Annotated in this window: 45 protein-coding genes and 1 riboswitch (1 of these 46 running past the window's edge); of the genes, 20 read left to right on the top strand and 25 right to left on the bottom strand. The window is 47.8% G+C overall.

What is annotated here, in order from left to right:
- A protein-coding gene (locus tag QJS83_RS07980; protein ID WP_284608650.1) for a hypothetical protein crosses the window boundary here: on the top strand, positions 1-1,007 show its 3' portion. It extends 124 nt beyond the left edge of the window; 1,007 of the gene's 1,131 nt are visible here — the last part of the coding sequence; its start codon lies beyond the left edge, outside the window; its stop codon occupies positions 1,005-1,007.
- Positions 994-4,293, top strand: coding sequence for a hypothetical protein (locus QJS83_RS07975; protein ID WP_284608649.1), 3,300 nt, complete (start codon positions 994-996; stop codon positions 4,291-4,293). The genes QJS83_RS07980 and QJS83_RS07975 overlap by 14 nt, the downstream gene beginning before the upstream one ends.
- An 18-nt stretch (positions 4,294-4,311) precedes the next feature.
- Here QJS83_RS07975 and QJS83_RS07970 read toward each other — a convergent pair whose 3' ends face one another.
- Complete coding sequence (locus tag QJS83_RS07970) at positions 4,312-4,713, bottom strand: hypothetical protein (RefSeq protein ID WP_284608648.1); 402 nt, start codon at positions 4,711-4,713, stop codon at positions 4,312-4,314.
- A gap of 15 nt (positions 4,714-4,728) precedes the next feature.
- Positions 4,729-5,469, bottom strand: a complete 741-nt coding sequence (locus QJS83_RS07965) for a helical backbone metal receptor (protein ID WP_284608647.1) — start codon at positions 5,467-5,469, stop codon at positions 4,729-4,731.
- Positions 5,470-5,573: 104 nt separating this feature from the next.
- Here QJS83_RS07965 and QJS83_RS07960 point away from each other — a divergent pair, with 104 nt between their 5' ends.
- Both QJS83_RS07960 and QJS83_RS07955 read left to right on the top strand, forming a co-directional pair.
- Positions 5,574-6,866 (top strand): enoyl ACP reductase FabMG family protein, encoded by a 1,293-nt coding sequence (locus QJS83_RS07960; RefSeq protein WP_284608646.1) that lies wholly within the window; start codon positions 5,574-5,576, stop codon positions 6,864-6,866.
- 1 nt (position 6,867) lies between these two features.
- Positions 6,868-7,710 carry an MBL fold metallo-hydrolase gene (locus QJS83_RS07955; protein WP_284608644.1) on the top strand — a complete coding sequence of 281 codons (843 nt, stop codon included), beginning with the start codon at positions 6,868-6,870 and terminating at the stop codon, positions 7,708-7,710.
- Positions 7,711-7,713: 3 nt separating this feature from the next.
- Here QJS83_RS07955 and QJS83_RS07950 read toward each other — a convergent pair whose 3' ends face one another.
- Positions 7,714-8,427, bottom strand: coding sequence for a hypothetical protein (locus QJS83_RS07950; protein WP_284608642.1), 714 nt, complete (start codon positions 8,425-8,427; stop codon positions 7,714-7,716).
- Positions 8,428-8,494: 67 nt separating this feature from the next.
- Here QJS83_RS07950 and QJS83_RS07945 point away from each other — a divergent pair, with 67 nt between their 5' ends.
- Genes QJS83_RS07945 through QJS83_RS07935 form a run of 3 tightly spaced genes read left to right on the top strand, consistent with a single transcriptional unit; the run spans position 8,495 to position 12,032 of the window.
- Positions 8,495-9,637 carry a phospholipase D-like domain-containing protein gene (locus tag QJS83_RS07945; RefSeq protein ID WP_284608641.1) on the top strand — a complete coding sequence of 381 codons (1,143 nt, stop codon included), beginning with the start codon at positions 8,495-8,497 and terminating at the stop codon, positions 9,635-9,637.
- Positions 9,638-9,645: 8 nt separating this feature from the next.
- Entirely contained in the window at positions 9,646-10,248 is a 603-nt protein-coding gene (locus QJS83_RS07940) for an ATP/GTP-binding protein (RefSeq protein WP_284608640.1), read from the top strand.
- A complete protein-coding gene (locus QJS83_RS07935; protein WP_284608639.1) occupies positions 10,248-12,032 on the top strand; it encodes a hypothetical protein in 1,785 nt (594 codons plus the stop codon). Before QJS83_RS07940 ends, QJS83_RS07935 begins: the two co-directional genes overlap by 1 nt.
- Here QJS83_RS07935 and QJS83_RS07930 read toward each other — a convergent pair.
- The 3 genes from QJS83_RS07930 to QJS83_RS07920 form a co-directional block, all read right to left on the bottom strand.
- A complete protein-coding gene (locus tag QJS83_RS07930; protein ID WP_284608638.1) occupies positions 12,029-13,957 on the bottom strand; it encodes a response regulator in 1,929 nt (642 codons plus the stop codon). The two genes, QJS83_RS07935 and QJS83_RS07930, sit on opposite strands and share 4 nt — an antisense overlap.
- 104 nt (positions 13,958-14,061) lie before the next feature.
- Positions 14,062-14,532 (bottom strand): hypothetical protein, encoded by a 471-nt coding sequence (locus tag QJS83_RS07925; RefSeq protein WP_284608637.1) that lies wholly within the window; start codon positions 14,530-14,532, stop codon positions 14,062-14,064.
- Positions 14,533-14,564: 32 nt separating this feature from the next.
- Positions 14,565-16,316 (bottom strand): PP2C family protein-serine/threonine phosphatase, encoded by a 1,752-nt coding sequence (locus QJS83_RS07920; protein ID WP_284608636.1) that lies wholly within the window; start codon positions 16,314-16,316, stop codon positions 14,565-14,567.
- Positions 16,317-16,513: 197 nt separating this feature from the next.
- Here QJS83_RS07920 and QJS83_RS07915 point away from each other — a divergent pair, with 197 nt between their 5' ends.
- Both QJS83_RS07915 and QJS83_RS07910 read left to right on the top strand, forming a co-directional pair.
- On the top strand, positions 16,514-18,682 hold the full coding sequence (locus tag QJS83_RS07915; protein WP_284608635.1) for a FecR domain-containing protein: 2,169 nt from the start codon (positions 16,514-16,516) through the stop codon (positions 18,680-18,682).
- Positions 18,679-20,625 (top strand): ATP-binding protein, encoded by a 1,947-nt coding sequence (locus tag QJS83_RS07910; protein WP_284608633.1) that lies wholly within the window; start codon positions 18,679-18,681, stop codon positions 20,623-20,625. The genes QJS83_RS07915 and QJS83_RS07910 overlap by 4 nt, the downstream gene beginning before the upstream one ends.
- Here QJS83_RS07910 and QJS83_RS07905 read toward each other — a convergent pair.
- The 3 genes from QJS83_RS07905 to QJS83_RS07895 all read right to left on the bottom strand — a co-directional run bounded on the left by QJS83_RS07905 (position 20,622) and on the right by QJS83_RS07895 (position 24,281).
- On the bottom strand, positions 20,622-22,706 hold the full coding sequence (locus QJS83_RS07905; RefSeq protein WP_284608632.1) for a TonB-dependent siderophore receptor: 2,085 nt from the start codon (positions 22,704-22,706) through the stop codon (positions 20,622-20,624). The two genes, QJS83_RS07910 and QJS83_RS07905, sit on opposite strands and share 4 nt — an antisense overlap.
- A 58-nt stretch (positions 22,707-22,764) precedes the next feature.
- A riboswitch (TPP riboswitch) is annotated at positions 22,765-22,863 on the bottom strand.
- Between the two features lie 68 nt (positions 22,864-22,931).
- Positions 22,932-23,339, bottom strand: a complete 408-nt coding sequence (locus QJS83_RS07900) for a response regulator (RefSeq protein ID WP_284608631.1) — start codon at positions 23,337-23,339, stop codon at positions 22,932-22,934.
- A 63-nt stretch (positions 23,340-23,402) separates the two neighbouring features.
- On the bottom strand, positions 23,403-24,281 hold the full coding sequence (locus QJS83_RS07895; protein ID WP_284608630.1) for a ChaN family lipoprotein: 879 nt from the start codon (positions 24,279-24,281) through the stop codon (positions 23,403-23,405).
- A 136-nt stretch (positions 24,282-24,417) separates the two neighbouring features.
- Here QJS83_RS07895 and rpmG point away from each other — a divergent pair, with 136 nt between their 5' ends.
- The 3 genes from rpmG to QJS83_RS07880 are packed head-to-tail and all read left to right on the top strand — an operon-like array spanning position 24,418 to position 25,756.
- Positions 24,418-24,597, top strand: coding sequence for a 50S ribosomal protein L33 (gene rpmG / locus QJS83_RS07890; RefSeq protein WP_142696808.1), 180 nt, complete (start codon positions 24,418-24,420; stop codon positions 24,595-24,597).
- On the top strand, positions 24,597-25,133 hold the full coding sequence (dcd, locus tag QJS83_RS07885) for a dCTP deaminase (RefSeq protein ID WP_284608629.1): 537 nt from the start codon (positions 24,597-24,599) through the stop codon (positions 25,131-25,133). Before rpmG ends, dcd begins: the two co-directional genes overlap by 1 nt.
- The gene (locus QJS83_RS07880) at positions 25,115-25,756 is read left to right on the top strand and encodes a hypothetical protein (protein WP_284608628.1); all 642 of its coding nucleotides are present in this window, start codon (positions 25,115-25,117) and stop codon (positions 25,754-25,756) included. Before dcd ends, QJS83_RS07880 begins: the two co-directional genes overlap by 19 nt.
- Here QJS83_RS07880 and QJS83_RS07875 read toward each other — a convergent pair.
- From QJS83_RS07875 to QJS83_RS07860, 4 genes are all read right to left on the bottom strand, one after another.
- Positions 25,710-28,817, bottom strand: coding sequence for a hypothetical protein (locus QJS83_RS07875; protein WP_284608627.1), 3,108 nt, complete (start codon positions 28,815-28,817; stop codon positions 25,710-25,712). The genes QJS83_RS07880 and QJS83_RS07875 overlap by 47 nt on opposite strands.
- The gene (locus QJS83_RS07870) at positions 28,807-30,249 is read right to left on the bottom strand and encodes a transposase (RefSeq protein ID WP_284608626.1); all 1,443 of its coding nucleotides are present in this window, start codon (positions 30,247-30,249) and stop codon (positions 28,807-28,809) included. Before QJS83_RS07870 ends, QJS83_RS07875 begins: the two co-directional genes overlap by 11 nt.
- Positions 30,250-30,418: 169 nt before the next feature.
- Positions 30,419-31,156 (bottom strand): alpha/beta fold hydrolase, encoded by a 738-nt coding sequence (locus QJS83_RS07865; protein WP_284608625.1) that lies wholly within the window; start codon positions 31,154-31,156, stop codon positions 30,419-30,421.
- A complete protein-coding gene (locus tag QJS83_RS07860) occupies positions 31,146-32,156 on the bottom strand; it encodes a M14 family zinc carboxypeptidase (RefSeq protein WP_284608624.1) in 1,011 nt (336 codons plus the stop codon). Before QJS83_RS07860 ends, QJS83_RS07865 begins: the two co-directional genes overlap by 11 nt.
- 131 nt (positions 32,157-32,287) lie before the next feature.
- Here QJS83_RS07860 and QJS83_RS07855 point away from each other — a divergent pair, with 131 nt between their 5' ends.
- A complete protein-coding gene (locus QJS83_RS07855) occupies positions 32,288-33,088 on the top strand; it encodes a DUF1338 domain-containing protein (RefSeq protein WP_284608623.1) in 801 nt (266 codons plus the stop codon).
- A 1-nt stretch (position 33,089) separates the two neighbouring features.
- Here the strand turns inward: QJS83_RS07855 and QJS83_RS07850 are convergent, their stop codons facing one another.
- The gene (locus QJS83_RS07850) at positions 33,090-33,737 is read right to left on the bottom strand and encodes an HD-GYP domain-containing protein (protein WP_284608622.1); all 648 of its coding nucleotides are present in this window, start codon (positions 33,735-33,737) and stop codon (positions 33,090-33,092) included.
- Between the two features lie 151 nt (positions 33,738-33,888).
- Between QJS83_RS07850 and QJS83_RS07845 the strand changes: the two genes are divergently transcribed.
- The 3 genes from QJS83_RS07845 to QJS83_RS07835 all read left to right on the top strand — a co-directional run bounded on the left by QJS83_RS07845 (position 33,889) and on the right by QJS83_RS07835 (position 36,055).
- Positions 33,889-34,548: a hypothetical protein gene (locus QJS83_RS07845; protein ID WP_284608621.1), complete on the top strand. Its 660-nt coding sequence runs from the start codon at positions 33,889-33,891 to the stop codon at positions 34,546-34,548.
- Positions 34,549-34,772: 224 nt separating this feature from the next.
- Positions 34,773-35,585 carry a hypothetical protein gene (locus QJS83_RS07840; RefSeq protein WP_284608620.1) on the top strand — a complete coding sequence of 271 codons (813 nt, stop codon included), beginning with the start codon at positions 34,773-34,775 and terminating at the stop codon, positions 35,583-35,585.
- A 71-nt stretch (positions 35,586-35,656) separates the two neighbouring features.
- Positions 35,657-36,055, top strand: a complete 399-nt coding sequence (locus QJS83_RS07835) for a hypothetical protein (RefSeq protein WP_284608619.1) — start codon at positions 35,657-35,659, stop codon at positions 36,053-36,055.
- Positions 36,056-36,144: 89 nt separating this feature from the next.
- Here QJS83_RS07835 and QJS83_RS07830 read toward each other — a convergent pair whose 3' ends face one another.
- The 5 genes from QJS83_RS07830 to QJS83_RS07810 all read right to left on the bottom strand — a co-directional run bounded on the left by QJS83_RS07830 (position 36,145) and on the right by QJS83_RS07810 (position 47,019).
- A complete protein-coding gene (locus QJS83_RS07830; RefSeq protein WP_284608618.1) occupies positions 36,145-37,050 on the bottom strand; it encodes a hypothetical protein in 906 nt (301 codons plus the stop codon).
- Positions 37,051-37,102: 52 nt separating this feature from the next.
- Entirely contained in the window at positions 37,103-40,198 is a 3,096-nt protein-coding gene (locus tag QJS83_RS07825; protein WP_284608617.1) for a S8 family serine peptidase, read from the bottom strand.
- On the bottom strand, positions 40,195-43,596 hold the full coding sequence (locus QJS83_RS07820; protein ID WP_284608616.1) for a hypothetical protein: 3,402 nt from the start codon (positions 43,594-43,596) through the stop codon (positions 40,195-40,197). The genes QJS83_RS07825 and QJS83_RS07820 overlap by 4 nt, the downstream gene beginning before the upstream one ends.
- A gap of 173 nt (positions 43,597-43,769) precedes the next feature.
- Positions 43,770-44,813, bottom strand: a complete 1,044-nt coding sequence (locus tag QJS83_RS07815; protein WP_284608615.1) for a hypothetical protein — start codon at positions 44,811-44,813, stop codon at positions 43,770-43,772.
- 145 nt (positions 44,814-44,958) lie between these two features.
- Positions 44,959-47,019, bottom strand: a complete 2,061-nt coding sequence (locus tag QJS83_RS07810) for a hypothetical protein (protein WP_284608614.1) — start codon at positions 47,017-47,019, stop codon at positions 44,959-44,961.
- A gap of 122 nt (positions 47,020-47,141) precedes the next feature.
- On the opposite strand from QJS83_RS07810, the gene QJS83_RS07805 reads away from it, so the two are divergent.
- Together QJS83_RS07805 and QJS83_RS07800 are read left to right on the top strand one after the other, a co-directional pair.
- Positions 47,142-47,864, top strand: a complete 723-nt coding sequence (locus tag QJS83_RS07805; RefSeq protein WP_284608613.1) for an FAD-binding oxidoreductase — start codon at positions 47,142-47,144, stop codon at positions 47,862-47,864.
- Positions 47,865-47,883: 19 nt separating this feature from the next.
- Positions 47,884-48,732 carry a DMT family transporter gene (locus tag QJS83_RS07800; protein ID WP_284608793.1) on the top strand — a complete coding sequence of 283 codons (849 nt, stop codon included), beginning with the start codon at positions 47,884-47,886 and terminating at the stop codon, positions 48,730-48,732.
- A gap of 36 nt (positions 48,733-48,768) precedes the next feature.
- Here the strand turns inward: QJS83_RS07800 and QJS83_RS07795 are convergent, their stop codons facing one another.
- From QJS83_RS07795 to folE2, 5 genes are all read right to left on the bottom strand, one after another.
- A complete protein-coding gene (locus QJS83_RS07795) occupies positions 48,769-49,806 on the bottom strand; it encodes a DUF475 domain-containing protein (RefSeq protein WP_284608612.1) in 1,038 nt (345 codons plus the stop codon).
- A 37-nt stretch (positions 49,807-49,843) separates the two neighbouring features.
- Positions 49,844-52,444: an excinuclease ABC subunit UvrA gene (gene uvrA, locus QJS83_RS07790; protein WP_284608611.1), complete on the bottom strand. Its 2,601-nt coding sequence runs from the start codon at positions 52,442-52,444 to the stop codon at positions 49,844-49,846.
- Between the two features lie 42 nt (positions 52,445-52,486).
- On the bottom strand, positions 52,487-53,779 hold the full coding sequence (locus QJS83_RS07785) for a hypothetical protein (protein WP_284608610.1): 1,293 nt from the start codon (positions 53,777-53,779) through the stop codon (positions 52,487-52,489).
- A 41-nt stretch (positions 53,780-53,820) separates the two neighbouring features.
- On the bottom strand, positions 53,821-54,321 hold the full coding sequence (locus tag QJS83_RS07780; RefSeq protein WP_284608609.1) for a Fur family transcriptional regulator: 501 nt from the start codon (positions 54,319-54,321) through the stop codon (positions 53,821-53,823).
- A 115-nt stretch (positions 54,322-54,436) separates the two neighbouring features.
- Positions 54,437-55,348: a GTP cyclohydrolase FolE2 gene (folE2, locus tag QJS83_RS07775; protein WP_284608608.1), complete on the bottom strand. Its 912-nt coding sequence runs from the start codon at positions 55,346-55,348 to the stop codon at positions 54,437-54,439.
- Positions 55,349-55,485: 137 nt separating this feature from the next.
- Here folE2 and QJS83_RS07770 point away from each other — a divergent pair, with 137 nt between their 5' ends.
- Entirely contained in the window at positions 55,486-56,055 is a 570-nt protein-coding gene (locus QJS83_RS07770) for a Maf family protein (RefSeq protein ID WP_284608607.1), read from the top strand.
- Entirely contained in the window at positions 56,052-56,456 is a 405-nt protein-coding gene (locus QJS83_RS07765; RefSeq protein WP_284608606.1) for a cytidine deaminase, read from the top strand. Before QJS83_RS07770 ends, QJS83_RS07765 begins: the two co-directional genes overlap by 4 nt.
- A 62-nt stretch (positions 56,457-56,518) precedes the next feature.
- Here QJS83_RS07765 and QJS83_RS07760 read toward each other — a convergent pair whose 3' ends face one another.
- The gene (locus QJS83_RS07760) at positions 56,519-57,595 is read right to left on the bottom strand and encodes an endonuclease/exonuclease/phosphatase family protein (protein ID WP_284608605.1); all 1,077 of its coding nucleotides are present in this window, start codon (positions 57,593-57,595) and stop codon (positions 56,519-56,521) included.
- Positions 57,596-57,671 lie beyond the last annotated feature (76 nt).

The following is a 57,671-nucleotide window of genomic DNA, read 5'->3' as shown; positions in this document are numbered from 1 at the left end:
GTTTACGTCTTGCGGGTTCGGATACGCAAGACGACAGAAGCCAATCCAAACTCGTTGATATTCGTACGGATATCAATGCGAAATACCTTCTTCATTCCTCTTTGCAATTAGATATTCAACCGTCTCTTCGTCTGCAGTCGGGACAAACGCAATCTGTTGACGGTGCCGATAAAGCTGAAAATAAAATTCTATTGCGCCAGGCAGCCGCACACTACTTGCCGATTTCATTCTTCAGAGTTTCCGCGGGAGCTTTGAATCAATCTCACTTGCACACAGGCCTTCTTTTGGACTCTATCGCTTTCCCGGCGGCTCGCGCAGAAGGCCTCTTACGTGCTGGCGGCACAAGAACATCTCTTGTAATTGAAACTGCGATTCCAACGTCGACTTCATTAAGCACAAATACAAAAGATCTGGAGGCGACGCCTTCGTTGAATTCAGCTGCTTTGAAATTCAGTTGGCAAACAGCTGCCAATCTTTATTGGAAAACAACGGCAGGATACTGGGTTTATAACAACCTGCCTTCCGCGGTGGCTCAGCAATCTCGTTTGCTGGGTAATGAGGTGAATAAAATCTCGGATGCGCAGTACGCATTTATCAATAAATACGAAGGCCTTGAAGCTGCGACTGAAATTGAATTTCCCGTATTTACTCTTCTTGATGTGATGGTTGGCGCCGAGTACCTGGTGAATCAAAAAGCGGCCTCTGACATGAACTCCGCATATCGTTATTATTTGGGAACGGACATTCACGCGACAAAAAATATGGATATCACAATCAAAGGCGGTTACTTCTCCGTTGCTCCCGAGGCGGCGGTGGCTTACTTCAACGCTTCCGGCTTTGAGACAAACCGCGTGGGCTATTCTGCAGAAGGTTCTTTGTCCTTCAAAAAAGAAGGCTTCAATATCGGTGTGAAATATACAGACGCTGAAGTGATGTTTTCAAATGCCATTCAATCACGCGAAAAAACTTTGATGATCAAGCTGGAGACCTTCTATGCAAACATCTAAGAAGAACTTCATCCAAGTTATTTTAGGCCTCTATACGATTTCGGCCTTGGCGGCCTGCAACCTGCCAAGCCCTAAAGATAAAGCGGATACAGAGTCGTCCGCGGCGACTTTTACAGCACAAGCTATGGCGGATAAATCCAAAGCGCTTGAAACGTCAGTCCAAGGCTCATTTGCGTTGCCGTCTTCCAAGGTTTTCAATCTTCAGGCGTGCATGAAGGACGTTGCTTACGATAAAACAATTCCCGGTCATGATTTTATCGTTGAAGAAGTCAGCAAAAAAGTCACTTCCGATAAAGCCGGTTGCATCACTTGGGCAGAGCGGATCAATTATAACTTTTTGGGTGATTCTCAATACATCCGTATCGAGCGTCATATTAAAGGAACAGGTCTTCACAAAGGCACCCAATTGGTGGCTTTTGCGATCAATCCTTGGTCTCACGGCGAAACTTTAACTCCGGTTTTGAATCCTGACGACGGCAACAACATTCCACGCTTGGTCAACGATGCAGAACAAGGTGTTTTGGCGTTAAAAGGTTTCTCTGCGGAAAACGAAGCGGTGTCTCGCCCTCTTTGGGTCGAAGACGGTCGTTTGTTCGTGACTGAAACAAAACTAACAACAGACGGCGTCGACTTGCTTGTTGAAATGAGACCGACTCCTTCCATTCAATTAACAAAAATGAATGGCGAGATGTTCTTGCGACCGTTAACAGCGGGCAGCTTCACGGCGCGCTTAAAACTAATTCACCTCTATCAGCAAAATGACCGCGAAATCCGCCGTCTTCTTTCTGAGACGGCACCGATGCCTGTAAAGATGGAAAACGGAAGTTTGGCTGTGAAAGCTGTCATGTCATTGCCGGCTATTCCCACTCGCGGTCAGATCGTCTTGGGTCTTGAGCTGACTCCGGTGGCGGCTCCGCAAGGCTTGAAGGGTTTCGACGGCATTTACATGCTGGGTGAATACGATCAGATTAAAGGTTCTTCGTTCTTGAAACTGAACACTTTAGTAGCGCAAACGAAAGACTTTAAAATTTCTAATTTCGTCAATGCGACTTTGACGGAAGTTTCTAAAAATCAGCAAACAGGAGCTGTTGAAAACGACACTTATCAAAAACCAAAAATTGAAGTGTCACAGCTTGAGTTCCGTTTTATTCGTGTAGGACACGAAACGACGTCCACGCGCGAAGTTTTTTACAATATCCGAGCTTGCGTGCGTAACGGTCTGGATCAGAAGAACACGCGCGCGCATACGTTCAACGTGACGAAGTTCCGTCAAAACGAGGGCGACGAAGCGAAGACGGTGGCAGTCAAAACAGACAACAACTCTTGCTTGAGCTGGGATGAAAGTATCACATTTAAATTCTTCGATTGCCAGCGCTACCTAAAAGGTTTCGTGCAAATCGCCAATAAAGATTTGGGCATGAACGAAAAGCTCGAGATCCTCGTCAATCCTTGGGAGTCTCAAGGTGTTGTGGCGCGTGATATGCGCTATGTGGATGTTTCGGAAAAATTAATCCTCAGCTGCCAAAACGAAAACCGCCCGCGCACACAAGTTCTGATGGATGGTTTTGCTTACAACACTCTTTCTTACAACTACAGCATTGATTCTCTTCTAAACCTCACAGTGACGAAGAAGATTCAATTTAAAATGGATCCTCGCCTCTTGGTTTACTCGAGCTTGGCAAACGGCCGCGGCGAGATCGAACGCCTTCGTGACGGTATCTACCTGTTGAAGTTGGCCGTCGTGCAAAATCGCGACTACGACACTTCGAACACTTATGTTACATCCGCGGAGCGTTTGGTGAATGTGCTCAATGGTCAGATCAATACCGACATTACTTTCCAAACGCAGGATTTGAAAGCTTTGGGCAACAGAAACAACTTGTTGGTTGAAATCTATCCTGTCGACGAAAGCAAAGTCACAGTTGCGGGCGGTCAAATCACTTTAAAAGACACTGCGGCGAATTTGGATTCTGCGATTGACACGACAACCGGCCTTGAGAATCCAACGTTCATCGGACCTATCACATTGAATATCGACGAAGCCTCCCGTCCTTTACGCTTGATGGATGCTTCGGCAGTTTCGAACTTCTTGCTTTCGGGCCAGGGCCAGAACGCCGATGCGCAAAAGAATGTGATTGAGAAAATCGTGACTCAAGGAAAACAATTGGCAGCGGAAAAACGCCAAGCTTTGAAGGCGCGCTCTGAGATTGCCAATTTCGCGAAAGAAAATAATCTCGACGTTCTGTCTTTGAAGACCGCCGATACGGCGGCACCCTTGGTGAAAGCCTTCGTCGGCTCCACGCAATTGAATGAACGTCTGATCGCGACAAAGGCAGACTTACAGACTTTTGTGAATCAAGGCACCTTGACTCCGGCTTTGGCGCAAAAACTGTGTGCGTTCTGGGCCAATGATTACCTGAAAAAAATGAACGCCGATAAAGGCGGCGCCTTGATGCAGCAGACTTCCATGGTTCTTGGCATGGATTGCTATAATGCTGTCAGAAAAACTCCAGAAAAATTCTTCCAGGTTGAAAAACATCTCGCAATTAAAGAGATCGCTGGATCGCAATTCGTGAAAGGTTTTAATCAAGGACTTTCTGTGGGGACAAGCTTTTCTTTGAGCACGTCTCACTCGAAATCAAAGACAACATCTACAAGCATCAGCGCAAAAGTCGGTTTGTCGAAAAAGTTCTTGGATCTTTTCTCACTAGGTGTGGACCTTGGTTATTCAATGTCTTGGTCAACGTCGGATTCAAACAGCTCCAGTAATTCAGTGACAGTGAGTGGTTCGACTTCCATGACAGTTCAACAGAATGTATTTAAAGTGCGCGTGGCGAAGTACGAACAATGTGCGATCGTGCGCTTGAATCCGATTTTATTCATCAAAGATACGAAATCTTGGTTTGGCCGCCGCGACTACTTGGGCGTCTTGAACCCGCGTTTGACCGAAGCTGAAATGGTCACGGCGACGACTCGTGGCCTGATGATCTGTGACGGAGAAGTTCGCACGCAAGCAATGGACATCACCGAGAACTACTATTTGATCGCGCAAGAATCCAACAGCGCACAAATGCAGGACAACGGTGACGCCCGCAATAGAAACTTCTTTATCGCCCTTCGCTCGAAAAACGATTTCAACCGTTTCGTCCTTGCGATGAAAGGCGAAATTAATATGCCGAAGACCGCTGTTAAAGAAGAGGATCCGCAAGCAGCCGCGACAAAAATGATGGAGCAGTTGTTCCAAATGTCAGGGCCTGCTTATCCGGGAATGTATCTTGTGCAGTAATTAAAGCGCCTGCAAGATCTACTCGCAGGCGTGTTTCAGATTCCATAGCGGTGATTCGAAAACATTTTCAACAGAAGTTCCGTCTAGCATTTTCGCTTGCACGAGAATGTACGGAGCTTTTCGGACGGCGCTCTCGCAAATGACAATCCACTTCGTATTACGACCGGTGATTTTGCAGGCGGAACGGATGATTGTGCGCGGGAGAGCACTTTGCACGGCGGTGGTGTCATCCCACTCTTCGCCGAAGCCGGCAAGGCGACCTTCAGAGTCACGGCAGAGCGCTAAAACACCTTCGGGAATTTCTTTGAGATTTTGCACGTCTGATTTTTCGACGATGCCGCCATTAAAGAAAACGACAAGCAGAGCGGCGATGATGAAAGCAAGGAAAATCAGATACCGAGGGGCAGACAGTTTTTTCATCTCAAGCCTCCGGCCTTATTTCTGCAACAAAGTTTCGCGCAAGAATTCAATACTGCGCGCGCCGAACCAGGAATAAGACTCGCCATTCACGATCGCACCTTCAACCCCCAGCGATTTAAGATCAGCGATTTTTTTCTGAAACGGATAGGGCTCGGAAGAAAATAAAAACAGACAGTCTTCATAATCTTCAATCTCAACGACCGGATACTTCTCGCCTTCGGGAAAAGTCACCATATTGGCGCCGAGTTTATCAAGAACGGAGCCGATATAAGTTTCGTGACTCACCGTCATCCAGGGTTTTTTCCAAATCATGTACATGACTTTGTCGTATTCTTTTGTGGGCGCCTTCACCCACTCCAGAAAACCGGGAATTTTTTGATTGTTCCACGTCGCTCGCGGGGCTTCGAGAATGTCCAAGCAATCCACTGACATTTCCATCAATGTGGGATTTTTGAAATGCTCTCCTAAGCGCGCAAGCTCTGTCTGTAAAGTTTGTAACGAAGAGACATGGGTCGCTAAATAAGGAACGGGGCATTCCTCCGCCATTTCTGACGGATTTTCCTCTTCGTCCAAAAGAACCAAATCGGGTTTCAGATCGACAACCAAATCCCACGAGACGTCTTTAGTGCCACCGACAATGGGGATATTCGTGATCATCTTCGGAGGATGAATACAAAAACGCGTGCGGCCAACAACTTGCACACCGGCCTTTAAAAGCGTCTCCGTCCATGACGGAACCATACTCACAACACGCATTGAAATCCTCCAGAATGCAGATTACCCACTGAGCCATTGAGAGTCAAAACTTGACCCCCTCTTCAGCCCAGACCAGTATGTCTCCTTAACTGTGAGGTACTATTATGACGCAACTCTTCCCTCTTCGTGAAAAACCGGCTTTGAGTCCCTACAAAAAAGGCGACGTGCTTGTGTTATTTGGCGAGCTTTTTACTCGTGGTTACGCTAACGGTTTGGTTGAAGAAGCCGAACGCCGTGGCATGACAGTGGTTCGCGCGACTGTCGGTCGCCGTGAAAAAGATGGTTCTTTGCGCGCCTTGAATGCTGAAGAAACAGCCCCTATTCCCCAGCCCTTTATCAACATTCCTCTTGAGGCTGGCTTTGATATGGAGCCGGATTCTAAAGGCGTGACTCCTGTAGATCAGCTTAAAGACATCAAAATGGGCGACTGGGATCAGGCGCAGTTGAACTGGGCTTCAATTGATGAGTCTCAGAAAAACGGCGTTGCCCGTTTTAAAAAGAACACGGAGCTTTTCATGAAAGAACTTGAAAAGCACATCCCTGCCGGCGCCAACGTTTTGTTTGCTCATTTGATGGCAGGCGGAGTTCCAAGAACTAAAATCATCATGCCTCTTTTGAACCGCGCTTTCAAAGGCACGGGCGACCGCCATATCCCGACACAAGCTTTGCTCGATTCCCAAATCGGTCAATTCTGTCTAAGAAACTTCAATGAAGTGACGGCTGAAACATTCCGCCACCTAGTGGATTTGTCGACTCCTCTTCGTCAAAAATTGGAAGCGCAAGGCAGCCATGTTTCTTACACCGCTTATGGCTATCACGGAACGGAAGTGCTGATCCGTGGTCAGTACAAATGGCAAACTTACACATGCTATTTCCAAGGCTGGGCAAAGATGGCGCTTGAAAAAATCTCGGAAGACTTCTTCAAGAAAGGCTTGAACACTTGCGTTTACAACTGCCCTGAGATTCTGACGAACTCCAGCTCCGTCTTTCAAGGTGTTGAAGTATCACTTTATCCTTTGCTCGCAGCTATTCAGAAAGACGCTGGAGATAAAAAACACGCTGAACAAGTGTTGAGCGAGTGCCAAGCGCTTCTTAAAGATGATGTGACATTTGATCAGATCGTCAAATTTACTGATGAATACCTCACAAATGATCTTACTTTGGCTTTCTCAAAGTACGAACAGTGGCCACAGCATTCCCGCCAAGATCAAATGGAGTACATGCTGAAGAGTTCGGATCATTTGTTTGATATGCACAAAGACTCCAAAAACCTTATCACCGCCGTTTTGAGCGAAGTGGTCTTCAAGTCTTGTGGCTATGTGATGCTTCATGACTCTTGGAAACCAAAAGCTCCGGTTGCATGGATCGGCCACGACCTCGTCGCGCGCTGTATGTAGTATGGCTGTTTACGCTGGGGAAAGTTGGAACTACGAAAAGTACAAGTTCTATGGCCTGTCGCTGTCGGGGATCCGCACGGCGATTGCCATGCCCGAGCTTTCCCTCAGCTTTGACGTCGCTCAAGGCTATCCGTTTTTATTAAATCTAAAACAATACTTCATTAGTCACGGACATCTGGATCACGCTGCGGGAATTCCCTACATCATTTCACAAAAAGCGATGAACTCCCAAGCTCCCGGCAAGTTCTATATGCCGACGTCGCTGGTGGAACCCATGGACCAAATCATGAAGATTTGGGAAAAGATTGAGAATCATCAATATCAATACGAGTTCATTCCCGTAAAAGCCGATGACGAGATCCCCCTCAACGCGCAAACCTATGTAAAGGTTTTCCCGACAACCCATCGCGTGGAGTCCTTTGGTTATACGATTTTCGAGATTCACAAGAAGCTAAAAAAAGAATACGTCGGACTTTCCCAAGACGAAATCGTCGCACTTCGCCGCCAAGGTTTGGAGGTCAACGAGCTTCACCATATTCCTGTCGTGAGTTTTACCGGCGACACGCAAATCGAGTTTTTAGATTCTCGGCCATGGATTAAAAAGTCCAAAATTCTTATTCTTGAAGCGACCTACTTGGATGAAAGAAAAACGATTGAACAAGCGCGCCAATGGGGTCACACGCATATCGATGAAATTGTTCCACGTTTGCCAGATATTGAGAGTGAAAAGATTGTTTTCATTCACGCCTCAAGCCGCTATTCCGACCGCCAGGCTTTGAAGCTGCTTTTGCAAAAGATCCCCGCAGAGTATTATGAACGCGTGGATCTTTTTCCAGGCAGATAAGACCTAGAACAAATCGTTCAGATCCAACCAGATCTTGCGACTCTTCATTTTTTTATTCTTGAAGTACTCAACCCATTCTGTCGCGGGACGTTTTTCCCAATTTTCCGCAAGATTCGCAGCGAAAATCAAAGGGCTGTAGCCTTGGCCGATCATATCTTTCGGCGGACGAAGAGCTGTCAGCATTTCGGGCCCGTAAAAACCTGTCGGCACAAGACGATCTCTGTCGCCCAGCTCACCGATGATCAAAGCGCCGTCGACTTGTCCAAGCACTGTGCGGCTCAAAGGGCTGGAGGTCTCTTGCGCCATAGGAACGCCTGCACTGCCAACAACCACGAGCCCCGAATCCACTTTTTTATTCAAAAGATCGACAAGCTCTTTGTAATTATCGTTCACCTTCAAGTTGAAATCAAAAAACACGAAACTGGCATTCGACGGAAGCTCTTCGACTCTTTCTTTCAAAGCCGCCATATCCACATCGCCCTCTTTTGTGTAAGGCGTGTAATTCACGATCTCACAGCTTTTGCAGGGACGGGATTTTTCCGCGAAAACAGGTTTTACTTTCAATTCAAACTCTTCGGCCTTCTGCAAACCGAAATAGACCACTGTGGTTTTGTTAGTTGGTAACGCGGCTTGGGCCCATGTCGCTCCGCAAGACGTAAAAAGAAGAAGTGTCCCCACCAAGGTTTTTTTAAGATTCCATAGATTGCACATAGTCATAAATTGAGTTTGCCCTCGTCCTTGCTTTGCTGTCGACTTTTTTAATAACTTATTGAACAATCGACGTATGGAGTCATGGAGCTACGTACGCATTTTTCATTCAGGAGACGACTACTACTTGAGTCTTATCCAAGATATACGGCGAGCCAAGCGCAGTATCACCATTGAATCCTATATCTTTGCCATTGATCGTCTCACAGAATCTATTTTGGAAGAATTGACAAAGGCGCGGGCGCGCGGCTGTCTTGTGAAAATCGTCGTCGACGGTTTTGGCTCTTACTACTGGATTCCGCAACTAGACAAGCTTTGCAACGAACGCGGCATCGAGTTGCGCGTATTCCATCCTTTTCCTTATCCGCTTTTGTGGGCGCGAAGATTGTTTGCAAGATACTCGATCAACGGTATTTTTCTGTTCAAAAAACTCAACCGCCGCACGCATCGAAAAATCACGATTATCGACGAAACGCGCGCTTACTTGGGAAGCTTCAACTTCGTCCAAGATCACTGCCAATCTTATGTGGGCCCCCGCGCGTGGCGCGATACCGGCGTTGCTCTTGAAGGCCCCGCGATCAGCCGCTTGGTCCTCGCTTTTCAGATCAGCTATCTGCGCACGTATATCCATGGCCTCTTAAACTGGGTCGGCCGTTGGCGCATAAAACAAGAGCCGTTTGAAAATATCTTGCGTCTGAATACGACCCAAAAAACGCGCCGCCGTTTGTATCGAGATCTTTTATTCAGAATCACGCACGCGGAAAAACGTATTTACGTTACGACCGCCTATTTCTTGCCTAAACGCTCTTTATTGACCGCTTTTCTTAAGGCCGCCCGCCGCGGTGTTGACGTTAAAATTCTGATGCCCGGTAAGTCGGACGTTCCGATGGTGAAATGGGCCGCTTTTTATATCGTGCGCTTCTTGCTGCAAAAAAGAATTCCGATCTATGAGTACCAAAAGACTATTTTGCACGCGAAAACAATGATCATCGACGACGAGGCTTTTGTCGGTTCTTTCAATCTCAATCATCGCAGTCTTTTGCACGATCTCGAGGTCGAGGCCGTCTTAAGCGACGAAGAGAGCATGAAGAACATGCTCCAACAATGGAGCGTGGATCTGGCGAACTCCAAGCTTGTCTCGGAAAAAGACTTCGCGACACGCTCTTGGTTTGCTCGCATGCTGTATCGCCTTGCTTTTCGCCTTAGATATATGCTCTAGTTAAGGGTATGAATTCATACGTCAAAGTTGCTATTACTGGAGGCCCTTCCGGGGGAAAAACAACTCTTATCGAAGCTCTGAAAAAGGAACTCGGTCAAAAATGTGCGGTCGTTCCTGAGGCAGCGAGTATTTTGTATCGCGGAGGCTTTCCTCGCTTCAAAGAGGCGCAAGGCGTGATTCACGCGCAAAAAGCGATTTACTACACACAACACGAACTTGAAGACATGGTCTGCGTGATAAGCCAAAAGCCTTTGATTGTCTGCGATCGCGGTTCTCTTGACGCCGTTGCTTATTGGCCTGCCGATGAAGCGCACTTTTTCCAAAGCGTGAAAAGCACTCGCGAAGCGGAGCTAGCTCGCTATGACTGGGTGATTCACTTAGACACGGCGGCTTTGGATTATTACGATACCAACAATCCGATCCGCACAGAGACTTTCCAAGAAGCGTGGGATTTGAACAATCGTATCGCCAAAGCTTGGGAAGGACACCCACGTCGCGTGGTGATCACTCACAACGAAGATTTTCTTTCTAAAATGACAACGTCGCTTTCCGTGATCAGAGCAATCATGACTCACAAAAGCGCGGAAGAGATCAAAAAGGAACTGCTCTAATGACAAAAATATTGCTGGCCCTTAGTTGTCTTATTTTTTCGGTTACAACCTTGGCGCAAACTCGCTCCAGCAAATTAAAACCTCTCTATTTCCAAGCAGACAAAAACAATTTGCAAGTTCTGCCGCAAAGATTTGAATACACTTTGCTGGATGAAGACCGCCTCAAGGTCGGTGACGTTCTTATCGATTCCACGCAGGTGACTTTTCACGTGGAACCTTCGACGACCAAAAAAGGTCAATACAGCATTCGCTTTACCTGGCCGGCGGGTCTGATGAAAGAAGGCGAACTGGCGATTAAGAACAACTCCGGAAAAGCTATTTTTAACACTCTCCTTGCCAAAGAAAACGTCAAGATCACAGAAGGCGTCCGCTCCACCCAAGAGGGCGAAGAAAATCTTCGTTCGGAAATCGCGACGGTCACGATCGATGAAATCGAGCCTTCCCTTGTTGACGACATGAAGTACCTTCCGTTCATGGTCTTTTGTATTTATCGCGAAAGCGACGAGACCCGTCTTTATCTCTGCTCGAAAGAATTGTATTTGAGTTCGCAGCAGGGCCAAATGGTTGTCAAAGCCCGTTCCGCGACCAAAAAAACGGCGCAAGTTGAAATCAACGGCAAAGTCGTGGGCAATCAGGGGATTATCTATCTGAACGATCGCAGTGAGAACGTCGCCTTCAAAGCGCAAACTCAAACCGGCGCTTTTATTGAAATTGATACGCGCAAAAAAGACGTCGATTTCAAAGATGTCGTGGTTTCAGAAGACAATGAAAAAATCATTCTGACAGCATCAGGCGCTGAACCCGTTGACGAAAGCAAAGTTAAAAAAATTTCCGAAACGGAATGGCAAATCGCTTTGCCGAAATCGCGCCCCGTTTTGTATCTTAAAGGCGACGGCGATATTCCGATGCGCCAAGAGTTTTACGTTCGCGGCAATTTACCACGCGAAAAAAATCGCCCTTATCTTTCCAACAAGTCGGTATCGCGCACTTACTCTTCCCGTCTGGCCTTTGCCGGCGTAGCTCCGGAAGGAACACAGATCAAAGTTCCTGAAGCGGATAAAGACGCGCAACTGGAGCCCCTGAAAAAGAATCAATTCCAGTGGACCATTCGCGACATTCCTAAAGGCCTTGAAACGCGCCGCTATCTTGCCGTGAGTTCAGACAGTAACAATTTCTTAGTGGGCTACGACGTTTTCCGCGGTCAGCCTTTCGGGTTGGGTTTAGGTCTGCACTATCAAACGCCCTCAGGCATCGCCTATGGCACCGCAGAGTTTCAATGGTGGATTGAAAATTTCATGATGATCAATTCCTCTTGGTCTCGCTTCCATTGGGGCTTATCCTTGCAGCGTGATCAACACCTGACGGAAAATGATGACAACGCGAAAGTGGATTTCACCACTGTCGAACTTCTGTGGAGAGCCCAAGAAGGCTTCAACCTCGTTGACGAAACCTGGGGGCTGACACTGCCTCTGCAAATGGTGCAAGGAGAAAGCGCCAGTTCCACCACTTACGGACTGGGTGCTTTTGTGATGAAAAAGCCCAAGCGTTGGCTTGGAAATTTCATGGATTGGTATGAGTTGAAGCTGCAGTATTTCGCAGGCTCCTCAGGCAGCGATTTCAAAGTGAAGTCCGCTTACACTTTAAAAGGCCAGGCTTACTGGAAGTTCTCTTCACAGTGGTTCTTGCGTTACGGCCTTGATCTGAGCGATTACAAATACGATCCGGCGGCGCCTAAAGAAGACATGCAGATTGGATTGAACGTCGGTGTTTTTTGGAAGTTCTAACGTTTCTTAAAGAAGCCTGAAACAACCTGTTTCAGGTCCATATTGAACACATCTTGTTTTTTATTCTGAGCGCTGAGCAAAGAAATTTCTCGGCGCGCAGGAATGAACGATGGATCCAGGGCGACACTCTTTTCGAATGACTTTTTCGCCGCCATCACATCCCCTTTGGCTTTATTAAACAAACCAATCACGAATGGGAAGAGCGTATCATAGCGCTCGTCCGGCGGAACTTGCATCAACTCAAGTTCAACTTCTTTCATCACGAACTGCTTCTTCGTGACGTCCATGGAACCCAATTTCGCCCACGAACTGTAAAGATGCATTTGTTGCGTTTGCGGATTGAGCTTCGCCACTTCCGCTAAAAGCTCTAGAGCTTTCGCGTACTGATTGAACTGCAGGCTCTTCTTCACGTCTTCCATCAAAGATGTCGCGCGAAGTTTCGCTTCCGCTTCTGATTTTTGGCTCGCTTGACGGTACTGTGCCACTTTGCTGGAGTCCGCCGCTGCTATCACAGCTTCCTCTGCAAGTTTTTTCACCTTAGCCCACGTCGTATAGACTTCCGACGCTTTGTCTTGAGGCTCATCTCCAATCAAGGTCATAAAGTCCGCAAGAAGAGAATCCAACGACCCTCCGCCCGTGCCGGTTTCCATGTACGAAAGAATATCGAAACTGTTTTTGCCTTCCAGCTCGACAAGAATTTTGCGCAAAACTTTGAGTTGTTCTTGCGGGCTTGAGAACGCGGCTCTTTGGGCGAAGACAACAAGCCCCTTGGTCAAAAGGAAATGCACGGCTTTATAAACCGCGACCTCGTTGTAACCTTTGATGTCCAAGAGTTGCGTCAAAGTCATTTGATTGTTGAGCTTCACGCTCAAACCATCCAAGGCTTTAACCAAAGACATCGCCAATGCCGGATGATCGTCCCGGAAGGTCGGACTTTTCACAATCACGTTTCCTGACCACATCACATACAAAGATTTAAGCCAATTCACAGAGATTTTCGAGGCAATCCAGTCATGCAGATAATAAGACAAAGTATCGGCGTCGATACTTGGATTTGTCATCTCGACTTCCGCGGAAGCAAAGTTCACGCGGATTTTTTGATCCACGATCGTGCGCACCAAGCGAATGTTCATTTGCTCCATCAAGATCAAATCAAACGCATGGGGACTTAGTTGATTGTTTTGAATCAGATAATTCCCGATACGACGGTTGTTTTTATCGCGCAAAGCTTCTTGCACGTCTTTCGGTGTCGCGTAACCGCTTTGGATCAACATCTCGCCTAAGAAAGTCGTTTTATCGTCGACGTCCACACCAACGATGTTGCCGTTACAGAAAGAAATACCGGAAACAGAACCGTCCGCATTGTAGATATTTAAATAACCGCTGGATTTAGTTTCTGCGAGCAAAGAATACAAAAACGGCAAGTCAAATCCACTGACTTCTTCGATGGACTCAATCACCTTTCTTTTTTGGCGATTCGTCACAGTGGGATTCGCGAACATTTGATAAAGAAGTTTACGTGCGCCGGATTCTTCGCGCTTAGGAGCTTCTTCTTTTTTTACGATTTTAAGAACCTGCTCCATCTCAAAAGGCTTTTTAAGGAAGGCCACGGCCTGCGTGCTTTGGGTCGCCTCTTGAATGAAAGATTTATCCGTGTAGATACCGCTCATCAAAACGACTTTGAAACGAGCGCCGGGATAATTGGTTTTAGCTTGCTTGATAAAATCCAAACCCGTCATTTGCGGAAGAAGACAATCACAGAAAAGAAATTCGATATTGGTGTTTTGTGAAAGCACATTATTGGCTTCGTCCGGGCGAGCAGCCAAAAAGACGTGATGCCCGGCACGGCTTAAAATTTCTTTTAATGCCGAGCCAACGCTCTCGTCGTCTTCCAATATCAAGATCTTTGATTTACCTGATTCCACGATTCCTTTTCGGCGCTTAGACGGTTTCTATTAAGAATAAAAGACAAAAAGCGGGACTGTCATCCAGCTCCCGCTTCTTATTCTAGACCTTTGTCTGATGTGAATTACTTTTTCAAAAACTTGAAGTACTTCGACTCGATCACGTCCATCTCCATTTCATTGCCCTCTTCGTCTTTAACGGAGGCTGGAGGTGTGACGGAGCCCTCATTGAACTCTGTCCCAAAACGAAACAGAACGTTTTTCTCGGAGCCCGAGTCGTCATTATAGTAAGGAACATAAAAAGACATGACCTTCCCTGATGCAGGAAGAAATCCGTCAACCATGTTGATTTGGTCCACGATCACTTTCGGGCAATTGGTGAATGTGATTTGCGCAGGTCCCGCTGTTCCCATCCATTTGATCCACTCACGAATGCCGCAAGAGTTGATGCTTTTAAGTCCGCCCAACTCCACGTCAATCGCTTGATGACCGGTCAAATTAAACTGAGAAAAATCAACGTCCTCATCAATTGTTCCCGCCATTTGCACGGACAATTTATCTGCGGCTTTGTTCATTTTTACATCAAGTTTACCCATGATTATCTCCTCACTGATCTAATCATTAAAATTTAATTAAGAGCTTCGCGTTTGACCACAAAAAAGGTCACGTCATCGACCAAGGGCGCCCCTTGACGATGGCCTTGAAAGCTGACTGCAAAACGTTCTACGGAATCATTCACGCCTGGAAAATCTTTGTTGGCGGCGATCAAGGCTTTAATAAATTCTCTCTCACCCCAGGCTTCTTTTCCAGGGTTTTGAATATCTGGAATTCCATCGGTATAAAAGAAAACGGAGTCTCCTTCGTCTACCTGAATACTTGTCTGTTGATACACGGAATCGCGTGCCTGTCCCAATCTGGGATTATTCACCTCATTCAAAGGAATCAAATCTTTTTTCTTAAGCGGTCCCTCGCTTTTCTTAATCAAGAACGGCGCTTCGTGAGAGGCATTACAATAAACAAGCTCGCCCGTTTCCAAATCGAAGGACGCCAGGAAGAACGTCATCATGATGCGCCCTTTAGACACGTCATAAATAGAACGATTCAGAAGTTCCAACGCCTTCGCCGGAGAGATATTCAATCTTTCAATAATCGTTGAAGCCGATTTCGCGGCACTCGTGATCAATGCTGCCGGGGCCCCGTGCCCTGTCGCATCGCCGATCCACAAGAAAATTTTCTGACCGATTTGACAGTAATGCCACCAATCGCCGCCGCACTCACTGGCAGGTTCATAATAGCCCGCAATCGCCAAAGGACCGATCTTCGCGCGCGTTTCAGGGAACAGAGTCTCTTGCACCGTCTTTGCGGTTTGCAGCTCTGACTCCATCCGCGCTTTTTCCGCCGTTTGATCCAAAAGACGCGATACTTCCGCCGCCATCAAATTGAAATTGTCGGCCAGGCTGCCCACTTCGTCATTACTTTGTACTTTCACGCGAATGTTGAAGTCCCCTTCAGCCACTTTTTTTGTCGCATCAAAAAGCTGCGTCAATGCCTGCGTAAGACCGCTGGAAGCAAAGAGACTTAGAATCACCGTCACGGAAATCAAGATCCCGAAGAAGATCAAAGATTTTCGAATCAAAATCTGCACGGCACCCAAAGCTTTTTCTTTTTCGACCGTCGTTACAACAGTCAAATCACCGAAACCCGCGCGCGAGAAAGACACCAGCAATTCAGTGCCATCCACGGCTTTATCTGTTTCCGCACCTTGCGCCACCTGGCTTTTTGCCCCAGACAGGAACGTGGGGCTGACTGTCTCTTGCAGTTTTCGTCCCGGCATTCCATCAGGTCCGAACAACACCGTGCCGTCTTGCGAGATCAAATACATTTTTTGCGACATCGCCGCGCGGAACATTTCCGACGCCTCACTCATACGCACGATCACAAGGAAAACCGTGTTGCGCGTTTTCGTTTCGTCACTCACCTTTTCCATGATGAAAACACGATCATCACTAAAAGGAACTTTAACCACACGGCGAGCGGCATCGACTTCCGTGAAATACGTTGGCATCTGAGCTTGCAGCGAAGCAAGAACTCCGGCCGTTTGCTCCGGAACTTTTTCAAGTGTCGCTTTTTTCTCGTAAGCGTCTGTCGCTGAAGGTTCAAAGACAACGATCGACTCAAGTGCGAACTCGTTCATGAAGATCGAATCTGAAATCGACGTGAATTTTTGTTGTTGCAAGTAATCTTGAAAGATAGGCTTCGTCGTTCCGAGCACGGCATTAAGCTGTGTCTTAATTTGAGCCGCCATAGTTCCCGACATACTGCTGGAAGAATCAAAGACGTAAGCAATCTTGTCGTCTTCAAAGATTTTCAGCGCGAGCACCAAATACACTGTCAGTGTAATTAATGGCAACGAAGTGAGGAGTAAAAGAATCTTATATCTTATTGATATGCCACGTTTTTTCACGAGTTTAGTATGCCTTTTAACAGGAAACCCGAAAAGAAATTCTGATTTAGTTGGCCTTAGGTCCGTAAAACTCCTGTTATTTCCAGCCGATAAGCCAACTATCCAGGAGTGTTATGTCACGTTTCGGACAGACAGAAAAAATCATCTTTGCTTGTGCCATGGTTGCGCTCATGGTGTTTTCGTACTTTTTGTACGACGACTCTCTGCTATTTCCGAAGAATGTAAACGGCAAATTGGAGCTTATTGGTGACGTAGCGATTTCACAGAACGACGTGCGCCGTAAAAATCTTGATACATTCAGTTGGGTGCCCGCTTCCCGCAAAGACTACGTCTACCAAAACGATTCTATTTTCACTGGTGATCGCTCTGAAGCAACGATTCAACTTCAAGACGGTACACAAATCAAAATCGAACCGAACTCTTTGATCACGTTGAACTTGAAAAACGGTCAAATGAATTTGGATCTGCGTTACGGTAACTTGACCGGGGAACTCGCGAAGGGCGCTTCATTGACGATTAAATCCGGTACGGAAGAGTTCAAACTCGAAGCCAAACCCGAAGCACCGGAAAAATCTAAAATCCAGTTCAAGAAAGCTCACAGTGGCACTGTCGACTTGAAACTGCTTTCCGGTGACGTGAAATACGTCGATAAAAAGAAACAGGCTGTGCAGGAGCTTCCGAAGAACGCCGTTGTTGCTGTCACTAAAAAGGGCGAAGTCAAACAACTGGAAAAGCCCGAGCTTTACCTTAAAACAGCAGACAACATCAATTGGTTGCGTATCAATCCTGACGATCCTCTTCCCTTCGAATGGCAATCCAAAGGTGATGTCGCTCGTTATGAATTAGAGATTTCTCCGCACGAGGATTTCAGCAGCATTGCCGTTTCTAAATTAACAAATGAAATGAAGGCTCAAGTTGTTGAACCTTTAGAGCCCGGTTCGTACTACTGGCGTTTGAAAGCTTTGGATCGCGATGGCCACGTTTCATTGACGTCGCCTTCACAACGTATGAGCATCACGCATTTGGCGGGACCACAAATCGTAACGCCCCAACAAGCCGCTCAAATCAATCTTGAATTGAAAGTCAAACCAAAGGAAGAACTTGCCACGACAACGGAAGTTCAATGGAAAGCCCAACCTTCTTTAAAAACTTTCACATGGCAAGTATCGCAAGATCCTGAGTTCCAAACTGTTCTTAAAGAAGGACAGACAAATACTTTGGCAGCACTTACCCCCAAGCTTCCTGCAGGAACTTATTACGTCCGTGTGCAAGGTCAGACAGAAAGTCAGAAACTTTCACCGTGGTCTGAACCTGTCTCTTTCACTTTGAATCTTTTTGCGCATAAAGAAGAAAGACCGGCCCGGCCCGTTCTTGTCACCAAGAAAGTGGAGTTCACTCCGCCTTCGGGCAAAGACCGTAACCCAGCTTCTCCGCAAGCGCCGAAACTGGCGTGGAAACCTGTTTTGCAAACGAAGAATTATCATCTGCAAATCGCGCGCGATGCGAGCTTTGCCGAAGCTGAAAAATATGACGTGAATCAAAATCAAGTGGAGTGGTCGCAATACCGCCCCGGTAAATATTTCTATCGTGTTTTCGCCAAAGGCTTAAACGGCCTGACAAGCGAGCCGAGCGAAACCGGAACTATTGAGATCACTGCCGGCGGTATCATTCTAGATCCGTTGAAAACGATCAATGCCATCGGCCAACAACCCGGCCCCAAAGAAACGCCGATTTCTTGGACGGAAGTTCCTTTTGCAAAATCTTATTTGGTGCAAGTCGATACATCGAAAGAGTTCAAACAGCCACAACAAATGGAGTACAGCTCTTTGGGCGGAACTTTGACTCTCAATGATCCGGGCCGTTACAACGTGCGCGTGCAGGCTTTGGATGAAAACAACAAGCCTCTGACTGAGTTCTCGAATATCGAGGAAGTCCTTTATACGTTCCGTGCTCCACTCGTCGCGCCGTCATTGATGGAGCCATTCAATAACGCTTCGATCTTCCTGCAAACCGAGATGGAACCTTTCATCTGGCTCGAATGGAAAAAAGTCGAAGGCGCGACTTCTTATCGTATTGAAATTTCCGACAAAGCCGACTTCTCGCGCACATTGATTGCGAAGTCTTTGGCTGGCAATCGCTATTTGATCAAAGACCGCGTTCCTCTCGGCAAGATCTACTGGCGTGTGCGTGCGGAATCAAAAGACGACTCTGAGTCTTCAGAGTGGGCTGAAAAACGCGAATTCACACTTTACCACCAGAAAAATGAGACGTTTGTAAAATGAGAATTCAGTACTCCCTCTTCGACACTTTGCTGGAACCTGTTTTTGTTCTGAACTCAGATCAAAAGGTTGTCTATTGCAATGAAACGGCGGCCATTGTCGCGGGACTTTCCGTGCGTAAAATTACGCGTGGAATGAAATTCTTAGAACTCTTTGAGTTCAGCGAACCCATCGATGGACTTAAAGACATTATCAGTATTTCAGACGCCACTCCTTATAAGGAAGTGAACTTCAAAACTTCCCAAGGCGGCGAAGGAAAAATTCAGATCACATTGCAGCCCATCTTCGATTCGATGGGCGACAAAAACTGGATCGTCTTCGTGCGTGACGTCACTTTAGAAGAGCGTTTGCAGAAAAAATACCGCGCCGAACTTGAACAAAAAGAAGACGTCATCAAAGCACTTGAAGACGCCAAAGTTCAGCTTGAAAACTACAGCAAAAACCTTGAACAGATGGTCGCGGATCGCACACGCGAACTTTCGCGTCTTAATCAGACGATGTCCGCCCTGCTCGACAGCTTGGGCCAAGGTTTCTTTATCTTCAATGCCGACGGAAAAATTCTGGATGTCTCTTCGAAGGCTTGTGAAAGCACGGTGGAATGCAAACCTGACGGTCACTCTATTTGGGATGTTTTAAAACTTCCTGAGAACAAAGTCGAAGGCTTCAAAAAATGGATGCAGACGCTGTTTATGGAAATGCTTCCATTTGAAGACCTTGCTCCGCTGGGCCCGGCGACTTATCCGCACACTCAAGGTCGCAATATCGCTCTTGAGTATCACCCGCTTCGCTCTAACGAAGGTGTGATGGAAGGCGTCGTGGTTGTTGCATCAGATATTACTTCTCTTGTCGAAGCTCAAAAACAAGCCGAGACCGAAAAAGAACACGCGAAGCTCATTATCAACATGATCAAGAGCAAGCGCGAGATCCATCGCTTCATCCAAGAAGCGCAAGGCATGATGATCGCCGTGCGCGAGGAAGTTTCCAAAGACCAAGAGCCTTATGACACGGAAACTCTTTTCCGCCACTTGCATACCCTCAAAGGGGGCGCGGCTCTTTTCTCTGTAAAAGAAGTTGCGGAAGCCTGTCATCAAGCCGAAGGCCTTCTTGCCGAATTAAAAAACGGCTGGCATCACCCGACGTTTATCGCCCTTCGTGCAAAATGTTTTGAGATCGAAGATTGTTTTTTCAAATTCCTTGAAGAAACGCGCGAGATTTTGGGTTCCAACGCGGTCAACGAAGAACGCCAGATTGAAATCGCGATCAGCAAACTTAACGACATCGCTCGCAAAGTCGGAACTCTTCCCGGCGGAGGCCCCGTCGCCCAAGAACTTCTTTTGGAACTCGCGATGGAGCCCGTCTCTCAATTCCTAGAGCCGTACAACGATGTCATGCTTCGTCTTGCCGAGAAGATCGACAAAATGATGGCGCCGCTCAAAATCGATAACGGCTCGGTCATGGTCATTCCAGAGATTTACAACCCTCTCTTCGCCACTCTCGTGCATGCGTTTAGAAACGCCGTCGATCACGGTATCGAAGTGCCGGATACACGCATCAACGCCGGCAAACCCGCAGAGGGACAAGTCGAAGTTTGTGTAAGCATTCGTCACGACAAGTCTTACCCGACCCTGTTTATTGAAATCAAAGATGACGGTGGCGGTATTGACCCTGTGAAAATTCGCGAAAAATTAGCGAAGCGCATGGTCGACACACGCAAGAAAACGGATCACGAAGTTATCCAGCATATTTTTGACAGTCAGTTTTCAACACGCGACCAAGTCACAGAGATTTCAGGTCGCGGTGTCGGAATGGACGCCATCAAAGTCGCCGCCGAAGAACTGCAAGGCCGCGTTTGGGTGGATTCGACTGTTGGACAAGGTACGACCCTGTCCATCGAAGTTCCTTACATCACAGAGTTTAAAAAAGACAAAGTCGTCAAAGCGGCTTAAAGCGCCGCTTGCAAACTCAACCACACGCTGCGCTCTTCCCCCGGATACAGATAAATATGCCCGTACTGCGTAGGAGCTTCACGCCAATATCGCTGGTCCGTGATGTTTTCGACTGACAAGCGCCACTGCGTTTGAATATCTTCCCATTTCATTTCGTAAGACACGCCCGCATCGACACGTGTCCAGCCCGGTAACAGGATACTGTTATCCGCAAGCACCGCCCGCTCTCCTTCATAGGACACGCGCGAATTCACAGCGAGTCCTGCAAACGACGGAACTTGATAATTCACATTCGCGCGCAACGTCGTGTGAGGCACATTAACAGGTTTGTTGCCATTCACAGCCGGATTCAACTGACTGTCTTCACGGCGAGCATCCAAATACATAACAGAAGCTCCCGTTTGCCAGCGACCGCCAGCAAAAGTCGCTTGTGCTTCGAGGCCGCGGTGAACAGCTTCGCCATCGACTTTATAGTCGGGAGCTTTATCTTCCACAACGGGGCGGTTGATTTGAAAAGCCGCCAACGACCAAGAGATCTGCTCCCCGCCGCGCAGACCGATTTCAATTTGTCTGCTGATCACATCGGGCACGAATTCACCGCGCTGAGTGTATCCGGCTTTGTTCGGAACAACGAACGACTCAACACCTTCGCCCATGCTGATATACGCCATCACTTTTTCAAAATCATATGAAAGTGCGCCCCAGGGAATCACAAAATTTTGACTGTTATCCACGGCACGCGATCCATCGGTTCTAACACTCGCGCGATGAATATACGTATAACGCAGTCCCAACCACGCTTGCCATGCTCCGAATGAAACCGCATCCATCACCGAGGCCTCGGCATTTTGTGAATCGCGATTCGTGCTTTCATCATTCAATGTGGCATTGGCCGTGCCGACACCCGTTCCCTGCACGTTGCCGATGCCGGCGTAGTTATAAGCCTGGCGCTGAAAGCGTTCATTCGCCGTCGTGCCTAAAATTCCGAAACTGAATTGATGGCGGGACTCACCAAGCTGTGCTTGCTTTTGCAACGTCATTTTTAAGGCGTGCATTTCGCGACGTTCGTTTTCACTGCGATAATCGTACATGTCAAACGTCCCATCCGAACAGTAGCGATCGTAATTGTTTTCGGCCGAACATCCATAAGGATAGGCCAAGCGATCGTCTGTCGTGAGGTTCTGACTACCAACAATCACATTCCAATTCACCGATTCGCTCAGCGTTTGCGAAAACTTCACAGAACCCGTCAGTCCCGTAAAGACAACAGGCTGAGTCCACGCCTGATTGTTCAAATTCAACGAAGGATCTGCAACCTCCGGCAGCTTCGGCCCCAAAAGACTGAAGCCCGCTTGACTTGGTTGTGAGCGACGAGACCACTCGATTTCCGTTTCCACCAACGCAGAACCACCGAGGCGCAAATCATTCGCAAGGCTCACCAAGGCCCGCGAACCATCACTATCGCGCAGATGCGGCTCCAGTTTTTCATAGGCAATATTCATGCGGTAACCCGCATTTTCAAAACCTTGAACGCGGCCCCCGACATCCGCCGCGGTTAAAACGTTTCCTTTGTCGTTCAATTCACTACGTACAACACGCAGGTCTTTATTTGTCGGACGTTTCACGACGTAATTCACAAGACCGCCAGGGGCACTTGTTCCCGTCTGCACGCCCGTCAACCCTTTTAGAATCTCTAATCGTTCTTTATTATCAAGCCCCATAGAAGTCTCGGCATTGATAGGCAGCCCTTCGCGCAGATAATTTCCGCGATTATCCAAAGTGAATCCGCGCAAAGACAAATAGTCCCAGTACCCTGTCGCCGTGTAACTGTCCGTCGCTGACGCATCAATCAATGTGATATCCGCGAGACGATGAATCCCTTGCGCTTGCATGGTTTCATTCGAAATCAGTTTCACCGATACCGGCAGTTCTTTGACGGGAATTTCTCCCATCCCCGAGACATCGGAAATTTCGCTCGTGCCGGGATTTTTAATTGTGATCGTTGAAAGCTGACTTTCCGCGAATGACGTGGCTGCAAAAAACGGTGTTAATAAAATCGCTGTTAATTTGAAACTTCCCATATCCTCTTCCTTTCGCGAAGAGGCATTGGCAAGTCTAAGGAAGTCATAAGGACTGACGATAGAACTTGTTTTGCTTCCCTGCGCGAGCATTATCTCTTTCAGGTTCAAAGGGTTTTTCTCAGTCGTCACGTTCATGACAACACCCCTAGCAAAAACGGCTCTTATAAAAGAGCCGTTTCTTAGTTCTGCTATATATTAGAGGGACAGACTTTAAGTCAATCGACTTTACGCTTTGTTGTGTTTCGCGTAGGCCGCTTTCAATTTGTCTTCAAAGATTTTTGCGGAAAAAGGTTTCACAATATATTGAGAGACTCCGGCTAAGACTGCCTCTGTCACTTGATCGCGCTCGGACTCGGAAGTCAAAAGCACAAACGGCAGATTCGCCCACTCCGCCGTGGCGCGCACTTGCTTCAACAAATCCAAGCCTTTCATTTTCGGCATGTTCCAATCAGAAATCACAAGCTGAATGCTTGTTCCGACAGAGTTGCTTTGCAGAAGAATTTTTAATCCCTCTTCGCCATCGCCAGCTTCTTGAATGTTTTTATAGCCCATGGCCTTTAATGTGTTCTTAACCAAATCACGGATAGAAGGCATGTCATCGATGACGAGGATACGGGTCTCAAGAGGAAACATAGAGGTGAACTCCTTCAAAGTTCCTCTTATTCTAAAAAACCCGTGGCGAATCTCAAAGAATCTTTACAACCCTAGACTTTTTGCGGGCGCGAGCCACAAGAAATCAGCACGAGGCCCCTCACTCAAGGATGGGGCGATTTCCTGAGAAATCTCGTCCTCACTAAGGCCGTCTGTATTTACTTGCGAGAACGTCAACACCGGAACTTGCGGAGCACGGGCGCGCAAACGATCCGGAAGACCTCCGCCAAATTGGACATGGAATTCCCCCACAACAATCACTAAGACCTGTTCTGGATGAGCCGTGATAAAATCTGTCGCCCTCCACGCCATGGTGTCATCCCAAATCGACTGGGCAGCAAAGTATCTCTCCCCCGCTTCCGGCGAAGGCAGGTGCGGCATCATACCCAAAAACCTTTGTTTATAAGAGTCACGTCCCAAAGAGAACTGCGGCGGGAGCAAACGATTTTCTTCCGGAGTTAAAGAGGACAACCCTTGTTTCGCGACTTTTCCAGTCAAACCACGAGGCGCATTCAAGGCCAGCGTCGCAGAGCCCTCAGCAAGATTCGGAAATACGGCTTGATCACGATAGTAATCATAAGAGGGACTGCCCCACTGAACGGCCTTAAGGAAATCAGCTTCCGTCAAAGAACCTTGTCTATAAGAGTCGACGAGACTTTGTTGAGTATATGTAAAAAATTCCATTCCCACGGAGACCTTCAGCCCGCGAGCGCGCAGAGCCTGCATAATCGCGACTTGCTGATTTTGATGTTCTTTAAATCCGTGGTTTTCTCCGATTACAATGATGGAGCCAGGTTGAACAGAACTCACTGAATCCTCTAAAGTGACCGCCTGATGGTCGTTTCCGCGTAAAATGCCCGTTGATTGGGCATGGGCACAGGCTGACAAGAGCACAGATACGAGGAAAAGGCTTAAAGAGTTCACGAATTCTCCTTCTAGACCGCAATTGTCTGTTGAAGTTTCCTTTTTCCTTTGATACCTTGACCCCCTTTGAAAAGGTATTGTCATTTTTTCCACATTACGCATGGCAATACAAAAGTTCATTTTAAGGGGTACCGCAATGGCTAAAAAGTCAGGAAGAATTATCATCACTCTCGAGTGCACTGAAGCTCGCGCAGAAGGCAAGCCTGTTTCTCGTTACACTACGACTAAGAACAAAACTAAAACTCCAAGCCGTTTGGAAAAGAAAAAGTACAATCCAAACTTGAAGCGCCACACAATCCACAGAGAAACTAAGTAATGATTCTTACGGATCAACAAATTCTCGAGTGTATGACTGAAGGTTCTATTAAAGTAGAACCTTTCCGCAGAGAGTGCCTAGGAACGAACTCTTACGATGTTCACTTAGGGAAGACTCTCGCTGTCTACGAAGAGAAAGTGTTGGACGCGAAGAAGCATAACAAGATTCGCTCGTTTGAGATTCCTGAAGAGGGCTATGTTCTTATGCCAGACACCCTCTATTTGGGCGTTACTTTAGAGTACACTGAGACTCTGAAACACGTCCCATTTTTAGAAGGGAAATCAAGCGTCGGTCGTCTCGGAATCGACATCCATGCCACTGCTGGCAAGGGAGACGTCGGTTTTTGCAACTATTGGACTCTGGAAATTTCAGTAAAACAGCCTGTTCGTGTTTATACTGGAATGCCGATCGGTCAGTTGATATACTTTGAAGTGAAGGGTGACATTTTAACTCCTTATAATGTTAAGCCTTCCGCTAAGTACAACGACAAAAAACCGATGCCGGTAGAGTCAATGATGTGGAAAAATTCATTCTAAAATCCCTTTTCATTTTAGGTGCTCTTACTTTGGCAGGCTGTGCGCCTGCTGAAGTGCAAGATATTACGGGCCTTGATAGCTACACTATTGTGACCGGCTCGTTCTCTCAAGCCGACTCGACAGCGGTTCACGGCACCGGAACTATTCGTTTCACAGAAACCCTCGTCAATTATTCCAGTAAATCGATCGCGTTTAAGGCTTCGCTCAACGACACAATTGCGATGAGCACTGTGACTGTCGTTTTCTATGCGGTGAACTCGAATATTCCAGCTATTGACGGCATTCAGATTCAATTCGCCCGCTCTGGCGCGAGTGTGACTGGGACGATCCGCAATAATTCCTCTTCATCCACAATGAACAATGCGAATTTGACGTTTTTGTTCCCGACATCCTTAGACTTGATTGTGGAAGTTCATAACGTCGGCACGAAAGCGACAGTCATTATCTGGCGTCGAAATATGGTGGAATACTCTGTCGCCACTGCGGATATTTACAGCGAGAACGCAGGAGATATCTCTCCGGCTCTTCCCAATACCCGCGCTGGCGGAACTTTTGTTGGTATGATCTTACAAAATGCTACGGTGACGGCGGCGAAGATTGAGAACCAACGGGTTCTTGACTAGAACCCGGCTTCGCTTTCTTAACAGCGTCTTCATCTTCTTCTGTAAACATGATTCTTTTCGTTGTGCCCTTGGCGACTTGATCCGCAATGTACCCCAGGATTTGTGACAATTGGATACGATCCGCCCACACATCCCATTTATCGCGCTTGCCCTTCCAGAAGAACATGAACTGCGCTTTTTCCTTTAAGGACTCTGGCGGCTTTCCGTAACGAAGAATGAACGTGAACACATCTAAAAGATCGCTTTCTTTCAGAGTACCCTTTTTCACTAAATCCCCGGCAAGCTCCATCAAGATACCCTTGAACGCCGGATAAGCTTTGATTGATTCCGCCGTCGACAAGAAGCCGTCTTTATTCTTATCAAAGCGCGCATAAATCATTTCGATATACTGAATCACATGCGGCGCCAGAGAAATATCTTCGACCATCGCCATGCTCTTGCTGTTCGGAACATAACCTGCGGCTTTAAAGATATTGTTCATATAGAAAGCCCAATCGTCTTTGGACGCTTTCTTTTGGAACTTCACGTACTCTGGCATCGATGCCATGGCTGTGGGCATCGCATCCTTATAAGCCGCGCGCGCGCAGCTGAGGGAAACAAGCGACTCATCTGTAATATCTTCGTTGCCGTTAAAGCACACGCGGATCAGCTCTTTACGCAACATCGAGTTGATATTCACGCCCGACCAGATCATACCGATCAAATCCGTCATTTCTGTATACGACGCCAAACTATTTCCGTCTGAATGCGGAACGAAGATATTGGCCTCACGGAAACGCGAAGACGCAAACGTCGTATTCTTCGCATTCAAAAGACCGATTTCAACTAGCACAGGACGCAAAGCCATGAAGGCCCCTTGCGTCTCTTCAAGATTTACCCCTTCGTATTTATCCAGGCGCGCTTTATCTCCTGTGAAAGAGCGCAAAAGCACGCGGGAAAGAGCGCGATTCAAATTAAGCTGACGCATGCTCTTTTCTGTAAACAGGTGTTCAATCTTGTTCGAGATTGGAACGCGCGTTTCGATATCCATTGTGATCGACACCGGACTTTGCACAGACATTTGCAATTCACGCAAACCGATTTGCGCAAACGAGTTGTCCGCTTGCAACTGCGTTTCGTTTTTCAAACTTTCAAGGAAACTTTTTTGCGAGATACCTTCTGACGGCGCCCAACGCTCTGTCAAACGAGCAATATAAAGTTCCGTATCAAGCCAGATTTGCAATTCAGTACGAACATGCTCGACGGATGCCAACGTCAGTGCATCGGGCTTATAGCCTTGCAGGCGTTGCTCCGGCGGGAACAGCACATTATTCAAAACAACGGAAAGAAGCTGATCGATAGATTCGGGTTTAAGCCCCTTTGGTAAAACCTCAAGCTCTACCAAGTGCTGAACGATTTTTGCGAGTTCGGCCTTGTGAAATTGATTCGTCTGTTTCTTAATCAAAAGAAGATCGCGAACGATGTTCAAACTTTGATTCGAAAACACCGACCAGAAACTGATACTGAGCGGCTCTTTCAAAGTTTTCTCTTTAAGGAAGTAATCGTAATACAAGAAATCAGAATAAAAACGGGCTGCGAACCCGAGCAAGACACTCCAGTTGCCTTTACGCAAAGACGAGTCGTTACCGCCAAGAATCATGTTCTTCGTATCGATAATAAGCGGAAGGTATTTCTTCACTTGATCCGCGTAACTGTCTTCTTTGGGCGGATAAAGAACTTCCGCTTCTTTTACAAGCGAGTGCAGGTCTTGCAAATCATAGGAACCTTCAAACAGACTTCCCGCTTCGCGCACGGTGGCTTCAAGCACGAACTGGGATTCCATAAAGAGCTTTTGCGCTTCATCTGTTTCATAGATATCCGGCTCCCACTCACGTCCATAAATGGAGTAATAAGGCAGGAAACGTTCAATCAAAGTTTTAATGCGGCTGACTTTCAGACGGGCCGTTTCGAAATCCGTCGTGGTGAAGGAATCGACACTGCCGCCGAAGAAAAGCTGTTTCACTTTCATCGACTCAAAAACCAGATTGTTAGAAACTTTGAACTCCGGCCATACGACTTGCAGAGTTTTTAGAAGCTCCGTCACCTCGTCACGAGAAACAACGCCTTCCGGCTTTTGCGCGACAAGATCCTGGAAAACAGAAAGAACGTCTTCCACCGTGCGGGAAAGATAAGACAGGCGATAGCCCGTGCCCGTTTCCGGTACGGACTTGATGAAATAGTAATAGCGAAGATACTGGATGTATCCGCGAGATCCTAAAAGAGCGAAGCGCCCCCACTCATTTGGAGCAATGGAGTTTTCACTTCCGCCCGCTAAAGCTCGTTTTACCTTTTTAACCACAGGCATGTATTTGGCGATGACTTGCGGGAATTCCCACTTCTCGCCGAAGAACAAGCCCAACTCGTCAAGCAATACGACAAAGTCAGAGAGCTGATAGCTTTTCCCATTCTTTTCAATCAAACTCGCCAACAAGCGCGCGGCGTTTTGCACTTCTTTGTTGGCCTCTTCGAAATAACGGACGTCTCTTTGTAATTTGCTTGAATCACCAACGGCCCAGTTCAAAGAAAGAACCTTCATGTAAGGATTCAAGCCGACTGTCAGCGTACGGAAGTTTTTAAAAAGATCGAGAAGTTTATCAATTTCGTCACGTGTGATGTGATCGCCGCTGCCGCCGATGAAAACTTGTTTTAACTTCATGAATTCAGTCTGCAAACCAACAGAGATTTTTTCGTTCTTTGAACGATCCAAGAAGTTGTTTTCCAGAAACGTCGCAAGCTCTTGCGGAGTATAACGATCAGCCGAACTTCCGCGCACATAGCGTTTGAAAGTCTCGACAGCCGTCCCTACACAGTCCCAACTGGCCTCGATGTCTTCGCGACGGGCGTCACCTTGCACGAAGGCTTTCACGACGGGACTCATGTCAGACAAACACTTGGTGCCGCCCAATTCATGACTGTCTGGCGGAGGAGGATCCTCCCCTAATTTGGAGTCACAACCGGTCAGCGCTAAAAATGAAAAAAGCAGAACTACCAGAGTCTGCTTTAAATACGTCTTAGAAAACATAAGTCATGCCTCCGTAGACACGGTCATTGGCGCGATACTGATTGAGGAAACTAGAGGGATTGTAAGACTCGTCTTGCACTCCCAAAATATCTCCGCCCATGACAACGGCCCACTTTTGACTTGGATAATAGAGGAACTCGGTGTTGAGCAACGAACCTCTTTGATCGTAGTCGTATAAATATTTGAAGCGAGTGACAAAAGGACGGCGGAAGAAGCTCGCCAGTTGTCCCTCAACACTGAACGACAGTGCATTTGTGAATTTAAGACGCTGATCGAAAAGCGTCATATCGTCGGGCTCGCCCTTAGAGCGAATATCCTCGATGCCGCCGCCTTCGACTTTCAGATAAGCGATTTGAAAGGCCAAGGTTTTAGAAAAAATATTGTGCAAAGAAAAATCGACTGAAGCGGAGTAGGCCTGTAACGGCATTAACTTCTGAATGGCCCAGTCTTCTGATTCCGCGTGTTTTACCAGCGGGTTGTCCTGCAAGTAAGAAAGCGACGCTTTTACCGAATTCGCAAACGTGTAACCCACGTCCGTCGAAAACACCGTGTGATAAGTTACATCCGGCGACACCGTGACGTCGGCATCAACTTGCGAAGCATCCATGATAATCTTACGTTTCAAGATCAACTCATTGACCGGAAGATAACCGCCACTAGCGACCACCCAACCGCCGGCTTCTTTATTGCCAAGACGGCCCATCGCTGCGACAGCGCCATTGCCAACAAGTTTTGCGGTTTCTGGAATATCAAGTTCATAAACGATCTTGCGCGCGCGATTGTTCAAAGCAAAATCGCGAGAAGGTGCGCGGTACCAGCGGCTGTCAGCGACAAGGCCTCCACCCTCTTCACGAATATCCGGGCCCATGCTTGGAATAAAGATCGGCGTTGCAAAACCCAGAATCTCCCATCCCTGCGTGTTGTAGTCGACGAAAAGACCCGACAAGCCTTGCTCCTCGGGACGAAGGGCATCGATAGCAAATTTCGGTTGCCATAGGCCTAGCTGCCAGTGACTGTCGAGCTCACTCCAGTCTTTCTTTTTTCGACCCAAAAACACTTTGAGATCTGTCTTACCGTGAGAAGCTAAGTAGGCTTCGTGAACGACGAAATGAGATTGACCTCGGCTGAAAAAGGTCCCCCCGGAAACGTCGGCCACCATATCGACCCAAGATGTTTCTTTAAGAGCTGAAAGACGTGCGGAAAGAAGCTGGCTAAAGCTCAGCTGCGGAGATTCGGGAATGGAAGTAAAGTACTGCATCCCCTCCATACGAATTTGGCCGTAAACTTGTGCGGGAGCAGAAGAAGACTTTGGCTGTTGCAAAGAGCTAACGCCCTGAGCTTGAAGTTCCTTCAAGTTCAGGGTCTGCGTTTTTGATTTTGCCGTCACCGCCATGCTCGCAAGCATCGCGGCGAAATAGGTCCTTTTCCGCACATCAGCCTCTGGATAAAAGTCCAGCGTGTAGAAGATAAGAAAAGGCTTTCAGAGTCAACGGAACCACGCGTCGGTTCGCTGTCAGATCAAATATAGAGGACCTGAGGGTAAAAAAACGTCACTTTGTTTGAAAAAACTACCCCTAAAAAAATACCAGGAATCGGCGTTTTTAGAGTAAGTGCTCAATTAACCAATGCGGGTCGTCAATCGGGATATCATGCCCTGCCCAGGAATGCATCGCCGGTTTCACACCCCACTTTTCCGCAATCTTCAAAGTGCACGTCGGCGACACCAATCGGTCCCCGTAACTTCCCAACAATCGAACATCTCCGGGAGCTTCATGCGGAAACTGATAGCGAGAGGCTGCAACCAACTGACGAAGAATGTTTTCAATGCGCATCGGGTTTTTCTTTGTGAAAGCGGCCAGAGCCAAAATCTCTTCCTGACGGCGTTCGTGACTGTTGGTCACCATATCGAGAATCACTTTCTCCCAAGCCATTTCATCTTTTTGCGCCGCCACCAGATGCGCAGATTTTAAAAAGTTCATCGGCTGAAAGCGCTCGTAAAAACGCGAAAACCCGGTGGAGCTTGTGCACACCAGATAACCGCGCTTTACTTCATGCGGATATTCGCGCATCCACTCGGTTGTGACCATGGCGCCTAGAGACACCGCCATGATATTGAAAGGCTCTTGATTTTTGACGAACTCAGAGCGGGAGCGCAGATCTTTGACGTATTCAGAAATATGCAAAGGACTTTTTTCTTCGTGGCGCGTGCCGTTTCCGGGAAGATCCAAAAGCTCAATACGATCTTCGGGAAAACGTTCTTTCATTTTACTGACGAAGGAACCCCAGTGTCCTACTCCGCGAGCTAATCCTCGAAGGAAAATCCAGTTTCTAGCGTGCATACCATAGCTCCTGCGCTTTTGCGTTCATGATGATTTTTTGCGACTCTGGAGGCGCGGCCCATGCTTGCGGCGACGCCACCGCGCGTATCAGAAACTCCATCAGCGTATTATGCCGACGTAAAGTCCGACGGTGACGATGCCCTTTAAGCGGATTGAACGGGCCTTCCGCTCTGAAAATCTGCCACGGATTTTTTTTGACCCACATCCACGAACCCATCTCTAAACAGAGAGGAAGATAAGAGCCCGGATGTTTTTGTCTGTGCGAATCATAGATGTAATCCCAGAGATCGCCGTGAGTTGTATAGGCTTTTGCCTGCGGTTCAAAGCGATAAAAATGATGCGGGTAAGTTCGATCCAGCAATTCTTTAAGAGAATACGCTAAAGACAAATCAGGGAAAGGTTTCACAGTTTTTGCGTAGGGAAACCACAAGCGATCCTGAAAACCAAAACCCGAGTGCACGTCCAGCGTGATCGCTAAAGAACTTTCTTTGATTTCTTTTTCGACGGCACCGACCAGAGCTTGCGCTTCGATCTCCATCGGCGCACCCTCTTCGCCGCGATACCACGGGATCTTGTTGCTGACGCGATGGCCGCCGACCCAACGTGCGGGATTTTCCGCATCAATCGGAGCATTACGCATTAAATCCACCCCGCGTGGGTTGCTGCGCGTTTTGCGATAAATGCCGATGGGATTCACAGTAGGAATAAAAAAGATGCGGATGTTCTGCAGCGTTTTTTGCAGCGTCTCATCCCACAAAGCGAGCTCTGCCAAAGAGTTCATCAGAGCTACACACACTTGCGCGCCGATACGCTCTAGACCATGTACGCCACCAATGAAACCTAAGACCGGAGCCTTTGGATCTTTGCTGCCAAAAGTAATTTTGTAGAGAGGAAATTTTAAAGAACCCTGTTCACTGAACGCGAGAATTTCAGTGCGCGCTGATGGCCCCAAATCGCGAATTCTTTTTTCGATTTGTTGAATCTCAGGTAACAAACTCATGGCGTCCCCTCAGTGAATCTCTATTGTTGGCGAAGTCGGGAAAGTCTCCAACGGATAACGCTCGAAGCCATCGAAGGAGGCATTGCACCCTTTTTGGAAGAGGAGTAACCTGCCGTCATTAGGAGAAAGTTATGATGAGCTTAGAAACTCTATTGCAAAAAATGTGGGTTGATTATTGTGAACTGAATCCAGCGGCTAAACGCATTTATGACCTTTTCGTTGCTGAAGGCGAAACCGTCATTAATGACCACATTGCTCTTCGTACTTTCAATCATCCGCGCCTGGGCATCGAGTCTTTGGCCCGCCAATTCAAAAAATACGGCTACGTTGAAAAAGGTGATTATACTTTCGTCGAGAAAAAGCTCTACGCTAAACACTATGAGCATCCGAACGAAGATATGCCAAAAATCTTTATCAGCGAGTTGGAGCTGGAAAAAGTATCGCCATTCATTCGCGAGACCGTGAACAAACTTGTCGACCAACTTCCTGACTCTGTGATTGAAAGTGAAACCTTCGCGATGGCGGGACGCCCTTGGAAAATGACTTACGCGCTTTACTCTGAGCTTGCGAAAGAAAGCGAATACGCTTCTTGGGTCGCGGCCTATGGTTTCCGTCCGAATCACTTCACGATCAACATTAATAAGCTTAAGAAGTTTAGCGACATTCGCGTCTTGAATGATTTCGTAAAATCCAAAGGCATTGTCTTGAACTCTTCCGGCGGCGAAGTGAAAGGCACAAAGGCGGATTATCTTGAACAAAGCTCGACGATGGCGTCAGAGATTCCTGTAAAGTTCGACGATGGCACTCACAATATTCCTGGTTGTTACTATGAATTTGCGAAGCGCTATCCACTAGAGAACGGCAAACTTTATCAGGGATTTGTTGCCAAATCCGCTGACAAGATTTTCGAAAGCACGAATAAGCAAAAATAATTTACGCGATTTTCTTAATCACGAAATGAAGCGTGTCTTGATCAGGCTCTTGCGTTTTCCATGACGGATGAGCCTGTAAAAACGTATTCACCAATTGTGAATCAAACTGCGTTCCCGAACAGCGGCGCAACTCTGCATAGACCACGTCATCCGGAAGACCCTTACGATAAGCCCGCGTCTGCGACATCGCATCGTAGGTATCTACCACCAAAATAATCCGCGCCAACAACGGAACTTCGTCGCCGCGTTTTTTATCTGGGTAGCCCGTCCCGTCCACGCGCTCATGATGACCGCGAATGCCGGGAAGAATTTCGGAAAAGAACTGATGACGAGCCAACGGCTTCACGATCTCTTCGCTGAGAACCGGATGACTTTGCATAATAAGATGTTCGGACTCGTCCAGCTTGCCTGGCTTGGCGATGATCGATTGAGGAACGCCTATTTTACCGATATCATGGAAAAGCCCCGCGAACTCCGCGAGTTTTTGTTCGTACTCGTTAAGACCTGCATCGCGAGCGAGCTTTCTCGACATCTCCCCCACGCGGCAACAGTGAGCATAGGTCGCCGGATCCACGACTTTTAAAGACTGCATAAGCGCTTGAGCGGCATCATAGGCCCAAGCAGGAATGTCTCCCCAAGAAGACGACATATGGCTTCCTTCCCCTGTTAGTTTTTTGTCGGTAATAAATCAACAAAACTTGAATGAGAGAAAATTTTGCGATCTCGTTTTGAAACACTCAATCGTTGACAGGACCCGGGAGGATTGAAAGACTTTGTTTAGAGACAATAGGAAGGATTCTATGAAAAAGTGGCTTCTTGTATTATCAGTTTTGGCTTTCTCATCTGCTTCTTATGCGCAAAAAATTAAAGTGCGCAAAGTAAAAGGCAATCAGGCTATTGTCGACTTCGCTGGCGGAACGCTTGTTCCCGGTCAGGTTTACGAACTGGCTGGCGACGTTTTTGAAACATCCCCAGGCTCTATGTCCCGCAAGTATGTCGTCGCTTTGAGCTTCAGCCTTGAAAATACGAAGTCAGATGCTTCCGGCGCAGAAAATGAAACAGATATCACTCTGACAGGTCGCTTTGGCTGGAACTTTGGCAATATCGAAGTTGGCCCTTTGGGATCCTACAGCTCTAATGCCAACGGACCTATTACGACCAATATCTACAAGGTCGGCGCCTTCGGTGATTACAACTTGATCGCCAACACTCCCGGCGAGTCTTTTCTTTACGGCGTGGGCGGCACCGCTTCCTTCGGGCAAATTGATACAGGCACGGGATCAAAACCGAATTTGATGGATTTCTTCGTAGGTCCATTCGCAAAGTGGTTCCCATCTGGCAGCAACGTCGGCTTCCGCGCGGATCTTGGCTTTATCTATCAAAAACAATCCGGCGGCATCGGCGGCGACGTGACTGTGTCTGGTCTCTCAACATCCGCGGGCCTGATCGCTTACTTCTAATTGCATGTTTGTCAGCCCACCCCTGCGTACAAGAGCGTGGGCTCTCTCAATACACCAAACTGCCCTGTTTGCCCTTCTCCGGCACCTGTCATAAGTTTGTCCTGGCTATTATATTTACTTACTGAAAACGCTTCTTGAGAGCGCTTTATTTACATTCAAACGCGGATCTCAATTTGAGACATGGAATAGAATCTGCACATTTTCTGAATAAATGAGGTGGCACAATGAAAAAATGGGCGATCGTTCCCCTGCTCGTATCGCAAGTCGCTTGGGCTGGAAATTCCACATTAGAAATTTCTCAGCGCTGCCAACCGCTTTCCGCACGCGAGAAAGCACTTTATTCTAATGATTTCCGCTGGGGCTTTGACCTTCCCGGCATGATGCAAAAGTTTACAGAAATCTATGACTCGGATAAACGCCTGCCCCGCCGGGCTTACTGGGATGCTCAGAAAAATGTTTTAAAACTTCCGTATGATGAGTTTCGCGGAGGCGATATCGAAATCAATGAAAACTTCGTGCAATCGATCGCACGCCATGTTGAGCGCGCTTTTGAACTGAAATATATCGACGCGGTTTTCTTCCCGGATATGGGACATTCACATCTTTTAATTCCGCAACAGCTTATGACGGATAAGTATGATAAATATCCTGTCCAGCAAATGTCTTTGATGTATCAGGATATGTTCAAAGACTCTCAGGTCGAAGTTTTGTATCACACCGCCGAACAGCTCAAGGCCTTGGATGACAACGGCCAAGTGCTGAATGACGAACACATCAAATGGCGCCACCACACTCGCAATATCGTGGGACTTATCAATCCGACGACGGATCTAAAAGTTCTGCAGAATCCACAAAGCAAAGCCAACACCGTGGGCGAAGTGCCGGGTTATTACTGGTGGGGTGCGGGTTTTAACCTTAGCGCTCAGAAGGAAGGCTGTTTCGAGTATCGCCACAACGGCCGCATCTATTACTTCGATCTGTCTATGTACGATCTTGAGCCCGATCCGACCACGCGCTCGCAAGACGGCGGATACTAAGGATGAAGCGACAGTAACTTGGATTGAATTTTAATTTAAAGCATAAAGATTCTTTTAATAAAGGAGAGAACATGAAGAAGGTATTACTGGTAACAATGGCAATGATGATGGCCGGTCCCGCCTTTGCGAAGGGCCTTGCGAAGCAAGATCTTGAAAGAAAGTCTTTGGAGATTTTGATCGCGAACGCAGGTTCGGTTCAAATGGTGGGCGACGTTCACTCTTACGAGACATTGTCTTCTATTTTGGCTTCAGCGATGACTCCGCAAAAAGGTTTTACGACAAAGATCACGAACAACTGCACCGTCAGCCGTGACGCCGTCAACGAGTGCGGTCTTTTGATTGAATCCATCATGGACGGCAGCGGCTTTGCCGGAGAGACGCATATCGCTTACGAAACAGTATCTTCAACTAAGAGCGAGCTTCCCGACAAGATGCTCATCCAACGCGTGCAAGTTTCCCGCGGCCACTAAGTTTAGATAAAAACTGAAAAATAAAAAACCCACGCTGTTAAGGCGTGGGTTTTTTTTACCTAAAGACTGAAGGCTTGCGCCTGCAGTGATTACCAGTTGAAGCTGTTTTCGTCGTAGCCCCAGTTTGCAAGAGCTTTTTTGTACATGCCCTTCATGAACTTTTGAGCTTGGTGAGGTTTCAAACCTAAAGCGGCAGCAGATCTGTTTGTCAAATCTTGCATACCAGCGTTGTCACCCAAAGAAAGATCTTTTGCTGCTGCCAAAGCGTCAGAGAATTGAACACCGAATACAGCACGGAAAGTTTTGTCCATGTCTTTTTCAGATGTTGTTCCGCGCTCAGCGGCTGCCACAGCCCAAGAGTTCAATGCAGAAGCGACAGCAACTGCTTTGTCTTGTTTGAAGCCGTATTCTTTCATCAACTTGTCAGAAGCCAATTTAACAAGCTTCTTATTAGCATCTGAGTTCAAAGCCGCGAAGTTTGTATCTGATGCAGAAGAAGAAGTTTTGTCGTTGATCGCTTGACCGTAGTTAGTCTCGCCTGAGTTTGCATTGTAAAGAACGCCGTTTTTACCCAACCAGTAAGTACCGTTCGCTACGTCTTCCCAGTAGAAACCTGTTGTACCAACACCGATCGTTGTACCACCGACGTATCCAGCAAATTCTGAAACGTCAGCATAGTATTGGAAACGTCCCAATTCGTCATAAACAGCCGCATCTCCGTTAGCGTCGAATTTAACATACCAAAGGTCGTCAGAACCGTGACCGTAGTCATTGTAGTGAGGATCTTCAGTCACTGTGATTCTTTGGCCGTTTTTCTCTAGGAAAGTACAACCTGGAGTTGCCTCTTGAGTTTTACAGATGTCTCCGTAAACAGTTTCGTACGGGTAGTAAATTGTTTGGCCGCCACCGCCGCCACCACCACCTCCGCCGCCACCGCAGGCTGCGAAGCTTGTTGCAACGATTGTTGCCATCATTGTGCGCATTACGTTTTTCATTGTGGTTCCTCCATTTTGTGCTTTCAGAAGAAAGCTATAAACTTTTTTGTAATTAATAAGTCAAATGAACTCTCAGTAACTTATCTCCGCAATAGTAGTCGAACGAGTGAGCTCCCTTGGATCCCTCAAATACAGGTGTGTCCATCGGACGACAGCCTGCAGAGGACTTTAATCGCAAGCGAGCGGGTGACACCAGTTCAACCGCAGAACCATCCTTTGCAAAAACCGGTACCAACATTTTGACACCACGGCTGAGGCCGGAACTTTCCGTGGTAAAGAGAGCTGGAATCTTCGCTGCTGCACTGCGCGCGTCTTTTAAAGTGAGCGGGAAGTACAAATTCGTCATCAGCATGTCAGGGAAGAACGTATAACGCTCAAAACTTTTGCTCACAACACGACCGGTCACAAGGTCATGATACTGAATTTCTGAGTTCGTGAGGACGAAGCTCCCCTTGCGTTGTTGCCCCGAATACACGGCGCGCACCCACAAAGCGGAGTCAAATTGGGACCGTTCCGCCTTCAAAGCCTGATCCAAAAGCTCCCAGTTTTTATTGTCGAATAAAGACAAGCGCTGCTGACGGTTGAGTCCTTCGCCGAACCAGAAACTGCCGGCAAACTCATCCTGCGCGTAATCTAATGAGTGAACCTTATCAACACGCGTATCCAAAATATTGCGATACGTGCCTTGATTCGCGAAAAGATCCAACTCCATAAAGTTTTCGATCTTTCCGTTCACGACTTCAGCAATCGCGAAATTGTAGACATACGAAGGCTTCGCTTCGGTTCCCTGGTTTTTTGCCAAAAGAACGGGAACACGGCCAGCGACGACTTGCTCGCGGCGCGGTTCGATCACGTCGATGATTTTGTAGCCTTCGTGCTCGACAAGAGCTTTAAGTTCGTTCTTTTCATTCAAATAGTAAAAACGAACTTCCGATCTTTCGACATCATCGGGATTTTCCCAACGATCCCGCAAAGATCTTTGGCGATCAGGATCTTTGCCTGTTCCGACCCAAGCAGGACGTTTTGTCGCGCCCACTTTCTGCCAGAAAACCGTATAAGGCATTTGCGCTTTTTCGCCGGAGTACTTGAAGCTTTCAACAAGTTTACCGGTTTTATCGAAGACAAAGAAACTCATCGGAGAAGGACCGGGCTCTTCCACTTCGCTTTTATCTTCAAGAACACCAAGAACATATTCGCTGCGTCCGTCATTGTTCAGATCAATGCGGGCCATCACTTGTTCACGAAGATTATCGCTGTCCCCGTCAACACGAATCTTCGTTCCGCCTTCCGCCACGTAAGAGCCGTTGCCGTTATCAGCTACAATCCACATCTGCCAGTTGTTCTTCTGCTGAGACATGGCGATGTAGTCGCGCTGTTCAGGACGAGCATCCAAGTTTTCGTCGATCGGTGCGAAGGTCACGCGCGTGCGAGGCATATTCGCTATATTGAAGACCCGCATATCTGACGATGCCATTTCTGGAGTCACGTTGACTGTGATCTCGCTTTCAAAAACATAACGACGTGCCTCTTGACCGCTAACACTGACATCGACGGTGAGATCCAACTCGCTCGGGACGCGAGATTGCGAAGGGTCTGCGGTGTCGACCAAACTCATCATCACAACGTACTTGCGCACTTCGTTTTGCTGCCATACTCCAGGATAAGGAGCCGCCTCTTTAACCGAAGTGATCCACGGACGAACGGCCTCGGCATGTGGCTTTAAAAACTGCGCGTTCATTTTGACTTTGCCGATGTCGACCGCTTGCCATTTGTTGACGAACGAAATCTCAAAGCTCAAGTCTTTGGACTTACGATCCCAATCAATTTCGACCTTTTCTTTATCCGCAGGAACAATCAAAGGTTGTAAAGGAACTTTGAGCGCCGTTTCCAGGTCCAAGTTTCCAGCGACAGAATATTTCTTATAAATTTCCCTTTCAGGGCTCAAGACTTGTCCTTGTTCATGAGAGCCCCCTTGCACCAAAGAAAGGTTGGATTTCAGTGCTCGGGCCCCTAAAACAAGACGTGCATAAACCTCACTGGCTGGAATGCCGCGAGCGAGAAGCTCTGCTGCCGCCGCCGCAACGAAAGGAGAAGCTTGAGACGTACCGGACAAGTATTCATAACCCAATGTCGAGCGGAAACGCACCGGGCGCTTCGCTTCAGGATACGTGCTGAGGATGTTTGTGCCCGGAGCAACAATGTCGACACCACTTCCGAAATTTGAGAAATGCGAGAACGCTCCGTCGGGACCGCTCGCGCCCACACAGATAACATTTGGATAAGCGCACGGCCTTAAGAGTGCGCGAGTTGAATCGTTCCCCGCCGCCGCCACGATAATCACGCCGCGAGCTTGCGCTTCAGCGATCACTTTGCGCATAAATTCGGAGTCACGGGCCTGTGGCCAGCCCATCGAGAAATTAATAACTTTAGCACCGGAGCGCATCGCATAGATCACGCCACGGCCGACCATATCACCTAAGCTTCTGTTGATACTTTCCCGACCCGCTTCCAGAGGAGAATCGTAAATAGAAAGCGGCTTCATGGGTTCGCTCGGCTGCACGCCGATCACTTGCACCGGTAAAATCGCAACGTTTTCACTGAGACCACGAACGCCGATATTATTGTCGGCTTCCGCAGCGATGATCCCAGCCACGTGGGTTCCGTGTCCTTGGTCGTCACCGAAATCAGGGCGCCCCAAGATGCCTGCGGAATTCACTCCACCTAAAAGACTCCATCCCTGGCAATCCAAAGGATAACCATTTTTATCCTGATCCACTTCAGGATTGCTAAGATCCATCCATTTTTTTTCGCACTCTTTGCGCTCGCCATCTTCCACACACTTTAAAAACTTTTGCAGAGCGCGGCACTCAGATTCATTGCGATGAAGAACGAGTTTTAAATCCGGGTGATCTTTTTGAATTCCCGTGTCGAGAACGGCGACAAGAACCTTTTGTTTTGCCTTATAGCGTGAAGGCAGGCGCACGTCTTCCTGCGCCCGTGCTGGAACTTTATACGTATGCAAAGGATCGAGATCGATCATTTGCGGGAGACCCTGATTGTTCAAGCCCCACTGAAATCCTGAAAAAGGATCTGCGGCAAAAGCGTGAAGACTTACCAATGAGGTCAAAGTAAGAATAACGTGTCTCATCGGAAGCTCCCCAATGAACGGTCCAACTCAATCGGTGAAATACCTGTCTTCGTCGCGAACATATTAATCAAACCGTTGGCGTATTCGACGTTCTTTTTCGGGTCACCCAAAGTGTTCGAGAAGTATTCCAAGTCCCCGTCTTCATCGCCGGTACGGAAACCATTGATGCGCACAAAGAACACGTAATTTTCCTCGCCCAGGAATTTCAATAACTGTGGCAATGGAATTTCCGCTTCAAGAACGTAAAGCACATTCGTCATCCACTGCGTTTGTGACTTTTTATCCTTTGGATAGTTTGCCGAGTAACCGAGGAGTTTCGACATCCAAGGAATCATACAGTCAAAGTAAGTACCGTTCACCCAAGCGCCGCCGTTGTTTTGCATCGTGCGCTCTTTCTGACGGTCTTCATGGTATTCTTCGCAGATTTGTTTGTAACGGCTCTTGCCTCTTTCGAAGTTGCCGTTACCCATGACACGCATCATATCGTCGAACATCTCTTGATCATTCGCGCGGGCTTTACGGCCCATTTTCTGACTGAGCTTTTGGAAAATAGCACCGATGAAGCGGGCTCTTTTCACAGGTTTGCCATCCGCATCCGGTTGCAAAATCAAGTCGCGAATTTTATCCAAGCCCCCCGGCAAGATCGAGAGATTTGCCGAAATACGATAGAAGTCTACCGCCGTCACATTGGCGAAAGCCTCGGGCTCGATCAAACGGTACGAGGAAACCGGAGAACCCTTAAGCTCCCCTTGAACCTCGTCGATGAGCTTTAAGAACTTTTTACGGTTCAAGTGCCAGCCGCCCCAGACGTGTTGGATCATCGAGATGGAAGGATATTGCTTTCCGTTCGTCGTCAAATCAGCTTCTGTCGTGATCATTCTCCAGTACGCTTTACCGTAAGGCGTGTTCGCTGGATTTGGATCGTCATTACGAGCCAAGTCTGCGCGGCCTTTGGGCCACCAACGATTGAGAATACCTTCGATCCAATCCATCGCAAAACCAAGAAGGTCACGGCCTTTGAGTTCGCCTCTTTTATTCGAGAACAAAGTCACTTCTTCATCTTTAGGATTTAAATCCGGCGCTTCAAGACTGCGCGGGTAACGGATTTTCAACAAATGGTCTTCGTTGAATGAACTCACACGCATTGCCAGGAATTTCGAACGCAATTCTTTCGTTTTCAAATCGTGATCGATTTCGAATTTTTTGTGACTGAAATGTGTGTACAGAAGCTCGGGATCGTTCTCTTTAAAGAGTGCGCGCAGTGCCGGTTTCAAATTGTCGCGGGTTTTGATAAAGTCTTGAACGACTTTTTCATTCGCACGGTCCGTATCGATGTATTCCGCCAATTCCGGATTGTAGCTGATTACGAAAGCGTCCGTATTCAACTCAGTCCATGTCGTACTTGCACGAGCGCGAACCACGTTGATGAAGAAGTTCACATCCAACGAAAGCCCCAAAGCTTTCGCACCTTGGCTGCGCACATAAACCTGAATGCCGTCGCGCGTTCGCATGAAGCTTGTTTGGCGCAAGATCACGCGGGAGGCATCCCCGCCCACGGTCACGGAGTTGACGTAGTTCAACGGCGAAATTCCCATTAATACGTCGAGTGAAGAAGACAACTGACCGTAAACGGACAACGCTACAGAGTCCGTAATCGTAAACACTTCCCCTTCACGCAATTCCGAGAGGAATGCATCCAAAGGCTGACGCTGTGTTTTGCCGTCTTCCGAAGTGACAAGTTCCTTTTTAGAAAGAACTTTTGAAAGGTTCGACATAAAGCGCGGGACCAAAAGATTCTGCCAAGGAACTTTCGTGCCTTCCTGAATAGAAAGCAAAGGACGAACGTGCGTATAGTCACGCATCACTTGGATGTTCGCGCCGCCCACAGGAATCACATCAGGAACGCCATCCAAAGCCATAAAGTAACCTAAACGTCCTCCGACACTCATGTTATCCACAAGCTGAATCGCTGCGGAACTTCCAAAGTAAGTTCCCGTTGTCACGTGACGAGTCGCCGCGAGATTGAGTCCGCCCACAGGACCGCCCCAGGCTTCGACTTTTTGGTACAGCGGCTCGAATGGTTTTTCCTTAATGTGTTGATAAATGCGATCCGTGATCTCTTCGCGGCGATTCGCATAAAGATCGCTCACCTTCAAAAGATCCAACTTTTCGTTGATGTGATTCAAAACCGTTCCAATCACGGCGGATTTAGAACGAATACCCAAGTAACGGCCCAGGTCGCCGTCTTGGAAGGGAGATTGACGATCCCCGTGCGAGAAACGCTGCGGATACCCCGGCACGAATTCTTTCGTGACCTTCCCGTTCTTCACCAAACCGGAAGATGTCGTGATATCCAAAGAAGGAAGCGGCCAAGAAGCAGCCCCTTTCAAATTGAAAAGTTCTAAAGCGTTGTTCGCTCTGTGCATCAGCTTCGCAAGCACTAAAGACTCAAGCTCTGGCGGGAACGCCCCTGCTTTCACGATTTCCTGAAAGTCAGAGTATCGAAGCTGCGCCAAACGACGAGTCAACCAGCGAGCATCTTCGTAAGTACAAGCGGAGAATGACTCTGCCGAAGGATGCGTGATCACGACGTGACCTGAAAGAACAGATCCTAATTTTGCAGAGTAACGGTTGATAGACTCCGGCACATCCACCAAAGCAAACGGCATGATCAACGCGCGGTAAGCCCGATAGCGCGAAAATCTTTGCACCATAGGTAAATGATCGGGATTGTTTGGATCTGGAGCATAACCCCAGTGAATGTCGAAATACTCATTCACAGCCGGCTCAAGAACCGCATCCGAAAAAACAATTGAGTGATTTTGTTTGTTGTCTTCAATGACCCAGCCGCGACTTTCAAAGTCCGACGTCATCGCCTCTTGCGCTTTACTTAAAAATTCTTTTTTTTCGTCTTCGGAGTTAAAGAATAAACGCAAGTTACGGTAGTACTTCGGAGAAGGAATATAGTAACCAAGCTTACGCAACAAAGCCGCACGCATCAATGTTGTGTGCGTGTAACGACTTAAAGAAAGACGATAGAATAAATTAGGATTTTCCAGAGATTGAACACGCGACATATACGTAAAGTACGGAGCCGCCTCTTCAGAAAGGAACTTCACGCCTGTTTGCGCGCGAGGATAAGAACCCGGAGCTTCTTCCACAGCAGGATAAATACGATCCTGCCACATTTTATTTTCGAGTGGATTCAATTTACTAAGGTCGGTACCTTGCGCCGCCAAAGCCGCTGCCTGCCCGACATCCAACGCCACACCGGAGCTGCTCACAAGGTCTGCGGAAGGCTTTTTCACCGATTTTAATGGTAATGAAACGCTCTCTGCACTCGCAATGGAGAGCATCATCAAGCAGATCGCACAGACAATAACTATTCGCAGAGACATTCCAGCACTCCCGGTGTCAAAAGGAATCCAAACTTCGGCTCCGCCTCCGTGAGAGCAAAGAGCAGGCCAAAAAACGTCATGCAGTTTGGAAATAATTCTCGTTTATTTCGTCCCTGCACAAAAAAGCCGCAGAGAACTGCGGCCCTAAGGAACTTTTTATAGGCTTGTCGCCATTATCGACATTGACCCGTGTAGTGAGTCAGCAGCGTTTCTTCGAAGTCTTCGCGCTCTTCTTCACTCACGATATACGCACCCAATGCACGTGTGCCTTCGATACCGAAGCGACCGATAACTTCGGGAGCTGTGAAATCTGCGCGCAAATTATCGAAGTAAATGTAAGAATCTTTGTAAGGATAGTTAGAGTCATACACACGGATAGCGATCATCCCATTGGACATCTTCTGATAAGACTTTGCCATCACAACGTGCTGAGTAGTACGGCCCGCACGAAGATTAATCAGAGTCAAACGGCGTCCATCCAAGTTCCGCATCAACTGGGCAATTGTCTCACGGTTTCTCGAGTCCAAACGCTCACCACCGCCGAACACCATTCCGACGTTGGAAACTCTGAAGAAATGATCGGCTTGATTGGCTTGAATATCGAGACGGAAATTGCGCTGCACTTTTTGATTGTCATCGAAGTTTTGCGTATACCCGATGAGCAAACGATTCCACAATCCATTCAGTGATTGTGCACTTTCATAAAAATTGCTCTGCTCAACAGCGAAGACCTGATACTTTTTTAACTTCACCGCCATGTACGTCGATTCATTTGTCCTTGGATTAGACGAATCGTCGCCATAATACATTCCCACTTTCGGGACCACGGAAGCTCGGCGAACCATGTCCAGAAGCGAAGCCACACGGTCATCCATACTGCGCGGGCTGTGGCTGTTATAACGGGCTAGGTAAGAAACCATCCGCTGTGTGCTCGAAAGCGCCCAGCAACCGGCAATCGTCGCCACACCACTGCGGAACGGCCAATTCACGATGGGAAGATTTCTTTTTTCGTCAAAAGCATCGGGCCGGATCGCCGCATAGATCGAGCCGACGTGAAGATTACGGCAACTGAGGTTTCTCACCAAGGAATCGTCGATGGATTTGTTTGAAATGAACCGACCTTGCGTCACGCGGGCACCATAGGCCTTTTCAGCAGTGGCGATAAAAGAGGTCGCCATTCCAGCGACAAACAACAGGGAAAGTTTTAAAGCTCGCATTCAACGTTCCTTTCTTTTGCAACGTCGAAGGCTAAAGCAATTCACAATCCAGGGCGAGAAGCTGTTTAAGGGATTTTCAGCTGACTAAGAATTTGACAGGTGACTTTAGAGGGCCGCGGAACACGGCCCTTCGGATTTCAAAGAACTAGAAGTTAATACCAAGACCGACAGTGCCGTAGAACGTGTTCAGCTCGGCTTTTTGATTCAAGGAAGTATCGGTGAAGCTGTAGCGTTTCATACCGAAGCCCGCCTCACCAAAGTAACGGTCCGTCCATAAAACTTTACCGTGGAAGTTCAATGACATCGGAGCATCCAGCTTCACTTTGCTGTCCATCGAGCTCACATAGTAAATGAATTCCATGTCCACCCATTTTGGATAACGGAAAATTGGAAGCAAGTTAAAGAAGTCATCAAATACTTTCGGCATCGAACGCGCCCAGAAGGCACCCACACCCAACATCGGTGCTTTCAATTCATCAAACGTCACATTCTGATAAGAAACCATACCGCCGACGGATTCATCGCGGCCCCACAATCCCGGAGTCGCACGGTATTTGAAGTCCAACGTCATAACGCTCAATGGAGCCGTATTACCCGCCGTATCCACCTTCAACTGATTGAAGGACTGGAAGTACTTGAAGCTCACGCCCCAACGCTGACGAGACAACCAATAATTCGTCCAACCAAAAAGATCTTCGAACCACTGATTGTAGGCCAGCTCGCCCATGATTACAAAATCGCTCGAAGCTTGAACACCCGTGAAGCGGCCTGAAAGCTCGCGCGGATAGCCTTTATAAAGTTCGAAATAAGATTTATAAGTTTTGCCTTCGAATTCAACGTTCAAGTACGAACGATTGATCTGCCCACGCTCTGTCGCTTTGAAGTGCCACACAAAAGCAGCGGGATCTCTTTCATTTGTTTCGACCGCGTTTTGTTCCGAGCTGATATTCGCCAGAGGTTGCTTCCGTCCCTCCAGCTTGATGCCGTCAATGTACGTTCCTGTCGGAGTTCTACGGCTTAAATACACACGTGATTGTGCGCGCGGAATTTCAGAAAGTTCAAATTTCTGTTTGAAAACCCCGCCGCCCTGGCCTGGAAGATAAATTTTAGGATCGTCTTTTTTAATAACGGACGCCCAGAATTTGCGAGGATCCCCGATCGTCGCTTCAAAACCCAACATCTTCGTCAAAGAACTGTATTGATCCGGATTCAAAATAATCGAGCGCCCCAAGGGGCGTGTGTCATAACCAACGATGCGCAAAACGCCGGGTTTCTTGGTATCGGAAATATCCATCAGCTCCAGTTTGTTTGGAACTGTCACGAATTCGTAAGACTCTCCCGTACCAAGCTCCGCAAAGAAAGCGGTGGGCATATCAACAGCCACCGGCACGGAGTTTTTCAATGCCGCTTCTTCATTTTGCACGAGCACACGTGGCGTTGTTGGATCTTGACGAACTTTTCCCATGATCACGTTGTTACCGGAAGACTTCGTCCCATAACGTTGCGAACACATCTTCGTTTGATTGCGACCATCTGTTTGCGTGATACAAAAACGGAATGAATCTTTTTGCCCCCAGAATGGCGCATTCGTGGACTTCACGTCCGTGATCGCATAAGCAGAGCCGAAAATTCCAGAGCGAGCCACGTCCTTGGCAGCAGCTCCGCGCGTGATCAAGCCCTTACGCCATTCATCGAGTTGTTTCTGCCAGCGCACGTGATCGTCTTGCGAAAACGAGTACGTCCATAAAACTGTGCCCGTGCGTGAAATCATCTCCAGCGTTCCGTGAGTCATCAGCTTGTCAGGCCAGGCCATGACCAAAGCAAACTTCTCGGCCTCACCGCTGCTCAATACTTGGTTCAACTGAGAATGAGTTTTACCCAAAGGAAGCAATGCGAAGAAAAAATTCTTCTCGCTAAAAAGAACATTCCCGATTCTCAATACCTTTCCATTTGCCGCGGAAAGATCGTACTCCAACTCCAAAGGCGGAAGAATCACACCGTTATCGAGCTGATCGAAATAGAGGGGTTTATTAAATTCCCGGGTTGCCGCGGTTTTTAGCAAAGATTTTTGCGGTGCTGGAATCTCTTCTTGAGTTTCCGCGGGAGCCGCCGGAGGTGCCGCCGATGGAGCGGTTTGTTCTTGAGCCTGTGCGAGCGTTCCAAAAGTCATTACGAGGGACAAAACAAGATGCTGCGCAATATTCACGATGATACCTCTTTGATTGTTCTTTTAAAATTTTAGTAAATGCGAGGTTTCGTAACAAGCTAAAATATTGGACTGTCTGGGATTTTCGGATTATTAAGACGTCTTAAACCCGAAGGAGCCTTATGTCTTCCGCTCGTACGATCTACCACATGAGAGTCGAACAAATCATCGATCACACGCCCACGGTGCGTGAGTTGGTTCTCAAAACAGAAACTCCGGCTGAATTTAGCTTTAAAGCAGGCCAATTCGTCATGCTTAACATCCCTCAAGGTGAAGCGAAGCCGATTTTGCGTGCTTATTCTATCTCTTCCGATGACCGCATTAAGAATGGCTTCCGTCTTCTTTTTAAATTCGTCGAAAACGGCGTAGCCTCGACTTTTGTTTGGAACCTCAAAGGCGGCGAGCTCATCAACTTCACAGGACCTTTCGGTAAAGTGTTCTTTCAAGAGCCGCCGACAGAGCAAATCGTTTTCCTCAATACCGGCACAGGCCTTTCGCAGCACCTTTGCTATCTTCTTTCCAAGAAAGAGCAATATCCGAATTTGAAGTACCGCATGCTCTTCGGAGTGCGCACGGAAAAAGACATGTACTATCAAAAAGAGATCGAGGCTTTGCAGTCAGAACTCAAGGACTTTAAGTTCGAGTTTGTACTGAGCCGCCCTTCTGAAACGTGGACTGGAAAAAAAGGTTACGTTCAGCATTTTCTTTCTGAGTTTGACTATAAAAACATTCCGACAACGTTCTACCTTTGCGGCAACGGCGGCATGATCAAAGAAGTGAAGCATCAGTTGATCGAAGTCGACGGTTTCGACAAAACAAAAATTTGGGCCGAAGCTTTTGACTAAAAAGCAGGCCGTGCTTGAGATGATTTTGGCCGGAATCCTTTGGGGTTTCGGCTTCGTCGCGACGGTCTTTGCCTTGCGCGCTTTTACTCCCGTTGAAACTCTTTTTTATCGCTTTGTCGTCGCTTTTTTTATCGGCGAAATTCTTTATCTTTCGTTTAAAGGTCCCAACTTCACAAGTCTTCGCGAAGAACTCCTGCGCGCCCTTCCCGCAGGTTTGTTGTTGGGTGGAATGCTGCTTCTGCAAACTATCGGTTTGAAATACACCACAGCCAGCAAGAGCGGATTTCTGACCAGTCTTTACGTCATTCTTGTTCCCGTTTTGAATTCGTGGTTCTTTAAGACGAAAAGCTCGTGGCAGAACTATGCTTTGACGGTTCTTGCTCTGATTGGAACTTTTATTTTGATCGGCGGGCGTATTGAAGGCGTTAACGTCGGCGATCTGTGGACGATCGGTTGCTCCCTCTTTGCGGCTTTTCATATTATTTATATCGGGAAAATCTCGAACAAAGTCGGCAACGCTTTTCGTTTTAACAATTTTCAGTCGATGTGGTGTTTGCTCGCTTTAACGCCGCTTTTGCTGGCGCAAGAAAAAACCTCTTTGCCTGTTGTTGAGGTCCTGCCGTGGCTGGGGATTCTTTGCCTCGGTATCGGTTCCAGCGTGATTGCCTTTTACTTACAAATCCGCACACAAAGGATTCTCTCGGATTCGACAGCAAGCATGCTGTTCCTTCTCGAATCCCCTTTCGCGGCGCTCTTCGGATTCCTGATTCTGAGCGAACGCCTGAGCCTTTTCCAAACCTCCGGCGCCCTGATCATTCTGCTGGCGTCAGTCCTCCAAATCTGGCTCGACCCCGCCAACAAAAAATAGCCCTCGGACTTCAGAAACAGGGCCCTGGGCCCTTTTCTAGTGATGGTTGTTTTGGAGGTCGTTGCCCTTTTTGAGTGACCAGAAGAAGGACGTGATGATGATGATGCCGCCACTAAGGCCCGTAAACCATTCAGGGATGTGCAAGAATGGATCTGAAAGCATGATCATTGCCAATAAACCGATCGCGTAGAAAGCGCCGTGCTCAAGGAACGCGAATTTCGTCAAAGCTTCTTTTTCAACAAACATGATCGTTAAACTACGAACGAAGAAGGCGCCGATACTTAAACCAATCATGATGATGAACAGATTGTGCGTGATCGCGAACGCGCCAACGACACCGTCAAAGCTGAATGAAGCATCCAAGACTTCAAGATACAAGAACATGCCCGCGCTTGCTTTGTGCACGTCTTTCATTTGCCCGTCAGAAGCTTCCAACCAAGAACCGATCCCGTCCACGATCACGTAAGTGATCAGACCCGCCATACCCGCCATAATAAATGGCAACGCTTTTTCATCCGGCAAGAAGTGCGCGATGATCGCAAGAATAATCAAGCTGAGTGCCACTTCGATCGCTTCGACTTTGCTGCCCAAAAACGCCGTCGGTTTTTCGATAAAAGGAATCCAATGCAGGTCTTTGCTTTCGTCGTAGAAATACTTCAGCGCCACCATCAACAGGAACGCGCCCCCGAAGGCCGCGACTTCCAAGTGCGCCGACAACATCAACTGCGCATAATCGTCCGGACGAGTTGCCGCCATCACAAGAGCTTCCCACGGACTGACATGAGCAATAAACGTGACGATGAGCAGAGGGAAAACCAAACGCATTCCGAAGACGGCGATCAACATACCCCAAGTCAGGAAGCGATGACGCCACACCGGAGTCATCTCTTTCAAAACAACCGCATTCACGATCGCATTGTCGAAGGAAAGAGAAATTTCAAGAACCGCCAAAACCGAGGCGATGAACAAAGCTTGCAGCCCTGCTCCCACAGTCCCACCGTAGTAATGACCTACAAAGTAAGACGCGATCAAACCAATAATTGTAAAGATAAAGGAGCCCGTAAAGTATTTCATCCCTCAAGATTTCTTCGATTCTTGAGGGGATGTCAAATCACTTCAAAACGGACTTTAAGAATTTGCCGGTTTCACTGCTCGAAACTTTAGCAACTTGTTCAGGAGTACCCACCGCCACGATGCGGCCGCCGCCCTTTCCACCATCCGGTCCCAAGTCAATCACGTGATCTGCGGTCTTAATGACCTCCAGATTGTGTTCGATCACGAGAACGGTGTTGCCCTGATCCGCAAGCTCTTGAATCAATTCCACAAGCTTACGAACATCGTCAAAGTGCAAACCTGTTGTCGGTTCATCGAGGATATATAAAGTCTTGCCGGTGCCGCGACGAGAAAGCTCCTTAGAAAGCTTCACGCGCTGAGCTTCCCCACCCGACAATGTCGTCGAGCTTTGCCCAAGCGTCATATAATCCAAGCCTACTCGGTGCAAAGTATCCAGCTTACGGTAAATCTGCGTGTGATTGCGGAAAAACTCGAGAGCTTCCCCCACACTCATTTCCAAGACGTCGGCAATCGACTTGCCTTTGTATTTAATATTTAAAGTCTCGCGATTGTACCGACGGCCTTGGCACGTGTCGCACGTGACAAAGACATCGCTAAGGAAGTGCATTTCGACACGGATCTGCCCATGCCCCAAACACGTTTCACAGCGACCGCCTTTGACGTTGAAACTAAAACGGCCCGGTTCATAACCCCGCAGTTTCGAGTCCGGTAAGTTCGCAAACAGATCACGAATCATCGGGAACAAACCGACATACGTCGCAGGAGTTGAACGCGGCGTTCTTCCGATCGGTCTTTGGTTGATATCGATGACCTTATCGAGCTTATCCAAGCCCTCGATTTTTTTGTAGGGAGACGGACTCGCCAACGCTTTAAAGAAATGTTTCGCTAAAATTTTATAAAGCGTATCGATAATCAGCGTACTTTTCCCAGAGCCGGAAACACCGGTCACAGCGGTGAACGTTCCCAATGGAATCGTCATATCGACATTCTGCAAATTGTTTCCCGATGCGCCGATAATACGCAGCTCTTCGCCGTTCCCTTTGCGACGTTCTTTAGGAACTGGAATACGCAGCTCCCCTTTTAGGTAACGTCCTGTCAGCGAACGCGGATCGTTCGCCAATTCATCGGGAGTGCCTGACGCCATTTTTTCTCCGCCAAGGACACCCGCGCGCGGGCCCAGGTCGACAACGAAATCGGCATAGCGAATCGTGTCTTCATCGTGCTCGACCAACAAAATCGTATTCCCGCGATCCTTCAACTCTCCGATGATATGCAAAAGTCTGTGGTGATCACGCGGATGCAAACCGATACTTGGTTCGTCCATCACGTAAAGAACGCCGATCAAAGAAGAACCCACTTGCGTCGCCAAACGAATACGCTGAGCTTCCCCGCCCGAAAGCGTGCGCGAAGGACGGCTCAGCGACAAATACCCCGTGCCCACCCGGATCAAATAATCCAAGCGGCCAAGAATTTGTTTAACGATTTTTTCCGCAATCAGTTGATCTTTGCTCTTCCATTGAATTTTCGAAATCCACTCGCGCAATTCAACGGCACCCAAATCAGAAAGTTCCGCAATCGTCTTTCCGCCCAGACGAATATTCAAAGCTTCTTGTTTCAAACGCGAGCCGTGACAATCGGGGCACGCGGAAAGCTCCATCTCCTCGCCTTCTTCTTCATCTTCGTCAGAGGTTTTTTTGCCTTTGTATTTATAGACAACTTTATCGAGTTTTTTGCCGCCAACCTCTGAATCAGAAAACTGTTCTTCCTCAACAAGGTCAATAGTGCCTAAGCCATTACAAGTAGCACAAGCGCCACGAGGATTGTTGAAACTAAAAAGACGCGGTTCAATTTCCGGGAAGCTGTAACCGCACTCAGGACAGGCCGAGTGCAGCGAATAAGACGTTCTTTGCCCATCAAGAGTTTCAATGATCACACGGCCATTTGCCATGGAAAGAGCTGTGTTGATGCTCTCTGAAAGACGGAGTTTCATCGTGTCTTTCAAAATCAACTGGTCCACGACAAGATCAATGTCATGCGTTTTCGTTTTCGCAAGCTTCGTCGCTTTATCAAGATCAATCATCTTGCCGTCGACTTTCGCTTTCACGAAACCTTTTTTCGCCCAACGCTGGAACTCCGCTAAGAACTCCCCTTTTTTTCCGGAAGCCATCGGCGCCAGAACATAGAATTTTGTTCCCGCGCTTTTCTTCATCACCTCTTCGATGATTTGCTGCGGAGTTTGACTGCTCACCGGAATATGATGAATGGGGCACTCTGGCACGCCGAGCTTTGCGTAAAGCAAACGCAAATAATCGTAAATCTCTGTCACCGTTCCGACAGTAGAGCGCGGATTCGTGCTCACCGATTTTTGATCGATCGCAATCGCCGGAGAAAGCCCCGTAATCGAATCCACTTCCGGTTTTTTCAACTGTTCAAGAAAATTGCGGGCGTACGCCGAAAGACTTTCGACATAACGGCGCTGACCTTCGGCATACACCGTATCGAAAGCTAAAGAGGATTTTCCACTGCCACTCAAACCTGTAAAGACCGTGATCTTGTTACGAGGAATGGTGACACTCACATCCTTGAGATTGTGTTCTTTGGCGCCCTTGACTACGATTCCATCTTCAGCTTGTGACATAAGTCCTCATTCTAGGCCGAGGACAATGCGCTTCGCAAGAGACTATTGAAAACCAAAGCCGCATTTGCGTTTTAAATACGCATCAGCGTCAGAGTCTGAGAAATACTTGAAATGCACCGCAGATCTTTGGCTTTGGTCAGGCCAAAGTTCTTTCACCGGCACGCGACATGTGCGCGAGCCTTTTGTGACAGTTGCCAAGCCTTTAGCCTGCAAACGCGGCTCTTCTCCACGGCGATCCACACGAATCATCACACCAGAACCTTTATACGAGATTTTGGCAGGGTCCAATTCGCGCACGCCGCGAGTGATCGGACCGTTTTCAGAAAGCACGCCGCCAAGAACCTCTTTGGTATTTTTATCAAAGACCACAGTTTCACCCGTCGGCAATGTCACGATGTGTTTGTTTCCTTGCGTGCGCACATGCGGCAACGTTTTGCGTGGCAGTAAAATAAAATAACTTTCCTGCGTTTGACTGATCGTCGAATTCGGCATGTCGCTGATCGCAAAACCCAAATCCTGCCGGGCCCCGGCTTCAAAATCAAAAGACCACTCACGCATGCGTGAACGATCGCCACCACCCGGCACGATCGCGTTCGGTCCGCGATTCATAAACTTAAAACGACCTGGCTCCGTATCGCCTTCAAACGTGCAAACATCATAGCTGTCAGGATGCGAACCGCAACGCACGGGACGGATACTATGCGGATTGATTGTCCTCTTGGGAGGATTCAAGGTGGGAGTTTCTTGACCTGCTTGAGGAGCGCCCAACGGTTCCGGCAGCGGTGTTCCCCAAATCGGAGGAGGCGCAATATCACGGGCATATTCATTCGCGACTTTACAATCGTCACAAGGTCCACCGGGAAGTTCCGAAGCCTTGACGGCTTCATTTCCTTTTTTAACGGCTTCATTGACAATCTCTGCCGCGTCTTCCACCGCAGGCACACGAAGGGCTTCCGTTTCTTGCGTGGTTTTGACGTGACTTGCGTCTTCAACCCGAGTCACGGGTTTTTCTTCCTGCATTTTGTCTTCGCTCGGATAAAGCTTCATCGCAGGGTCCGAAGATTTATAATAAACCCAGACGCTTTGCCCTTTACGTGAGCCAGTCATGACTTCGACTTTCAAACCATAGTTACCCGAACTAAAAGCTTTGCTTTCTTGAATGCGGGCTTTAGTGCCGGGAGGAAGAACATATTTAACGTTTTTCGTGGATTTTAAAAAGTTCGCAGAGTAGCGCGCATTGAAATAGCCTTGCAGTTCAATGATGTCATTGCCCTTAAAACCAAAGCTTAAAAATGCGAAGAGGACGAGCGCCCCACTTTTCAAAGTGTTCTTCATGTCCTCTTCGTATCGGTCGTATCAAATTAAGTCTTAAATGTTTATGTCGCAGACTTCGCCTGGCAAGCTGGACATACGCCGTAAAGCTCAAGAATATGATGAGTCAGTTTGAAACCAAATTGGTTCGCGACCTTCTCTTGCAAACTCTCAATCGCTTTATTTTCGAATTCACAGATCTTACCGCATTTTACACACGTTAAATGGTCATGGTGACCCTTTGGTGTTAATTCATAACGAGCCGGCAATCCGCCCATACGAACTTCCGTTACGAAAGCACCCTCTGTCAAAGTACGAAGAAAACGGTACACCGTCGCAAAGCCAATATCAGGATGATCTTTATTGAGTTTTTCGTAAAGTTCTTGAGCGGTGACGTGACGACGGCCCTCGTGCAAGGACTTCAAGATCGCCATTCTCTGTGTCGTCACCTTCAGGTTTAAAGCACGAATAATACGCTTTAATTCCGAGTCATCGAACTCGTCCTGGTGAACGACGATATCTTCATCATGTTGTCTTGGCAGGAATGGAACGGAGTCTTTACCCATGAACACCTCAAAGGAACTTTTATAGAGGAAAGATCCTTTGAAGTCCATTTTTATTAAGAATCATTTTCAATTGGTTATTATTACACGGCGGAAAGGGCGCAAAAACCGAGAAACCCTAAAAATGACGCAGCTTTAGCCCCTTCGAGATGTGCGAAACCGCGTTGTGCGGATGCAAACTCTCGACATGACTGAACTCAGCAACGTAATCCAAGATTTCGGCTTTCTCGTCCAACGCTTCTTTCACGCGGCGAGCAGCATCTTCACAGAACATCAAGTTCTGTCCGTTACGAAGAGCAAACTCCTGCTCGTCTTCTCTCTTCACCGCTCCCTGCACCGCCGTCTGCAAGGCTTCTTCAACGATGTCGATCAAAGCGCCATAATCGTAATTCGGGCCGACTTCCGCCTTCACGCGCGCAAAACTTCTTTGCGCATGAGGTGTTGCCACAATCCCCTGCGGAGTTCCCAACCACGAGTGAACAACATCATAATCCAAAGACTGATTTTCAAACTGCTGCTTAAAACCGTCTTGAATGAGCTGTCTCGACAACGCCGCCGAAGCCGGGCACGTGCTTGAATAAGTCACGACGACTTCGACATAGTAACTCTTCACACCCTCTTCATTGAAGGCCGAAAGAATCACTGGATAAGAGCGCCACGCCTGATTCGCACTTTTCAAAGCCTTGCGCACAAGAGGAGCTTCGAACTGCACCTGCACCAATGCTTGCGTGGAAAGGTCTTCGTGAGTTTTCAAAAACTCGTCGGTGGTTTTGCCGAGAAGATCCAAAGACATTTCATTTTTAGAGATCGTCTCTTGCGTGATGAGATACAGACGAGACATGTGAATGCCACGAGAAGGCTTTTTATCAAGACTTACCTTGGCATCCACACGTGCAGGAATCCTGTACACGCCATCACTTTGTTTGAGTAAAAGAGGAACTTCAATGGAACCCATCCCAACCCAGTCAATGGGCGCATACTTTTCAGAATGGGTTTCTTTTGCTACATCGGGAAGATTTTTTTTCGTCATAACTTGGTCCAACTGACTTAAGCTTCTACCGCAATTTCCCTCCGTTGGCTCTTAAATTATAGTTTTTACAGAGAAGGAATGATGGCGCGGCGCTACTACCTACCCAAAAACTCAACAAGCCTTTAGGTTGAAAGGGTATGGCACAAAAACAACTCATTCTCGCAAGCACTTCTAAATACCGCCAAGAGCTTCTTTCTCGATTGGCTTACACTTTTACGTCCCAAGCGCCCTTGATCGACGAAGAAAAAGAGAAAGATCCGAGCCTTTCTCCAAGAGCTCTGGCCGAAAAACTCGCGTATTTGAAAGCCGCAAGCCTCAAAGCTCCGGGCCGCGTCGTTATTGGCGGCGACCAGTTGGTCTCCTTCGAAGGCCGCATCATTGGCAAATCACACACGCGCGAAAAAGCCGTCGAACAGCTTCTTGCGATGCAAGGCAAGACGCACGAGCTGATCACGGCGATCTGTGTTTTTGACGGCGACAAGCCCATTCCTTATACCGATATCACACGCATGCACATGAAGCCTTTAAGCCGCGAAAAAATCGAGCGCTACGTGGATTTGGATCAGGCGACCGATTGTGCCGGCAGTTATAAAATTGAAAAACACGGAATCCAGCTTTTTGAAAAAATCGAAAGCCAAGATTTCACGGCGATTCAAGGTTTGCCCTTGATTGAACTCAGCAAAATATTAGAGAATTTAGGTCTATGACAGAGATACAAAAAAAACTTTTTGAAGCTGCGGCGACCGCACAAAAACGCGCACACGCCCCCTACTCGAACGCTCACATCGGCGCAGCCGTTTTAATGAGCGACGGCACCATTCATGCCGGATGCAATGTTGAAAATGCCTCTTTCGGTGGAACTGTTTGCGCGGAACGCGTGGCGATTTTTAAAGCGGTCAGTGAAGGCGCTCACAAACAAATCAAAGAAGTCCTGGTGATCAGTGATGCTGAAAAACCCTGGCCTCCATGCGGCTTTTGTCGTCAAGTGATTGCAGAATTCGCCAACGAACAAACCGTCATTCACACGGCCAACCTGCAAGGCAAAATGAAAACCTTCGCCTTCCCCGAGATCTTCCCGGAAGCGTTCACACCAAAACATTTAGATTAATTCTTGAGGTACGGCCTTACTTTTGGTTGTGCAACTGCTCAACCAAAAGTAAGGCCGTACCGCTAGCGGTAACTTTCGAAGTAGGCGTTGAATTTTCCCGAGCGGGCTTTCAGTTGTGCCGAAAGCTCTTCTAAAGCCTTTAAGTACAGGCGAAATTCTTCGCCCTTTTCTTTTTTCAGAACGTGCGCTGCGACCGCCAAAGTTTCGAGGGCTTCTATACGGCGCGCTTCCGTTTGTTCAGAGGTCAGAGCTGACTTTGCAGGCTCGACGGAAAAATTCACACGCACTCCATAGTGATCCGACCATGGCTTGCGCGGAGTCCCCCGCATATTCACCTGTCCTTCGATGGCTTTCAACGTCGTCGCAGATTCGCCCACATTCGAGAAAAAGATATAGTCAAACGTGTGATCCGAAAGAAGCCAACCCAAAGGATTTCCCGCGCAATAAGTGCAGTAGCCTTTCGGGTAACCGCCGAGAAATTCCTCCATCGAATCATGCATACCCAACGTCAGCATCACAAGCTTGCGCTCAAGACTGTCGACATCGGCATTAAAATCACCTGACAAAAGAAGTTTCAGTTGCGGATTCTCCATCCGCCAGCGCAACAAATCCAAAATCTGCGTAATCCGCACAGAGGAGCTAGAGGGATGCAGATGTGTATTCATAAAAAAGAAATCTTCATCGATACCAAAGAAACCCGCGCGCACAACATGGAAGGCTTTTTTAACATTCAACGCATCACGAACACTGTCCATGACGCCACCTTCGTTGTTCACAGTGAAATTCACTGTTTCTTTGCCTTTAATGTCGCCCATAAACAACGACATCACGCCGATGCGCGAGTCGCGATTAGGCGTCGTCATAGAATATTGGTGACGCAGATTTTTTTCGATTTTATTGATGTGAGACTCATTCCAGACTTCTTGCAAATGCACGACATCACACTTGGGAAGGGCCTGCAAAAATCCCGTCATCCGCTCGGTACGCTCTTCAAGACCACTTGCATAGACGGGCCCATAGGCATTGAAGTTTTGCAGGCAAAAACGCGGCGGGCGATTGTCAGGCTGCCAATACTGCTCGGCATGGACCTGGGAACCCAGCAACAATGTACCAAGGACTAAAAGCTTTGAAAGATTCATACACCCTCGCCAACAAACGTCTTTGGCGTCTGATCTTTCAAGTTTTATACAAAGCCGAGAGGCCCTTTAAAAGGTT

This window comes from Bdellovibrio sp. 22V, assembly GCF_030169785.1.
Classification (GTDB): Bacteria; Bdellovibrionota; Bdellovibrionia; order Bdellovibrionales; family Bdellovibrionaceae; genus Bdellovibrio.
Note: the sequence above shows the minus strand (reverse complement) of the source record. Positions and strands in the feature narration are given on the sequence as shown.

What these genes read in the sequence shown, in the direction of transcription:
- QJS83_RS07975 (WP_284608649.1), top strand. Translation starts at nt 994, where the DNA reads ATGCAAACATCTAAGAAGAACTTCATCCAAGTTATTTTAGGCCTCTAT.
- QJS83_RS07970 (WP_284608648.1), bottom strand. Translation starts at nt 4,713, where the DNA reads ATGAAAAAACTGTCTGCCCCTCGGTATCTGATTTTCCTTGCTTTCATC.
- QJS83_RS07965 (WP_284608647.1), bottom strand. Translation starts at nt 5,469, where the DNA reads ATGCGTGTTGTGAGTATGGTTCCGTCATGGACGGAGACGCTTTTAAAG.
- QJS83_RS07960 (WP_284608646.1), top strand. Translation starts at nt 5,574, where the DNA reads ATGACGCAACTCTTCCCTCTTCGTGAAAAACCGGCTTTGAGTCCCTAC.
- QJS83_RS07955 (WP_284608644.1), top strand. Translation starts at nt 6,868, where the DNA reads ATGGCTGTTTACGCTGGGGAAAGTTGGAACTACGAAAAGTACAAGTTC.
- QJS83_RS07950 (WP_284608642.1), bottom strand. Translation starts at nt 8,427, where the DNA reads ATGACTATGTGCAATCTATGGAATCTTAAAAAAACCTTGGTGGGGACA.
- QJS83_RS07945 (WP_284608641.1), top strand. Translation starts at nt 8,495, where the DNA reads ATGGAGTCATGGAGCTACGTACGCATTTTTCATTCAGGAGACGACTAC.
- QJS83_RS07940 (WP_284608640.1), top strand. Translation starts at nt 9,646, where the DNA reads ATGAATTCATACGTCAAAGTTGCTATTACTGGAGGCCCTTCCGGGGGA.
- QJS83_RS07935 (WP_284608639.1), top strand. Translation starts at nt 10,248, where the DNA reads ATGACAAAAATATTGCTGGCCCTTAGTTGTCTTATTTTTTCGGTTACA.
- QJS83_RS07925 (WP_284608637.1), bottom strand. Translation starts at nt 14,532, where the DNA reads ATGGGTAAACTTGATGTAAAAATGAACAAAGCCGCAGATAAATTGTCC.
- QJS83_RS07915 (WP_284608635.1), top strand. Translation starts at nt 16,514, where the DNA reads ATGTCACGTTTCGGACAGACAGAAAAAATCATCTTTGCTTGTGCCATG.
- QJS83_RS07910 (WP_284608633.1), top strand. Translation starts at nt 18,679, where the DNA reads ATGAGAATTCAGTACTCCCTCTTCGACACTTTGCTGGAACCTGTTTTT.
- QJS83_RS07905 (WP_284608632.1), bottom strand. Translation starts at nt 22,706, where the DNA reads ATGGGAAGTTTCAAATTAACAGCGATTTTATTAACACCGTTTTTTGCA.
- QJS83_RS07900 (WP_284608631.1), bottom strand. Translation starts at nt 23,339, where the DNA reads ATGTTTCCTCTTGAGACCCGTATCCTCGTCATCGATGACATGCCTTCT.
- rpmG (WP_142696808.1), top strand. Translation starts at nt 24,418, where the DNA reads ATGGCTAAAAAGTCAGGAAGAATTATCATCACTCTCGAGTGCACTGAA.
- dcd (WP_284608629.1), top strand. Translation starts at nt 24,597, where the DNA reads ATGATTCTTACGGATCAACAAATTCTCGAGTGTATGACTGAAGGTTCT.
- QJS83_RS07875 (WP_284608627.1), bottom strand. Translation starts at nt 28,817, where the DNA reads ATGTTTTCTAAGACGTATTTAAAGCAGACTCTGGTAGTTCTGCTTTTT.
- QJS83_RS07865 (WP_284608625.1), bottom strand. Translation starts at nt 31,156, where the DNA reads ATGCACGCTAGAAACTGGATTTTCCTTCGAGGATTAGCTCGCGGAGTA.
- QJS83_RS07860 (WP_284608624.1), bottom strand. Translation starts at nt 32,156, where the DNA reads ATGAGTTTGTTACCTGAGATTCAACAAATCGAAAAAAGAATTCGCGAT.
- QJS83_RS07855 (WP_284608623.1), top strand. Translation starts at nt 32,288, where the DNA reads ATGATGAGCTTAGAAACTCTATTGCAAAAAATGTGGGTTGATTATTGT.
- QJS83_RS07850 (WP_284608622.1), bottom strand. Translation starts at nt 33,737, where the DNA reads ATGTCGTCTTCTTGGGGAGACATTCCTGCTTGGGCCTATGATGCCGCT.
- QJS83_RS07845 (WP_284608621.1), top strand. Translation starts at nt 33,889, where the DNA reads ATGAAAAAGTGGCTTCTTGTATTATCAGTTTTGGCTTTCTCATCTGCT.
- QJS83_RS07840 (WP_284608620.1), top strand. Translation starts at nt 34,773, where the DNA reads ATGAAAAAATGGGCGATCGTTCCCCTGCTCGTATCGCAAGTCGCTTGG.
- QJS83_RS07835 (WP_284608619.1), top strand. Translation starts at nt 35,657, where the DNA reads ATGAAGAAGGTATTACTGGTAACAATGGCAATGATGATGGCCGGTCCC.
- QJS83_RS07830 (WP_284608618.1), bottom strand. Translation starts at nt 37,050, where the DNA reads ATGAAAAACGTAATGCGCACAATGATGGCAACAATCGTTGCAACAAGC.
- QJS83_RS07825 (WP_284608617.1), bottom strand. Translation starts at nt 40,198, where the DNA reads ATGAGACACGTTATTCTTACTTTGACCTCATTGGTAAGTCTTCACGCT.
- QJS83_RS07820 (WP_284608616.1), bottom strand. Translation starts at nt 43,596, where the DNA reads ATGTCTCTGCGAATAGTTATTGTCTGTGCGATCTGCTTGATGATGCTC.
- QJS83_RS07815 (WP_284608615.1), bottom strand. Translation starts at nt 44,813, where the DNA reads ATGCGAGCTTTAAAACTTTCCCTGTTGTTTGTCGCTGGAATGGCGACC.
- QJS83_RS07805 (WP_284608613.1), top strand. Translation starts at nt 47,142, where the DNA reads ATGTCTTCCGCTCGTACGATCTACCACATGAGAGTCGAACAAATCATC.
- QJS83_RS07800 (WP_284608793.1), top strand. Translation starts at nt 47,884, where the DNA reads ATGATTTTGGCCGGAATCCTTTGGGGTTTCGGCTTCGTCGCGACGGTC.
- QJS83_RS07795 (WP_284608612.1), bottom strand. Translation starts at nt 49,806, where the DNA reads ATGAAATACTTTACGGGCTCCTTTATCTTTACAATTATTGGTTTGATC.
- uvrA (WP_284608611.1), bottom strand. Translation starts at nt 52,444, where the DNA reads ATGTCACAAGCTGAAGATGGAATCGTAGTCAAGGGCGCCAAAGAACAC.
- QJS83_RS07785 (WP_284608610.1), bottom strand. Translation starts at nt 53,779, where the DNA reads ATGAAGAACACTTTGAAAAGTGGGGCGCTCGTCCTCTTCGCATTTTTA.
- QJS83_RS07780 (WP_284608609.1), bottom strand. Translation starts at nt 54,321, where the DNA reads ATGGGTAAAGACTCCGTTCCATTCCTGCCAAGACAACATGATGAAGAT.
- folE2 (WP_284608608.1), bottom strand. Translation starts at nt 55,348, where the DNA reads ATGACGAAAAAAAATCTTCCCGATGTAGCAAAAGAAACCCATTCTGAA.
- QJS83_RS07770 (WP_284608607.1), top strand. Translation starts at nt 55,486, where the DNA reads ATGGCACAAAAACAACTCATTCTCGCAAGCACTTCTAAATACCGCCAA.
- QJS83_RS07765 (WP_284608606.1), top strand. Translation starts at nt 56,052, where the DNA reads ATGACAGAGATACAAAAAAAACTTTTTGAAGCTGCGGCGACCGCACAA.
- QJS83_RS07760 (WP_284608605.1), bottom strand. Translation starts at nt 57,595, where the DNA reads ATGAATCTTTCAAAGCTTTTAGTCCTTGGTACATTGTTGCTGGGTTCC.